Source organism: Eubacterium uniforme (genome assembly GCF_900167115.1).
Taxonomy (GTDB): domain Bacteria; phylum Bacillota; class Clostridia; order Lachnospirales; family Lachnospiraceae; genus Eubacterium_S; species Eubacterium_S uniforme.
This window is the reverse complement of sequence record NZ_FUXZ01000002.1, coordinates 115,344-173,014: the sequence shown is the minus strand read 5'-3', so window position 1 is coordinate 173,014 and position 57,671 is coordinate 115,344. Positions and strand designations below refer to the sequence as shown.

Annotated in this window: 47 protein-coding genes, 2 tRNA genes and 1 other RNA gene (2 of these 50 cut by a window edge); 3 read left to right on the top strand and 47 right to left on the bottom strand. The window is 31.0% G+C overall.

Annotated elements, in window-relative coordinates; all coding sequences use genetic code 11:
- The 5 genes from B5D16_RS00695 to B5D16_RS00675 form a co-directional block, all read right to left on the bottom strand.
- A protein-coding gene (locus tag B5D16_RS00695) for a leucine-rich repeat domain-containing protein (RefSeq protein WP_078765028.1) crosses the window boundary here: on the bottom strand, positions 1 to 1,929 show its 5' portion. The gene continues 1,047 nt to the left of window position 1, outside the view; only the first 1,929 of its 2,976 coding nucleotides appear in the window; the start codon lies at positions 1,927 to 1,929; its stop codon lies off the left edge, out of view.
- A 115-nt stretch (positions 1,930 to 2,044) separates the two neighbouring features.
- A complete protein-coding gene (gene recG / locus B5D16_RS00690; RefSeq protein ID WP_078765027.1) occupies positions 2,045 to 4,114 on the bottom strand; it encodes an ATP-dependent DNA helicase RecG in 2,070 nt (689 codons plus the stop codon).
- 78 nt (positions 4,115 to 4,192) lie between these two features.
- Complete coding sequence (gene groL, locus B5D16_RS00685; RefSeq protein WP_078765026.1) at positions 4,193 to 5,812, bottom strand: chaperonin GroEL; 1,620 nt, start codon at positions 5,810 to 5,812, stop codon at positions 4,193 to 4,195.
- A gap of 11 nt (positions 5,813 to 5,823) precedes the next feature.
- Entirely contained in the window at positions 5,824 to 6,111 is a 288-nt protein-coding gene (locus tag B5D16_RS00680; protein ID WP_078765025.1) for a co-chaperone GroES, read from the bottom strand.
- Between the two features lie 124 nt (positions 6,112 to 6,235).
- Positions 6,236 to 7,156, bottom strand: a complete 921-nt coding sequence (locus B5D16_RS00675) for a DNA-3-methyladenine glycosylase family protein (protein WP_078765024.1) — start codon at positions 7,154 to 7,156, stop codon at positions 6,236 to 6,238.
- Positions 7,157 to 7,328: 172 nt separating this feature from the next.
- Between B5D16_RS00675 and B5D16_RS00670 the strand changes: the two genes are divergently transcribed.
- Positions 7,329 to 8,150, top strand: a complete 822-nt coding sequence (locus tag B5D16_RS00670; protein WP_078765023.1) for a YtxH domain-containing protein — start codon at positions 7,329 to 7,331, stop codon at positions 8,148 to 8,150.
- A gap of 116 nt (positions 8,151 to 8,266) precedes the next feature.
- Here the strand turns inward: B5D16_RS00670 and B5D16_RS00665 are convergent, their stop codons facing one another.
- The 25 genes from B5D16_RS00665 to B5D16_RS00545 form a co-directional block, all read right to left on the bottom strand.
- Complete coding sequence (locus B5D16_RS00665) at positions 8,267 to 10,390, bottom strand: glycoside hydrolase family 9 protein (RefSeq protein WP_207651106.1); 2,124 nt, start codon at positions 10,388 to 10,390, stop codon at positions 8,267 to 8,269.
- A gap of 216 nt (positions 10,391 to 10,606) precedes the next feature.
- Complete coding sequence (locus B5D16_RS00660; RefSeq protein ID WP_078765021.1) at positions 10,607 to 11,347, bottom strand: DUF6062 family protein; 741 nt, start codon at positions 11,345 to 11,347, stop codon at positions 10,607 to 10,609.
- A 23-nt stretch (positions 11,348 to 11,370) separates the two neighbouring features.
- Complete coding sequence (locus B5D16_RS00655; protein ID WP_078765020.1) at positions 11,371 to 13,059, bottom strand: glutamine--tRNA ligase/YqeY domain fusion protein; 1,689 nt, start codon at positions 13,057 to 13,059, stop codon at positions 11,371 to 11,373.
- Positions 13,060 to 13,196: 137 nt separating this feature from the next.
- Entirely contained in the window at positions 13,197 to 13,817 is a 621-nt protein-coding gene (locus B5D16_RS00650) for a 3D domain-containing protein (RefSeq protein WP_078765019.1), read from the bottom strand.
- Positions 13,818 to 13,969: 152 nt separating this feature from the next.
- Complete coding sequence (locus B5D16_RS00645) at positions 13,970 to 14,524, bottom strand: HD domain-containing protein (RefSeq protein ID WP_242942956.1); 555 nt, start codon at positions 14,522 to 14,524, stop codon at positions 13,970 to 13,972.
- A 49-nt stretch (positions 14,525 to 14,573) separates the two neighbouring features.
- Positions 14,574 to 15,314, bottom strand: coding sequence for a 23S rRNA (guanosine(2251)-2'-O)-methyltransferase RlmB (gene rlmB / locus B5D16_RS00640; protein ID WP_078765018.1), 741 nt, complete (start codon positions 15,312 to 15,314; stop codon positions 14,574 to 14,576).
- Positions 15,311 to 15,757 carry a Mini-ribonuclease 3 gene (locus B5D16_RS00635; protein ID WP_242942955.1) on the bottom strand — a complete coding sequence of 149 codons (447 nt, stop codon included), beginning with the start codon at positions 15,755 to 15,757 and terminating at the stop codon, positions 15,311 to 15,313. The genes rlmB and B5D16_RS00635 overlap by 4 nt, the downstream gene beginning before the upstream one ends.
- A 2-nt stretch (positions 15,758 to 15,759) precedes the next feature.
- Entirely contained in the window at positions 15,760 to 17,181 is a 1,422-nt protein-coding gene (gene cysS, locus B5D16_RS00630; RefSeq protein ID WP_078765017.1) for a cysteine--tRNA ligase, read from the bottom strand.
- A gap of 99 nt (positions 17,182 to 17,280) precedes the next feature.
- Positions 17,281 to 17,859, bottom strand: a complete 579-nt coding sequence (gene ispF / locus B5D16_RS00625; RefSeq protein WP_078765016.1) for a 2-C-methyl-D-erythritol 2,4-cyclodiphosphate synthase — start codon at positions 17,857 to 17,859, stop codon at positions 17,281 to 17,283.
- Positions 17,860 to 18,052: 193 nt separating this feature from the next.
- Positions 18,053 to 19,522: a leucine-rich repeat protein gene (locus tag B5D16_RS00620; RefSeq protein ID WP_078765015.1), complete on the bottom strand. Its 1,470-nt coding sequence runs from the start codon at positions 19,520 to 19,522 to the stop codon at positions 18,053 to 18,055.
- A gap of 261 nt (positions 19,523 to 19,783) precedes the next feature.
- An RNA gene (rnpB, locus tag B5D16_RS00615) (RNase P RNA component class A) lies at positions 19,784 to 20,129 on the bottom strand.
- Between the two features lie 12 nt (positions 20,130 to 20,141).
- Complete coding sequence (locus tag B5D16_RS00610; RefSeq protein WP_078765014.1) at positions 20,142 to 21,773, bottom strand: nucleoside kinase; 1,632 nt, start codon at positions 21,771 to 21,773, stop codon at positions 20,142 to 20,144.
- The gene (locus B5D16_RS00605; RefSeq protein ID WP_078765013.1) at positions 21,751 to 22,617 is read right to left on the bottom strand and encodes a class I SAM-dependent methyltransferase; all 867 of its coding nucleotides are present in this window, start codon (positions 22,615 to 22,617) and stop codon (positions 21,751 to 21,753) included. The genes B5D16_RS00610 and B5D16_RS00605 overlap by 23 nt, the downstream gene beginning before the upstream one ends.
- 71 nt (positions 22,618 to 22,688) lie before the next feature.
- Positions 22,689 to 24,443 (bottom strand): DNA primase, encoded by a 1,755-nt coding sequence (gene dnaG / locus B5D16_RS00600; RefSeq protein ID WP_078765012.1) that lies wholly within the window; start codon positions 24,441 to 24,443, stop codon positions 22,689 to 22,691.
- Positions 24,444 to 24,452: 9 nt separating this feature from the next.
- Positions 24,453 to 25,460: a deoxyguanosinetriphosphate triphosphohydrolase gene (locus tag B5D16_RS00595; protein ID WP_078765185.1), complete on the bottom strand. Its 1,008-nt coding sequence runs from the start codon at positions 25,458 to 25,460 to the stop codon at positions 24,453 to 24,455.
- Positions 25,461 to 25,589: 129 nt separating this feature from the next.
- Positions 25,590 to 25,673: transfer RNA gene (locus tag B5D16_RS00590), tRNA-Leu, on the bottom strand.
- 147 nt (positions 25,674 to 25,820) lie between these two features.
- A tRNA-Leu gene (locus B5D16_RS00585) sits at positions 25,821 to 25,904 on the bottom strand.
- Positions 25,905 to 26,084: 180 nt separating this feature from the next.
- Positions 26,085 to 26,441 carry a 50S ribosomal protein L20 gene (gene rplT, locus B5D16_RS00580; protein WP_078765011.1) on the bottom strand — a complete coding sequence of 119 codons (357 nt, stop codon included), beginning with the start codon at positions 26,439 to 26,441 and terminating at the stop codon, positions 26,085 to 26,087.
- A 24-nt stretch (positions 26,442 to 26,465) separates the two neighbouring features.
- Positions 26,466 to 26,663 (bottom strand): 50S ribosomal protein L35, encoded by a 198-nt coding sequence (gene rpmI, locus B5D16_RS00575; protein ID WP_078765010.1) that lies wholly within the window; start codon positions 26,661 to 26,663, stop codon positions 26,466 to 26,468.
- A gap of 33 nt (positions 26,664 to 26,696) precedes the next feature.
- Positions 26,697 to 27,191, bottom strand: coding sequence for a translation initiation factor IF-3 (gene infC / locus B5D16_RS00570; RefSeq protein ID WP_078765009.1), 495 nt, complete (start codon positions 27,189 to 27,191; stop codon positions 26,697 to 26,699).
- 274 nt (positions 27,192 to 27,465) lie between these two features.
- Positions 27,466 to 28,122: a phosphatase PAP2 family protein gene (locus B5D16_RS00565; protein WP_078765008.1), complete on the bottom strand. Its 657-nt coding sequence runs from the start codon at positions 28,120 to 28,122 to the stop codon at positions 27,466 to 27,468.
- Positions 28,123 to 28,156: 34 nt separating this feature from the next.
- Complete coding sequence (locus B5D16_RS00560) at positions 28,157 to 29,092, bottom strand: diacylglycerol/lipid kinase family protein (protein WP_078765007.1); 936 nt, start codon at positions 29,090 to 29,092, stop codon at positions 28,157 to 28,159.
- A 38-nt stretch (positions 29,093 to 29,130) separates the two neighbouring features.
- Positions 29,131 to 30,153, bottom strand: a complete 1,023-nt coding sequence (locus tag B5D16_RS00555) for a glycosyltransferase family 2 protein (protein WP_078765006.1) — start codon at positions 30,151 to 30,153, stop codon at positions 29,131 to 29,133.
- Between the two features lie 69 nt (positions 30,154 to 30,222).
- The gene (locus B5D16_RS00550) at positions 30,223 to 31,377 is read right to left on the bottom strand and encodes a type II CAAX endopeptidase family protein (protein ID WP_078765005.1); all 1,155 of its coding nucleotides are present in this window, start codon (positions 31,375 to 31,377) and stop codon (positions 30,223 to 30,225) included.
- A gap of 27 nt (positions 31,378 to 31,404) precedes the next feature.
- Positions 31,405 to 32,334 carry a Rossmann-fold NAD(P)-binding domain-containing protein gene (locus tag B5D16_RS00545; RefSeq protein WP_078765004.1) on the bottom strand — a complete coding sequence of 310 codons (930 nt, stop codon included), beginning with the start codon at positions 32,332 to 32,334 and terminating at the stop codon, positions 31,405 to 31,407.
- A 240-nt stretch (positions 32,335 to 32,574) separates the two neighbouring features.
- Here B5D16_RS00545 and B5D16_RS00540 point away from each other — a divergent pair, with 240 nt between their 5' ends.
- Complete coding sequence (locus B5D16_RS00540) at positions 32,575 to 33,054, top strand: hypothetical protein (protein ID WP_078765003.1); 480 nt, start codon at positions 32,575 to 32,577, stop codon at positions 33,052 to 33,054.
- Between the two features lie 90 nt (positions 33,055 to 33,144).
- Here the strand turns inward: B5D16_RS00540 and argS are convergent, their stop codons facing one another.
- The 13 genes from argS to B5D16_RS00475 all read right to left on the bottom strand — a co-directional run bounded on the left by argS (position 33,145) and on the right by B5D16_RS00475 (position 48,392).
- Positions 33,145 to 34,929: an arginine--tRNA ligase gene (gene argS, locus B5D16_RS00535; RefSeq protein WP_078765002.1), complete on the bottom strand. Its 1,785-nt coding sequence runs from the start codon at positions 34,927 to 34,929 to the stop codon at positions 33,145 to 33,147.
- A 61-nt stretch (positions 34,930 to 34,990) separates the two neighbouring features.
- Positions 34,991 to 36,214 carry a UTP--glucose-1-phosphate uridylyltransferase gene (locus B5D16_RS00530; protein WP_078765001.1) on the bottom strand — a complete coding sequence of 408 codons (1,224 nt, stop codon included), beginning with the start codon at positions 36,212 to 36,214 and terminating at the stop codon, positions 34,991 to 34,993.
- 81 nt (positions 36,215 to 36,295) lie between these two features.
- A complete protein-coding gene (locus tag B5D16_RS00525; RefSeq protein ID WP_078765000.1) occupies positions 36,296 to 37,321 on the bottom strand; it encodes a hypothetical protein in 1,026 nt (341 codons plus the stop codon).
- 138 nt (positions 37,322 to 37,459) lie between these two features.
- Positions 37,460 to 40,657, bottom strand: a complete 3,198-nt coding sequence (gene carB, locus B5D16_RS00520) for a carbamoyl-phosphate synthase large subunit (RefSeq protein ID WP_078764999.1) — start codon at positions 40,655 to 40,657, stop codon at positions 37,460 to 37,462.
- The gene (locus B5D16_RS00515; protein ID WP_078764998.1) at positions 40,650 to 41,732 is read right to left on the bottom strand and encodes a carbamoyl phosphate synthase small subunit; all 1,083 of its coding nucleotides are present in this window, start codon (positions 41,730 to 41,732) and stop codon (positions 40,650 to 40,652) included. The genes carB and B5D16_RS00515 overlap by 8 nt, the downstream gene beginning before the upstream one ends.
- A gap of 113 nt (positions 41,733 to 41,845) precedes the next feature.
- Positions 41,846 to 42,349 carry a dihydrofolate reductase gene (locus B5D16_RS00510; RefSeq protein WP_078764997.1) on the bottom strand — a complete coding sequence of 168 codons (504 nt, stop codon included), beginning with the start codon at positions 42,347 to 42,349 and terminating at the stop codon, positions 41,846 to 41,848.
- Positions 42,350 to 42,404: 55 nt separating this feature from the next.
- Complete coding sequence (thyA, locus tag B5D16_RS00505; RefSeq protein WP_078764996.1) at positions 42,405 to 43,253, bottom strand: thymidylate synthase; 849 nt, start codon at positions 43,251 to 43,253, stop codon at positions 42,405 to 42,407.
- Between the two features lie 100 nt (positions 43,254 to 43,353).
- Positions 43,354 to 43,800, bottom strand: a complete 447-nt coding sequence (locus B5D16_RS00500; protein ID WP_143405005.1) for a hypothetical protein — start codon at positions 43,798 to 43,800, stop codon at positions 43,354 to 43,356.
- Positions 43,781 to 44,971: an RHS repeat-associated core domain-containing protein gene (locus B5D16_RS00495; protein ID WP_278286348.1), complete on the bottom strand. Its 1,191-nt coding sequence runs from the start codon at positions 44,969 to 44,971 to the stop codon at positions 43,781 to 43,783. Before B5D16_RS00495 ends, B5D16_RS00500 begins: the two co-directional genes overlap by 20 nt.
- Positions 44,972 to 45,141: 170 nt before the next feature.
- Positions 45,142 to 45,600, bottom strand: coding sequence for an Imm63 family immunity protein (locus tag B5D16_RS00490; protein WP_143405004.1), 459 nt, complete (start codon positions 45,598 to 45,600; stop codon positions 45,142 to 45,144).
- A 19-nt stretch (positions 45,601 to 45,619) separates the two neighbouring features.
- Entirely contained in the window at positions 45,620 to 47,620 is a 2,001-nt protein-coding gene (locus B5D16_RS00485) for a glycohydrolase toxin TNT-related protein (protein WP_078764992.1), read from the bottom strand.
- Between the two features lie 47 nt (positions 47,621 to 47,667).
- Positions 47,668 to 48,141, bottom strand: a complete 474-nt coding sequence (locus B5D16_RS00480) for a hypothetical protein (RefSeq protein ID WP_078764991.1) — start codon at positions 48,139 to 48,141, stop codon at positions 47,668 to 47,670.
- An 11-nt stretch (positions 48,142 to 48,152) separates the two neighbouring features.
- Positions 48,153 to 48,392, bottom strand: coding sequence for a hypothetical protein (locus B5D16_RS00475; RefSeq protein WP_078764990.1), 240 nt, complete (start codon positions 48,390 to 48,392; stop codon positions 48,153 to 48,155).
- Between the two features lie 393 nt (positions 48,393 to 48,785).
- Between B5D16_RS00475 and B5D16_RS00470 the strand changes: the two genes are divergently transcribed.
- Positions 48,786 to 49,964, top strand: coding sequence for an IS110 family RNA-guided transposase (locus B5D16_RS00470; protein ID WP_078764989.1), 1,179 nt, complete (start codon positions 48,786 to 48,788; stop codon positions 49,962 to 49,964).
- A 75-nt stretch (positions 49,965 to 50,039) separates the two neighbouring features.
- Here the strand turns inward: B5D16_RS00470 and B5D16_RS00465 are convergent, their stop codons facing one another.
- The 4 genes from B5D16_RS00465 to B5D16_RS00450 all read right to left on the bottom strand — a co-directional run.
- The gene (locus B5D16_RS00465) at positions 50,040 to 50,507 is read right to left on the bottom strand and encodes a hypothetical protein (RefSeq protein WP_078764988.1); all 468 of its coding nucleotides are present in this window, start codon (positions 50,505 to 50,507) and stop codon (positions 50,040 to 50,042) included.
- 1 nt (position 50,508) lies between these two features.
- The gene (locus tag B5D16_RS00460) at positions 50,509 to 50,844 is read right to left on the bottom strand and encodes a hypothetical protein (RefSeq protein WP_143405003.1); all 336 of its coding nucleotides are present in this window, start codon (positions 50,842 to 50,844) and stop codon (positions 50,509 to 50,511) included.
- A 219-nt stretch (positions 50,845 to 51,063) separates the two neighbouring features.
- Positions 51,064 to 51,438 carry a hypothetical protein gene (locus B5D16_RS00455; RefSeq protein ID WP_078764986.1) on the bottom strand — a complete coding sequence of 125 codons (375 nt, stop codon included), beginning with the start codon at positions 51,436 to 51,438 and terminating at the stop codon, positions 51,064 to 51,066.
- Positions 51,435 to 57,671: the 3' portion of a PKD domain-containing protein gene (locus tag B5D16_RS00450; RefSeq protein WP_078764985.1), read on the bottom strand. 4,005 nt of this gene lie beyond the right edge of the window; 6,237 of the gene's 10,242 nt are visible here — the last part of the coding sequence; the start codon falls outside the window, past its right edge; the stop codon is at positions 51,435 to 51,437. Before B5D16_RS00450 ends, B5D16_RS00455 begins: the two co-directional genes overlap by 4 nt.

Sequence of the window (57,671 nt, the reverse complement as noted above, 5' to 3'; positions counted from 1 at the left end):
AAGTGTATTATCATATTCTGGTAAATCAGGATAATTTGGATCTTTAGGTCCAATAATAACTGCACCATCATCTGTAGATGGATAATTATCTAAATCATGTGAATATCCATCATTTTTACCGATATTCTTATCAACATCCTTATTACCTTTAGCTTCACCAGTATTAACAGCAGTAGATACTGAAGCCTCTCTTTCGTTATTACCTACGTTACCGCCAACACCTTCGTTACCATCAACTTTACCTGAATTTACAACATTTGTAACTTTTCCTTTATTATCACCTACGTTGCCACCTACATTATCATGTCCGGTAACATCACCAGTATTTAAAAGTGTATCAGCAACACCTGTTTTATCATTCTGACCAATATTACCACCAACATTATCATTGCCAGTAACCTTGCCATTATTATTACCTAAGTTCTTAGCTTCACCTTCATTTAAACCAATATTACCGCCAACATTGTCTTTGCCAACAACATCACCTTCATTTGACAAGCCATCACATTTACCATTTTTTCTGTTGTAACCTACATTTCCACCTACAACATCAGCACCAGTAATGTTGCCTGAATTATCAGCATTTGTTAATGTACCTGAATTTACACCAGTGATACCACCTACATATGATTTAGCATCTACACTTCCTGTATTAACAACATCTTTAACCTCAACTTCCCTAGAGATTTCACCAATAATTCCACCAGCAACTTGTTCTGTAGCTTTGATTTTTCCTGAATTTTTACTATCAAGAATTTTAGAATCACCAAATAATTCACCTGCAATACCACCAACACAGATATTTCCATTTACATTTCCAGTATTTGCACAACCTTTAATAGTTACATCTGTGCCAAATCCAACTATTCCACCCGTAAAAGCAGAATTTGGTTTTAAAGCATCAACAGCTCCGTTATTTAAACAATTAATAATGTCAACCTTACTAGCGGCTCCGACAATACCTCCTACTTTCATACCAGCAAATCCTTCACCACTACCTGACATTTCTCCATGTTTATACTCAGTAACGAAGATTTTTTTTGCATTAGATAGTTTATTCTGAAGAATTGCACTACCGTCAATCTTTGAATATTTATCAACTGTACAATTTTCAATCTTTCCTCGTTTTCCTTCATCTCTAATACTTAACGCTCCTATAATTCCGCCTGTCTGAGTTGAAGCTGAAACCTTTGTATTTTCAACTTTAATGTTTTTCAATTCAATTGTTTTTGAAGTATCATTACCTGTATAATATGCACCACATAAAGCACCTGATGTACCAATGCCTTCAAGAGCAGAATCCTTTATAGTAATATTACTTGCTTTGAAATTACCAACAACACTACCAGCTAAAGATGCAGCATTCCAATCAGTCTGAACCTGGTCATGAATATTAGTATCAGATGAATTTGATGTTCTTGTCTTTAAATCAAGATTTGCAAATGTAATATTAGAAGCTTCTAAACTTGCGTATACATCACCAAATAACCCAACACCTGTTGACTGGTCCGTACCAGATAATGAATAGTAATATATATCCCTTTCAAATTTTTCTTGATTTTTATTAGATAATTTTGATATAGTGTGTCCATTTCCATTAACTACAACTTTCATATCCATAGTCTTAATTTCACTATATTGTGTTTTGGCATTTTTATGTCCAACTTTTATACCAATCCAATCTAAGTCATTACCTACAATGTCATTTTTAATGTCAATTGTGAATGTACAATTTTTAAGATTACTCGCATTCTTTGTAACAAAACTATCTAGTTCCTTTTGCACATTCTTAAGGTCTGCGTAACTTTTTACTTCAACCTTACCATTAATTTCAGCAGCATTTACATCTATTGGATTATAATTATAGCTTGTAAATACCATAGCTGCACTAAGAATCATACTCAGTGGCTTTTTTAAACTTTTCCTCATACTTTACCTCCATTAAATTAATTATATCCCTGTCACGCTTAATCGTTTAAGTTGAATATAACAATTTTTTTGATTTTTTGCAATACAGCACGATAAACCTGACACAAAATATTTATTATAAACAAATTGTTTCAATACAGGTTTTGATTTGTTTTTCAACCTTCTGCATAAATGCCTGTTTTTCAAATTCATTTTCAAATAATCGACCATTATTCACTTTTGAAATGTTTTTCATATATTCTTCGCTTAATTCTACAGCCATCAACAAAATATCAGAATTTTCAATTATATCCCCTAATTTAAAATACATTTCGCCACTTTGTCTTGTACCAAACATATCTCCCTGACCTCTAAGTTTAAGATCTTTATTTGCAATTACAAATCCATCATTAGACCCGTTTAATATATCTAGTCTTTCTTTCGCAGTTTTGCTATCCGATGTATTCATAAAAATGCAATACGACTGATACTTTCCTCTTCCAACTCTTCCTCTTAACTGATGAAGTGATGCAAGACCAAATCTTTCAGCATTCTCAATCATCATAACAGAAGCATTTGGTACATTCACACCTACTTCAACAACCGTTGTAGAAACTAAAATATTTATTTCACCCTCAACAAATGCTTTCATGATTTCATCTTTTTGTTTTGGTTTCATCTTTCCATGAAGAATGTCAATGTTAACACTTGGCGGATAAATCTCTTTTAGTTTTTTAGCGTAATCCTTAACGTTTTCAAGTTCTAATCCTTCAGATTCTTCAACCATAGGACAGATAATGTACGCCTGTCGTCCTTCTTTTATCTGATTATTTATAAATTTATAAGCATTAGGTCTGTAACTAGTATCAACAACACAATTCTTAATTGGAATTCTATTACTAGGCATTTCATCAATGTTCGAAACACTTAGCTCTCCATAAAGAATAATAGCAAGTGTTCTCGGAATTGGTGTTGCACTCATAACTAAAACATGAGGTTTACCACCTTTATTACCAAGCGCCTCTCTTTGCTTAACACCAAATCTATGTTGTTCATCTGTAATAACCAAAGCAAGATTCTTATATTCTACCTTTTCCTGGAACAAAGCATGCGTCCCAATAAGAATATCTATTTCACCATTCTTTAATCTTTCATATATTTTTTTCTTTTGTGCTTGTGTTATAGAACCTGTTAATAGTTCAAGTTTAATATCAAGCCCTATTTTATTAATAAGTTCTGAAAATCCTTCATAATGCTGTGTTGCTAAAACTTCAGTTGGAGCCATTAAAGCACCTTGATAACCTTTCATAACAACAGACATTAATGCAAGTTCTGCTATAACAGTTTTACCGCAACCGACATCTCCCTGAACAAGCCTATTCATAACTTTTCCAGATGATAAATCTCGTTTAATATCTTCCCATGCTTTTAACTGAGCATTTGTTAAAGTAAATTCTAGATTAGAAATCACATTATCAACTTCTTTAAATTCGTCAATAACCATATCTGAATCTATGTCTTCATTTAATGATTTAAGCCTTCTTGTAGCCATAATAAAGATAAAGAATTCATCAAATATAAGTCTTTTATATCCTTTAGACAAATCATCATCATTTGCTGGAAAATGAATTAACTTAAGCGCAGTATTTAAATCTACCAAATCATATTTATTTCTAATAGATTCTGGCATATATTCCAAATCAAGTTTTTCCACAGCAAATGCTTCCTCAACAGCCTTTCTAACTGTTTTTAAATCAAGTCCCTTTGTAAGTGCATATACAGGCTGTTTAACATTTATTAATTTTTTGTATTCATATATTTCAAATATTGCAGGATGCTCAATCTTTTTAAGTGCACCATCGTTGGATACTTTTCCTTTAAAAACATATGTCTCACCAGGTTTTAATGTACTTCTTAAAAATGCACAATTAAACCAAACTAGTTTTATAGGATTATCCATCTCATCAACTGCAACAGTTGAAACTATAACTAAACTTCTTATTTTCTTTATATCTAATACTTTTTTTATCTTTAATATAACACTGGCATTCTCTCCAACATTAATATCCTTAACTCTTTTTGGAGCCTTAAATTCCTCATATGCTCTTGGATAATAAGTTAATAAATCTTTAGTATCATATATTCCTAATTTATTAAATAACGCTCCCTTTTTAGGGCCGATTCCTTTAATATCTAAAATATCCATAATATTCCTCCAACAATAAAGGATATTATAACATACTAATAGAATGATGTAAAAAAAGAAGGCTTTCGCCTTCTTTTTTTACATCATACCAGGCATGCCACCTGCTGGCATTGCTGGAGCATCTTCTTTAATATCTGCAACAACAGATTCTGTTGTAAGTAATGTACTTGCAACTGATGTTGCATTCTGAAGAGCAGATCTTGTAACCTTAACTGGATCAAGGATACCAGCCTCTACCATATTAACGAATTTATCATGTAAAGCATCATAACCGATACCAACTTCTGATTCTTTTACTTTATTAACAATAACTGATCCTTCTAAACCAGCATTCTCTGCGATTGTATAAAGTGGAGCTTCAAGTGCTTTAAGTAAAATCTTTGCACCTGTCTTTTCATCGCCTTCAAGTTCATCAACAAGTTTAGCAACTTCCTTAGTTGCATGAATATAAGCTGAACCACCACCTGCGATAATACCTTCTTCTACAGCAGCTCTTGTAGCATTTAAAGCATCTTCCATACGAAGCTTGTTTTCCTTCATTTCTGTTTCTGTAGCAGCACCAACTCTGATTACTGCAACACCGCCTGCAAGTTTAGCAAGTCTTTCCTGAAGTTTTTCTTTATCAAATTCTGATGTTGTTTCTTCAAGCTGCATCTTAATCTGACTTGTTCTAGCTTCAATATCTGACTTATCACCTTCACCATCAACGATGATTGTGTTCTCTTTCATAACCTTAACTGATTTAGCTCTACCAAGGTCATCAATTGTTGTTTCAGCAAGATTTAAACCAACCTCTTCTGAAATAACCTTACCACCTGTAAGAATAGCAATATCCTTAAGCATTTCTTTTCTTCTATCACCATAACCTGGAGCCTTAACAGCTACAACTGAGAATGTACCACGAAGTTTATTAACAATAAGTGTTGTTAATGCCTCACCTTCAACATCTTCAGCGATAATTAATAATTTCTGACCAGCCTGAACGATTTGCTCAAGAATTGGAAGAATCTCCTGAATATTTGAAATCTTCTTATCTGTAATTAAGATATATGGATTATCAAGTTCTGCAACCATCTTATCCATGTCTGTTGCCATATATGCTGAAATATAACCTCTGTCAAACTGCATACCTTCAACTAAATCAAGTTCAGTCTGCATTGTCTTAGATTCTTCAATTGTAATAACACCGTCATTGCTAACTTTTTCCATAGCATCTGCAACCATGTTACCAACTTCTTCATCACCAGCTGAAATAGCAGCAACCTTAGCGATCTGCTCTTTACCATTAATTGCTGAGCTCATGTTTGTAATGGCTTCTACGGCCTTTTCTGAAGCTTTCTTCATACCTTTTCTTAAGATAATTGGATTAGCGCCAGCTGCAAGGTTCTTCATACCTTCATTAATAATAGCCTGTGCAAGAACTGTTGCTGTTGTAGTACCATCACCTGCAACATCATTTGTCTTAGTTGCAACTTCCTTAACTAATTTAGCACCCATGTCAGCAAATCTATCTTCAAGTTCAATATCTTTTGCAATAGTAACACCATCATTTGTAATAAGTGGCGCACCATATGATTTATCTAAAACTACGTTTCTTCCTTTAGGTCCAAGTGTAACTTTTACTGTATCAGCAAGTGCATTAACGCCTTCTTCTAATGCTGCTCTTGCGTCCTCTCCATATAAAATTTCTTTAGCCATTTCTATCCTCCTTAACCTTCAACAACAGCAAGTATGTCTGAAATTCTAACTACAATGTATTCATCATCTTCAAGTTTAACTTCATTACCTGCATATTTTGAATAAATAACAATGTCTCCAACATTTACATTCATTTCTATAGTTTTTCCATCAACTGTTGTTCCAGGACCAACTGCAACAACTTCTGCCTGATCTGGCTTTTCTTTTGATTGGCCTGGAAGTACAATTCCTGACTTTGTAACTTCCTCAGCTTCAACCTTCTTTAAAACAACTCTGTCTCCTAATGGTCTAAGTTTCATATCGAATTCCTCCTTATATACATTTGTTAGCACTCTCTACTTCTGAGTGCTAGTCTCATCATTTGATATAATAGCACAATATATTTTACTTTGCAATAACATTCTAAAAATATTTATAATTATGCTATTTTCCTAGTCCTTTATCCCTTCCATAAAAGAATAAATACTGCTGGGCATATCCACCTAATTCACCATATAATTTTTCGGCATACTCTTGTATTTCTTCCTTACTTACTTCATTCTTAAAGTAAATATCTTCCATTATCCTTTTAATCCAAACATCAATTGGAAATGCATTCCTATATGATAAAGAGAACAAATTTACACAATTAGCAACCTTATCACCAACACCTTTTATTTCCTTAAGCTTTTCTCTTGCTTCATTGACATTTAACTGACCAAATATATCTCTCTTAATAATATTATCAATTTCTGCTCTTTCTTTATTTACAATATTTAATTCATCAACATATGAATTTAGTTTAACTGAAGCATCATAAAGATAAGGTGCCCTAAAACCTGTTTTTAACTCTTTATAATCATTAATCTCAATTTTAGAAAGAGTTTTTATATCAGGAAATGAATAAAAATCAGAACCATTTGCTGAGCCAAGATAAGCACCATATTTCTTTGAAATATCTGCAACTATTTTCTTAATATGTGGAATCTGTTTATTTTGCGAAATAATGAATGACATTAACGTCTCACTAAATTCCTGATTTAAAATTCGAACTTCACCTTTTTCATGTATTGCTGCTTTTAGTTTATTATCCCTTTTTAGCAATTCTTTCTTTATTTTTGCATAATCTCTATTTAAATCAAGATAATTAACTAACTGACTTACATCTCCTGGCCTAAAAGTTTGAACAATTAACTTATCTTCTTTCTGCTTTCCAACATATAAATTATCATACGCAACAAATGCATACTCATCTTCATCGATTTTTTCAAAATGAAAACACTGACCGCATTCAAGAGTTTGCCCTAAATCAAAGTCAGATAGATTTTCAAATGTTATATATTCATTATTAATTATTATATTCATAATTAGCCTTTCCTATCTATATTTATTCAAATACTATTATTCTAACATATATTTAATGTTTAAATAAAAAAACTTCATAAAACTTTAAGTAAAGTCTTTTATTTTTATCTGTTTCGTTATAAAATATTTAATATAATATCCACTAATGTTGTGGGGAACGGAGAGAACGAATATGGCAAAAAAACTAAAAAAACTAATTATTGGAGCAACACTAGTTTCGGCTGCAGCTGCAGCTACTTATTCTGTTTTAAAGAAAAAAGAGAAGGATGATTTAAAACAATACGTAGACGATTTTGATGACGACGATGATCTTTTCGAGGGTGAAAAAACTAAGAGAAAGTATTTTAATCTTGATAATATTGATAAAGAAAAAATCAAATCAGTTGCCAATGATGCAAAAGATAAAGCTACTAAGGCTGCTAGCGTTGCAAAAGAAAAAGCAACTAAATTTGTTGAAGATGGAAAACTTGATGAAGTAAAAGAGAATGTTAAAGAATTTGCTTCACAGGCTTCATCAAAAGCTAAAGATTTATTTGAAAAAGCTTCTGAAAAAATGAAAGATAAATCAAATGCTGACTCAGAAGAAAATCAAGTATATGATCCTGAGGATATAGACTTAGCTGAGTTTGATATTATCGATTCAGAAGTTACTGATGTTAAGGATAATGTAACTGAAACAGTTTCAGATGTTATTGATGATTTAAATGATAATATATCTGAAGCTTCTACTACTGTTTCTGAAGAAGTTAATACAGTTACTTCAGATATTAATGATGTTACTTCTGAAATTAAAGAAGACGTTACTGAAACATTTAACGACACAACTGAAAGCGTTAATGAATCCTTCAATGAAGTATCTGATAATATTAATACTGCTTCAGATACTTTTAAAGAAAGTAATGCAAACTTCAGTGAAACAGTAACAGATAATTCCGTTAAAGAATCTGATGATGAATTCTTTTCCGATGAATTAGATGATCCACTTAACAATTAATATTATATATAAATTAAATAATTCTAACATGCCATCATTTTAACTGGTGGCATGTTTTTTATTGAAAAATAAAAGGTGTAGAATAATCTACACCTTTTATCTCTATAGAAAACTAATTATTTAATTTTTATTTTTCTAACAATCTTTTTACCATAGATATCTTTAATAATAATCTTATTAAACTTACGTTTCTTTAAGAATTTTTTATATTTCTTAAGTTTAAATGAAATCTTTTTAGCATTCTTCTTAAACTTAATCTTTTTCTTATTTATAGTAATAGACTTAATAGCATACTTAGATTTAATCTTGATTTTCTTAGATAATTTATATTTCTTTTTATTCTTAAGATTAATCTTGATTTTACCTTTTTTAAGTATTCTTTTTTTATCTTTAACAACAGTCTTTGATTCATTATCAGTATTACCATTATTATTCGTATTACTATTTGTATTATTATTTGTATTATTATTTGTATTATTATTTGTATTGTTACCTGCTGTATTATTATTGTTAGAAGTTGTTTCAGTCTGTTCAGTTACAGGCTTTGTTTCAGTCTGTTTTTCAGTTGGTGTCTCTGAAGACTGTTCTTCACTTGGTGTCTCTGAAGACTGTTCTTCACTTGGTATTTCTGAAGACTGTTCTTCACTTGGTATTTCTGAAGACTGTTCTTCACTTGGTATTTCTGAAGACTGTTCTTCACTTGGTGTTTCTGAAGACTGTTCTTCACTTGAAGTTTCCTGTAATTGCTGAAATCTACCATATTCCGATTCTGATTTATATGTTGTAACAACACTACTTCTAAATTCATTAGATAATGTAGTATCATCAACTGTTGTTTGATTAACATCATTTCTATTAATCATTTCAGCCACAGCACCTGAAAGTGCTAATACATATCCTGCATTATAATCTAATGCTACTTCACTATACTGATATTTGCTGGCATCATTAATAAAATTTCCATCTTGGTCTGGTCCTCCAACAAGACCTCCAACTAAAACATGTGCTTGTTTTGTTGTACCATTTGCTGAAACATCATTATATCCACTAGCAGCTCTATGATGAGGATATAATGTATACTTTGTATGACCGCATACATAACTTCTGTTATCATTTCCAAGTATAATATCTAACTGGCCTAATGCCCAATTTATATTATTATTGTTTTTTGTCATCAATGCCATCGCATCCATATTACAGTTATATCTAGTACTACCCCAATTTAATAAACTATAATATCCATTTACAACTTTAGATCCATTTTTCATATTATTAAAACAATTATCCAAAGGATCACCATTTGGATTTGAATATAAACCAGCCTTGTTTCCATATTTTAATGCAATTCCACTCACATCATCCCATGATAACCATGACCATTCATTACATTCTCCGCTATATTTTCTAAATTCATCAGCGTAGACACTCTTTCCTGTTGCTTTATAAAGCATTACAGCAGCCATGCAATAATCATCAGCATATCTACCTGATGAATAAAATGCTTCACCATTCTCTATAGGACCATCTGTTGCAACTTTTTTAGTATTATTTTTTGCGTAATCAAAAAGTTTTTCAGCATAGAATAAAGCCTTATCATCATTACGATTAATAGAATAAATTGCTAATGATGCAGCAGTTTCTGAAACAATATCTGTAGCTGGATTCGTCGAGGAAGTAAAATAAATTTGATCCACTCTATTTCCCTGTTTTGAATCTTGTTCTTCAGGCTTTCCCCAGTATGAGTGATCTTTCTGTCCCTTACCTACTTGATAACAAAAAGCTTCAACATTACCATCACTACCAAGAACTGTACATCTTTCAAAATAATCTACGAATCTACTCATAATCATATTATAATGTTTTGTTAATCCATATTTTTCATATGCATTACCAAATTCAAGATATGAAAGTCCAAGTATTGTTGCTGAATAAGCTTGAGGTAAACCAAATTTAACATGGTCACCAGCATCATGATATCCACCACTTAAGTCTATGGTCTTTCCATTGTATTTTACATAGATTTCACCTGTATGACAATTATCTCTCCATACAAAAGCACTCTTATCTTTTACATCATTGCCACACATATTAGCATCGAAGAAATATAAAGATTCCTGTAATGCTTTTACATAATTATTATTAGGTGTATCACCTTTTACTTCTTTTCTATTACGATTTGTAGATATCAAAGAAGCGATGAGTGCAACCGATATTCCAGTTGCTAAAATTTTCTTTTTCATTTCTTTTTTCATTATTTTTACTCCGTCTAAAATATTTTTGTTTTATATAAAACAGTCCAAGATAAAATGTATCATTTTCATTAAAATAAATCAAATATATAAATGTTAATAATTTTTGAATAAACCGTTAACAAATTTTAGTTTCCATTTTTTATTAAAAATCAAAAGAACACCAAAGATTTACCTTGATGTTCTTTTTATAAGCATTAAAAATTATCAATTATTATTTTTTTCTGGTGATTCGGAATCAGGTGGTATTATACCAACTGTTTTATTATTCGCCCTAAAAACTGAATCTCTGGCATTCTTCCATGGTTCATCTTTATACTTATAATCAAACTTTTTAACAAACCAATCTAAGTCTTCATATAATCTTTCCATATTTTTAATGTAAAGTTCATTAGTCTCATCAATAAAAGAATCTAAATCACTGCCATGAAGATTCTTCGAAGCATATTCTAATAAATTAACATAGTGTTCATTACACATTCCCTTGCTATTTTTAAAATCTTCTCTAAACTCAGGATCTTTCTTCCAAAGATGAACAATAGTTTTTAAATATCTTTCAAATGTAAACTCAATTTTATCGCATACAAAACAGCTACTATTTAATTTATGAATATAATTAGTAAGTTCTGATATATCTTTCTTTTTAAATAATCCACTCTTACCACCTGTAGCTGTTAGTTTCTTAATATCAGCATTAGTTTTAGCGAAATGAGTTCTTAATATAAGTCCCATACCAAGTCTGTTATTAGCATCCATTAACTTCTGCGTATGCTCTTTACAAAAACCTTTTTCATCGGTAACTGCTCTTATATCATCTTCCATGTAACTTGGTCCCATGGTAAATTCTATAGCATTTTTCTCAATATCATTATACATTTGACAAATAGGGCATTCGCAGTCGATTTTATATGCATCTTTTACCGGTATGGTATATAAAACTTCTCCCATAATATAATCTCTATTCTTTCTTTTTATTTTGGTAATTTAAAAGAACTCTTAAGTGATACAATTCTATTTAATACAATATCACCTTCTTTAGAATCCTTAGAATCAAAACAGAAAAATCCATTTCTTACTAACTGGAACTTTTCATCTTTTGATAATTCAGCAAATTTTTCTTCTAGTTTACAATTCTTAATTTCTACTACAGAATTTGGATTTAAGTTAAGATTTCCTTCCTCATCAAACATACCCTTTTCTGTATCAATTAATTCTTCAAAAAGTCTAACAGTAGCATCTACTGCACTATCAGCATGTACCCAGTGAATTGTTCCTTTGACTTTTCTTCCTGTAAAACCTGAACCACTCTTTGTTTCAGGGTCATATGTACAATGAACAACAGTAACATTACCATTCTCATCTGTCTCATATGAAACACACTTTACAAAGTAAGCGTTCATAAGTCTAACTTCATTACCAGGATATAATCTCTTGTATTTTGAAGGTGGTTCAATCATAAAGTCATCTCTTTCAATATAGAGTTCTTTACCAAATTTTAATTCTCTCTTACCAAGTTCTTCATTCTCAAGGTTATTATCAGCTTCGAGAATTTCAACTTTACCATCTTCATAGTTATCTATTACAAGTTTAATAGGATCAAGAATACCCATATATCTTGGTCTGCTAAGTTTCAAATCATCTCTAATACAGAACTCAAGCATTGCGATGTCTGAAACACTATTACTCTTAGATACACCACAAAGTTCAATAAACTTTTGAATAGATTCAGGAGTGTAACCTCTTCTTCTAAGGCCACTAAGAGAAACAAGTCTTGGATCATCCCAACCATAAGCAATTCCATCTTCAACTAACTTCTTAATATATCTTTTTCCTGTTACTACATTTTCAAGATATAACTTAGCAAATTCAATCTGTCTTGGTGGCTTTTCAAAACCAACTTCATTTACGACCCAATCATACAAAGGTCTGTGATCTTCAAATTCAAGTGTACAAATTGAATGTGTAACACCTTCAAATGCATCTTCAAGTGGATGAGCAAAATCATACATTGGATAGATGCACCATTTATCGCCTGTTCTATGATGGGTCATATGAGCAACTCTATAAATAATAGGATCTCTCATATTAATGTTACTTGATGACATATCAATTTTAGCTCTTAATACTTTTTCGCCATCAGCATACTTACCGTTTTTCATATCTTCAAAAAGCTGTAAGTTTTCTTCAACACTTCTATCTCTATAAGGACTATTCTTACCTGGTTCAGTAAGTGTTCCTCTATACTCTCTAATTTCATCAGCTGTCAAATCGCATACATAAGCCTTACCTTTTTTAATTAATGTAACAGCTGCTTCATACATTTTATCAAAATAATCAGATGCATAACGGATGTCGCCTTCCCATTTAACACCTAACCACTTTATGTCTTCAATAATTGAATCAACAAATTCAATCTTCTCCTTAGTAGGATTTGTATCATCAAATCTCATATTAAATTGTCCACCATATTGTTTAGCAAGACCATAATTTAATAAAACAGCCTTTGCATGACCAATATGCAAATAACCATTAGGTTCTGGTGGAAATCTTGTAATAACTGAATCATATTTACCTTCAGCTAAATCCTTATCTATTTCCATTTCAATAAAATTTCTGGATTCTTTTTTTTCTTTTTCATTAACATCAATTACTTCTGACATAACTACTACCTCACTAGAATATTTCATCGTTAAATTATACCTTAAAAATGCTTTATTTTCAACTAAAAATCCCGTGACAAAAATCACGGGATTTAAATACTTATAAATTTTTAAATGCATGAGCAATTTATAATTTCTTATTTAGCGTAATATACATCAACATTCTTAACGCCCCACTGAATTGCTTCATCATATGTACTCATATAAATATCAATTCTGTTATTTTTAATTGCTCCGCCTGTATCTTCAACTACATATGTTTTTCCATTGATAACAACTTCAGTACCATAAGGAAGAACTGATGGATCAGCAGCTATTGTACGATTAGCTGTTGTTGTTGTACCTGATGCTGTTCTACCATGAATACAATAAGCTGTAATCTTGAAATTACCAATAAGCTTTTTTTGCTTTTTCTTTTTAGACTTTTTCTTTGACTTCTTTTTAGCCTTAAATTTATCAGTCTTATTATCTTTTTTCAATTCTGATTTCTTATTATTACTTTCCTTAATGCCTTCAGCAAATGCATTTGTAAGGATTTTACTTGAATAAGAAATACTATTCATATCCCCAGGCTTTCTACTTGTTAAAATTGGAAGATTTAATTCTTTAACTTCAACTTCATTTTCACCTGTAACTAATTTTTCTTCTTTAACGATTTTATTAGTCTTAAGAGATTCTGTGTCTGCTTTTGCAAATATTGAGGCTGGGATTAAAGCAACCACTGCTATACCTACCGCAAAATTTTTTAAAGTTTTCATAAAATTACACTCCTAACACAATGACTTTCATAATCACTGCATTATATTTATAACATAATTGTTACATTAAGTCAATAAAATGTTACAAAAATGTTACAATAATATTAGAATTGTTAAATTTCCATAATAATCTTAAGATATCAAATCATTATTTATTCAAAAATTTTACTGCATAATTTTTCTGCTTCTTTGTACAATTTTTCATATTTTTCATCAGTTTTAAACTCTTTAACGGAATCAAGAATACCATTATAATACCATTCTTCTTCCTCTTTTGTAGCTTTAAATCTACTCCAGACATCATCACCTAGTATATCCATATCATATAAAATGGATCTGGCATTTGCTATAAGATCAGCAAGTGCTAATAGTTTTTCTTCCAATGTTGCTGTTTTAAGAAAATCGACTGTATGTTGTTTTCTTTCATGCCATGTTTTTGATTTATCTTCAGTATGACTTGCAACAAGTGTTCTTACTTCACTTCCAAAATTTTTCTCAATATCTTCAATTGTAACTTGAGTATCCTCAACAGTGTCATGTAATATACCAGCAATTCTTAAATTAATACTAGCATTATTAAGCGCAAGTATCTCCATAACTTCCATTGGATGTGAAATATAATCAACATCACTTGCTTTTCTCTTCTGACCAGCATGAGCTTTGGTCGCATAAACAATCGCCTTATGAATCAATAAACTCTGTTCCAATTTAAAGCACCTCCCCCACAACATACTTCTAAAAATACATTATAATTATTTATATTCTCCTTTGTCTTACTATCTCATAAGCAAGAATACCACATGCTACAGATGCATTAAGAGAATCAATATCACCCTTCATAGGAATCGATGCTATCATATCGCATTTTTCCTTAACAAGACGACTAACGCCTTCACCTTCATTACCAATAACAAGTCCAATAGGTCCTTTAAGATTTAGATCATACATATCGCTTCCACCCATATCTGCACATGCAAACCATAAACCTTCCTTCTTTAAATCCTCTATTGTATTCGAAATATTAGTAACCTTTGCAACCGGTGTATAATTTATGGCACCTGCAGACGTTCTTGCAACAACTGCAGTAAGTCCGCAAGCTCTTCTTTTAGGAATAATAATTCCATGACTACCAGCCTGATTAGCAGTTCTAATAATAGCTCCAAGATTGTGTGGATCCATAATACCATCAAGAATTATAACAAATGGATCCTCACCTTTTTCTTTTGCATTTGCTAATATATCTTCAACACTAGCGTAATTATACGCTGCAACATAAGCTATAACTCCCTGATGTTTACCGGTCTTTGACATATTATCAAGGCGTTCCTTAGAAACAAACTCAACAATAGTGTCGCCTTTTTTAGCTTCTCTGACAATACTTCTTACAGCACCGTCCATACATCCATCTAAGACAAATACCTTATCTACGTCCCTTCCAGAACGCAAACTCTCAATAACAGCGTTTCTGCCCTCTACTGTATATTCTTCATATCTCATCTATTTTCACCATTCACCTTAGAAAATCCTATTTTTAATAATTCAAAAATTCTTTCCGAATTATGCGTCAAATATAAATAACCAATTAATGTTTCAAAACCAGTTGCATGCTTATATTCATTATAACTAGCATTTTTAGCCTTTGAATTAGATTTAGCATTTCTTCCACGCTTAAAAACTCTAATTTCTTCCTCATTTAACTCATCCATCAACACATTTACAAGTTCACATTGAAACTTTGCACAAGCTAAATCAGATGTCATCTTATTAAGCTTATTAACCGCTGTGTTTCCATCAGTAACAACCTTTGTACGTAGAATTAATTCATAAACATTATCCCCAACAAATGCTAATGTCAACGGTGAATACGTATCAATCGCAACATCTTCTATAGATAAACCGGTTTTTAAAACTTCAAAAATATCTAAATTCATATTATCCATAATTAATTACTGCGTTTCCACTTAACGCCTTCCCTTGTATCTTCTAGAATTATTCCTTTACTTAATAATTCATCTCTAATCTGATCAGCTAAAGCAAAATCACGGTCTTTTCTAGCCTGTGTTCTCTTTTCAATCATTTTTTCAATTTCTTCATCAAGCATTTCTTTCTTAACTTCAACAGTAATTCCAAGAACATTTGCTATTGTATTAATTTTATCTTTAAATCCATTAATGAATTCCTTACTACTTGTTTCGTTAACAGAAACATTAGCTAATTTTACAAGTTCAAATAATGATGAAATAGCATCTGCTGTATTGCAATCATCATCCATTGCATTTTCAAATTTTGTAATAAAATCATCTGCAGATTCAAGAATGCTCTTCTCATCATCAGTAATATTTTCAGTTGTAGAATTATCATAAAGATAATTTAAATTATCAACTGCAGTTCTAATTCTTGTAAGACTAGTCTTAGCTGATTCCATGAGTTCATCGCTAAAGTTGATAGGTGTTCTATAATGTGCTGATAACATAAAGAATCTTAATACTTCAAGTTCATAATGCTTTCCTATATCTCTAACTGTAAAGAAGTTACCTAAAGACTTGGACATCTTTTCATTATTAATCTTAAGGAAACCATTATGCATCCAGTATTTTGAAAATTCCACACCGTTTGAAGCTTCACTTTGAGCAATTTCATTTTCATGATGTGGGAAAATCAAATCCTCACCACCTGCATGAATATCAATACTTGCGCCTAAATATTTCTTAGCCATAACAGAACACTCTGTATGCCATCCAGGTCTACCTTCTGACCATGGTGATTTCCAGAAAGGTTCACCCTCTTTTTTTGGTTTCCAAAGAACAAAATCAAGTGGATCTCTCTTACTTTCTTCACCTGAAACTTTTAATGCATGAGCTTCATCTCTATGTCCACCTTCTAAATCATCAATATTCTTCTTAGATAATTTTCCATAATCTTTAAAACTTCTAGTACTATAATAAACTGTACCATCAGCTTCATAAGCATATCCTTTTTCAATCAAGTCAGAAATAAGATCAATCATACCATCAATTTCTTCTGTAGCTTTTGGATGAACTGATGCTTCTCTAACATTAAGAGATGCCATATCTTTTTTACATTCTTCAATAAATTTTTCAGATACTTCTTTTGAATCTATGCCCATCTCAATAGATTTTTTAATAATTTTATCATCAACATCAGTAAAGTTAGAAACAAACTTTACTTCATAACCTTTATATTCAAGATATCTTCTAAATGTATCAAAAACTATCATTGGTCTTGCATTACCAATATGAATTAAATCATATACAGTAGGACCACATACATACATTTTAACTTTTCCTTCTTCAATTGGAACAAATTCTTCTTTTTTTCTTGTAAGAGTATTATAGATTTTCATATTTATATCCTTTCAGTATCACTTAGTAGCATTTTAATACTAACCACGTGAAATATTATTCAGTTTATTATTTTATCACTTATTATTATAACTTATATATTATTTATTCATACTGCAGCCACTACAACCGCTACAGTTTCTGAAAGTATTATTATTTATATTTTCATCAGTCGATGCAATAATATAATTATCTGAAATATAATCATCTACTTTTTCAAGCAAACATATAGACTGAGAAGATATACCTTCAAGATTTCCAGTAAACCCAAGACCTTCTTCTGTTGTAGCTTTAACATTTACTTTAGAAACATCAATCGATAAAGCATCAGCAATATTCTTTCTCATAGTATCTATATAAGGTCTCATTTTGGGTTTCTGAGCAATAATTGTAGCATCAATATTACCAACTATATATCCTTCATCATCTAACAATTTTGCAACATGTTTTAATAATTCTATACTATCTGCACCTTTATATTTTTCATCAGTATCAGGAAAATGTTTCCCGATATCTCCAAGTGTAGCAGCTCCAAGTAAACTATCCATTATGGCATGAGTTAAAACATCTGCATCTGAATGCCCTAATAAACCATGTGTATGTTCAATTTCAACACCACCTAAAATTAGTTTACGTCCCGTAACAAGTTTATGGACATCATATCCCATTCCTATTCTCATATTAAACCTCGTAACTTAATAATTTTTCATAAACTATAATTATGTAATTATAACATATAACATTTTATAAATCTAGTTTATACATATAATAACATGATAGGTTCTCTTTATATTCACAGCAAATAAATTCACTTAATTCTATACAACACAAAAAAGGAATCGACATTTCTGCCGATTCCTTGAAATCTTTTAATTAATCATCAATCTCAATTTTTTCTGACTCATCAATATATGTACCATATTTACCATTAAGATCGATAGCCTGAATAGTACATTCATAAAGCTGATTATTAAGTTTGTTCTTTTTAAGAACATTAACACCACTTGTTCTTCTTAATTCATCTTTAATAAATGCAACTTTCTGCATAAGAGCATCTTTCTTTTCCATAAACTCTTCTCTCATACGAGCATTAAGTTCTTCCTGAGCGTTCTGTCTTTCTTCCTTAACACGCATCTGCTCCTGTCTCTTCTGTTCCATTCTTCTATCATTAATTTCATCTCTCTTCTGATTAGCCAAATTATTATTTGAACCAAGTGCAGATGAATATGATGAAACAGAAGCTTTGTAAGCGGCAGCTGATTCAGTTCTGAATGGTGTAGATGAAGATCTAACAGCAGCTGAACCACTTGACATAGATGTTGCAGCACTTGAATGTGATGAGAATGTAAGCTGATCTGCTGGTACAGGTACAACTACAACTGTACTTTCAAAAGCTCCTCTTGTTTCACATACATCAGAAACCTTAACTTCCTTAAGACCCTGACAACTACCAAATGCATAACTTTCAATTTTCTTTACTGTACCAGGAATATTAATTTCTGTTAAAGCTTTACAACGATAGAATGCAAATCTTGCAATCTTTTCAAGTTTACCCGGAAGATAAACTTCAGTTAAAGCTTCACAACCTGAAAATGCGTATCCTGGAATTTCAGTAACTGCGTCTGGAATTGTAACTCCTTTAATCTTACGACAATTATAGAATGCATAATCATCGATTTTAGTAACTGTTGCTGGTACAAGTACCATATCAGTCATATCTCTTTCACAGAAAAGAAGTCTAGTTCCAAGTCTATCTAATAATAAACCATCTCTGAGTTTAAATTTCTTATTATCTGAGGAAACATTAATCTTTGTAACACAGTTAAATGAACTCATACCGATATCTTCAAGATTTGGACCAACTTCAAATTTTAGTGAACTAGAAATATTAAAGTTTCTAGCACCAAGTTTCTTTAAGTTTGTAAGTGCAATTGTTCCACCTAATTCAAAGTTTTCAATAGCACCATATCCAATCTCTTCAAGTGAATCTGGTAATTCAATCTTTCTAAGTGCTCTACAATTAGCAAATGCTTCATCTTCAATCACTTTTTCATTTCCGCCAAAAACAACAACGGTAAGGTTTTGGCATCCATAAAAAGCTCTTTTACCGATTTTCTCTAAAGATTTAGGTAATCTTACTTCTTTTAAATTTACTCTCTCCTTGTACTCATTAGGCGCTATCTCTGTTGTTCCTTCGGCTATAACAACAACCTCAGGGTCATTATTCATTTCAACAACAGCCTGATGAGTGTCATTGTCTGCAGATGCTGAGAGAGAAATATCACTTGTCTCACCAAGATGCATTCCTTCTGACTGCTGTAAGTAGTTCTCATTTTCCATCATAACAGGCACCTCCTTTTTCCATTAGTACACCCACTATCTTCTATAATAAAATTATAACACTAAATACAATTTTTGTAAAATTTTATGCTTTTTTCACTATTTTTTGTTAAAATACTACATTTTATTGTTTGATTCAATATATTATTGACCATATTTTTGTGCAATTTTACCAATTTGATTTTAATTGTTCTTTCATAAATCTGCCAAAAAAATGAAATTTCTGTCAAAATATAACAAATTTATTCAATTTTATATAATTATATAATGAGTGGAGCGATAAGCCGGGTTATGTCTAGAATGATCATCTATCTAGCTTTATTGTTACCAATAAAGTCAAGCGACCTACCCGAAAGATATAGGCGGGCAACCAACTTTCTATTCAGTCTTGCTTCAGATGGGGTTTACACTGACCCTTGATGTTACCACCAAAGCGGTAGTCTCTTACACTGCCATTTCACCCTTACCTTTAAAAGGCGGTTTAATTTCTGTTGCACTTTCCTTAGAGTCACCTCCACCGGACGTTATCCGGCATCCTGCCCTGCGAAGCCCGGACTTTCCTCGTGCACGTCCTTTCGGCAATAGTACACGCGATCATTTGCTCCACTCAAGTTTAAACATATTAACAATTAAATACGCTACCACCGATAAATTCTCTAATAATTGAATTATGTGGTACTAGTTCACTATTTATTCCCAAGAAATAATCCAAGAATTTTAAAAGTTTTTTAGCCTCAGTGTATTCTGGGCAATTTGGATCAACACTATATAACAATGGTTCAACATATTGTTTTAATACTCCAAGTTCATATATAAGTGATGAATTAAAAACTTCATTCGCTTCTTCCTGATATGGGAATATATGCTTATCTTCACCTCTTCTAACAGATGCCCATCTCTTAATGGTTTCTGTAGCATTAATTCCTCTTGTTCTAGCATCTCTAACCATACGTCTTAGCATTCTTGCTTCTGTAGTTGGTATTCTTGTATGCTCATCAAGATTTAATACTGTAAGAGCTGATAAATATATTTTAAACTTCTTTTCTCTTGGTATGGCATATGTTAACAAATCATTCAAACAATGAATACCTTCTAAAACAAGAACATCACCTTCATCAAGTTGCAAGTAATTACCTTTGTATTCTCTTTCACCAGAAATAAAGTTATACTCTGGAAGTTCAACCTTCTTTCCATCAAGAAGATTCGCTAAGTCTTCATTAAGCTGTTTAACATCTATTGCCAAAAGACTTTCATAATCTTTTTCACCGTTTTCATCAAGAGGTGTCTTATCTCTATTTACGAAATAATTATCAACTGGAATTGGATGTGGTCTCATTCCTATAGCCATAAGTTGAACACTTAGTCTATGTGAGAATGTAGTTTTACCAGATGATGATGGACCAGCTATCATTACAAACTTACAATTTTTTTCATGAATTTCATTTGCAAGTTCAGCTATCTTCTTTTCAAATACAGCTTCCTGAACTAATATCATATCCGCAATTTGTTTTTTAGTAATACATTCATTTAAATCTGCAACACCTTTAATTCCAAACATTTCACCCCATGAAGCAGTTCCCTTAAGAGTTGCTGCAACTTTATCCTGTGGCTCAAATTCTGGAACAACAGTTGGATTTTCTTTAACTGGCATTTGAAGAACAAACCCTTCATCATACAAAAATAAATCAAAATACTTAAGGTAACTTGTATTCATTACCATATATCCATAATAATAATCTTCAAAACCATTTATATCATAAAGATTAACTTGTGAAGAACGTCTATATCTAAATAACTTTTCCTTCTCAAGCATGCCATGTTTTCTAAACTGACTCATGGCATATCCAATTTTAACAGTTTTCTTTGTTATATCGATTTTAGCATCTACAAGTTCCTTCATTCTATCAGAAACTCTTTTTAAAAGATTCTCACTTAATTCTTCAGAACCTTTGTAAGTACAATAATATCCTTTACTTACAGAATATTGTACTCTGATTTCTTCAACATTCTTATTACCTAATACATCATGAAATGATTTAAGTAAAAGTAATGTCATGCTTCTTCTATATGCATCATTACCATATGTGGTTTCTGTAGTTAAGAATTCAATCTCTGCATCCTGCTTAACATAGTTATTTAACTCCATGAGTTTTCCATCAACCTTTGCAAGCACAATGTCATATTCAAAATCCTTCTGTGCATCCTTAGCTAAATCAGCTAATTTAACCTTATTAGTTTTTACTTCCTCGCTCATAACTAACCCCCATAATATCCATAGTTTTTTCTAATAAGTTAACATACTTTTCAATCTCTATCATACGATTCTTTGTACTATCAACCTTGTTTTCTGCTTCTTTTTCTTTTAAGCATTCTAAAATAAAACTATAATTTCTATGTTCTTTAGTAACATATTCAACAAATACTTTGTTCTTATTTTCAACTAAATATTCACCAAAGCATTCCTTAATTTCTTCTACTAATTTTTCTTCTTCATGATCATTTTCATCTTCATTAATAGTCTCAATATCCTCTTTAGAATTATCTATCTCTATATCATTCTTATTATCTATTTCATCATCAGACAATTCTTCATCCAACAATTTCTCATCTGACTTAGTATCATTTTGATAATATCTAGCATCTATAATTAAATAATACTTTCCTTCATCAAAAATCATATCTTCTTTTTCAATAGTAAATCCATTTTCTTTCAAAAATTTTCTTACTACTTTTTCATCGCCTTGAGGAGATAATACTAACTGTTTAAAACTCTTTGCAAGTTCAATATCTCTAGATAAAATCTTTTCAATTAGCAATCCACCCATGCCTGATATAACAACTGTTTCAGCTTCCCCAGCATCATAATCAGATAGTCCATCACAAAGTCTTGTATATATTCTATCTGAAAGTCTATACTTTTGAATATTATCAAAGCATACACTCAAAGGACCTCTGTTAATATCCATGGCTATAACATAATCACATATATTATTTAAGCACAAATAAATCGGAACATAACCATGATCTGTTCCCACGTCAACACACGTCTTAAACGCAACCATATTGGCAACGCTTTTTAATCTATTTGATATATTCATAATTGATTCCTATCTTTTCCTATAAATTTTATTTCACTTAAAAATATAATGTCAAACACATTCTCATAAAATTATAATTTGATATTTATGTTCTTAATCTCTTCTTCTAAATTCATCAACATCTGATATTCATTTAAATCAGTTGTTGTACTCTGTTTATTTCTAATACTATTAAGTTTAATATTAATAACAATTTCATTAAGAGCTTTTTCTCTTTCCTTGTCATTAAGTTCACTGTTTAATTCACTATTAAAAATTCTTGCAACTTTTTTATGCATCTGCTCATCTTCATACGAATTAATAATCAATACAGGATTAACCTTACCTTCAGCAAATTGTTTAAAAACTTTATCAGCAACATCCTTATAAAATTCATCTGTAAAATCAGTAGAATTTACATACTTTATAATCTTATCATAAATAGCTGGTTCTTCAATTAACCATGTAAGCAAAAGTCTTTGAGAAGTTAATATTGCATCATCTTCTTCATCAACCATTTTATTTCTATTATCAATTTCTTTATCATACGAAGTTGCCTTCTTAGGTTTATAAAGCATCTTAGTAACAAGATCTGATAACTGCTTTCTATCAATAGAAAACTCTCTACTTACTGCCTCAATATAATTATTTCTTTCAAGTTCCTCACCGAAATTTGAAAGTTCATTTGCTATTTCTTTATAAAAATCAGTCTTACCATCAGGAGTATTTATGTCATAGTTTTTCTCGAGCTGCTTAATCTTAAAAATAAAATAATTCTCAGCTTCATCAATTCTTTTTTGAAATTCTTCTTTACCAAGATTTTTAATAAACTCATCTGGATCTTTATATGGTTTCATATTAAGAACTTTAACAGATAATCCAGCATTTAAGAATATTGGAATAGCACGAAGTGCAGCTTTTGTACCAGCTTCATCACTATCAAAAGTAAGTATGACTTTCTTAGCATATCTCTTAACAAGATTAGCATGTCCAATTGTAAGCGATGTACCAAGTGCAGCAACAGCCATATTAAAACCAGCCTGATGAAGTGATATAACATCCATATATCCTTCGCAAATAAGCATATAATCACTTCTAGATGTTCTTGCAAGATTTAAACCATACATATTATTACTTTTGTTAAAAACTTTCGTTTCATTAGAATTAACATACTTAGGCTTAGCATCTCCAAGCACTCTACCACCAAATGCAATCACTTTATTATTCACATCAAAAATTGGAAACATTACTCTATTCCAGAATTTATCATAAACGCCTTTTTCATCAAAAACAAAAAGTCCAGTTTCCTTAAGAATATCATCTGAATATCCCTTACTCTTAACATACTGATACAAAGAACTTTTCTTTCCAGTGTATCCTAAACCAAACTTCTTTATTGTATCATCAGATAACTCTCTACCCTTAAAATAATCAAGTCCGGATTTATCATTTCCATTTACCAAAATATGATAATAATATCTAGCTGATAAAACATTAACCTCAAGGATTTTATTTCTAATATCAGCATTTCTTTTACTTTCCTCAGAAACCTCTCCTTCTGGTAATTGCATTCCAGCCTTTTCAGCAAGAAACTTTAACGCCTCAGCAAATGAATAGTTCTCATATTTCATTACAAAGGTTATTACACTTCCACCTTCACCACATCCAAAACAGTAAAACATCTGTTTAGCTGGCGAAACGCAGAAAGAAGGCGATTTTTCATTATGAAATGGACATAATCCAAAATAATTAGCGCCTGATTTTTTGAGCTTAACATATGATGATACAACGTCAACTATATCATTTTTTTCAATTACCTCATTTATCACATCATCGCCGTAAAACATAAATAACCTCTACATTTCCCAAGATTTTGGAACAAATATATTCTGAAATGTCTTAACAGAATACTGATCCGACATACCAGCTATGTAATCACATACAACCCTTCTAATATCTTCTCCCTTTTCTCTATTAAGATATAAATATTCTTCTGGAAGTTCATCAACATTATTCAAATAATACTCATATAACTTCTCAATCATTGCATTAGCTTTTACTTCTTCGCCTTTAGCAACTTTATTAGTATAAACTCTATCAAACATAAACACTCTAAGTTTATACATTGCATCGTTGTATTCATCAGACATATAAACCTTATCCTTACCAATGCTGTTATTTACAACATCATGAATAAGTGCATCAAGTCTTGTTTTAGTCGTATCACCAAGAATATCGCGATAATAAACAGGAATATCATCTTCCTTCATAATCCCAGCTCTAATTGCATCATCAATATCATGATTAATATATGCAATCTTATCTGAATATCTAACCACCTGGCCTTCTAGTGTTTTTGGATTACCAGAAGTTTTATGATTTAATATTCCATCTCTTACTTCTTTTGACAAGTTAAGGCCCTTGCCTTCGTTCTCTAGAACTTCAACAACTCTAATACTTTGTTCGTTATGTTTAAAACCCAAATCACAAATCCCATCAAGAGCTCTTTCTCCACAATGACCAAATGGTGTATGTCCAAGATCATGACCAAGTGCAATAGCCTCAGTTAAATCTTCATTAAGCCTTAACGCTCTAGAGATTGATCTTGCTATCTGAGAAACCTCTAAAGTATGAGTAAGTCGTGTTCTATAATGATCACCTCTAGGCGCAAGAAAAACCTGTGTTTTATGCTTTAGTCTTCTAAACGACTTAGAATGAATAATTCTATCCCTGTCTCTTTGATAAATCGTTCTAAGATCACAAGGTTCTTCAGGTACATCCCTGCCTTCACTATTTTTACTTTTAGATGCATACTGACTTAGGAAACTCTCTTCCCAGTCCTCCCATTGTTCTCTAATACTAATACCCATTCTCACTCCTGAATTAAAACTATAACTGCCATAACGGCACACTTAATAATACATTCTCAATATTAGTATTTTAACAAATAATGCAAAAAAATAAAAGTGACATAACCCACTTTTATAAAATTATGCAGTCGATGGGACTTGAACCCACACCCACATGCATGGACATGAACCTGAATCATGCGCGTATACCAATTCCGCCACGACTGCAAACCTAAAACCAAACTAAATACGATTATCAAAACTACTATGTCTATATTGGTGATTGTATCACGATTGTAAAATACTAAAAAACATCTAGTTCTTTACTCGTCGTAAAAATAAAATTAAGACACAACTCTTGTTGTGTCTTAAGTATGCGGGAGAAGGGACTTGAACCCTCACTCGGAACTCCGAACTAGATCCTTAGTCTAGCCTGTCTGCCAATTCCAGCACTCCCGCAAAACCGTCATTCAATTACCTGACGCGATGACTATAATACCATTTATGTCGGATAATGTCAACGGTTTTTATAATTTTTTTTGATTTTTTTCAAATCCAAGATGTAGATTCACTTCCAGTGAATCTTTTACTCCGCTCAAAGCCGCGGATGGCTCTTCTGATTTTTCAAATCAGAAGTAGTTATGCAAGTTTTCCCTTTGCAACTTCTACGAGTTTTGTAAATCCTTCAGCATCATTTACAGCCATCTCAGCTAACATCTTTCTGTTAACTTCAACCTGTGCAAGCTTTAAACCATACATAAACTTGCTGTATGAAAGACCATTAAGTCTTGCTGCAGCATTAATTCTAGCAATCCATAACTGTCTGAACTGACGTTTTTTCTGCTTTCTACCAGCATATGAGCTTGTAAGAGCTCTCATAACAGACTGTTTTGCTACTCTATACTGATTAGATCTAGCTCCTCTATAACCCTTAGCGAGTTTTAATACTCTATTATGTCTTTTTCTAGCGTTCATACCGCCTTTGATTCTTGCCATTTTCCTTGTCCTCCTACTTTAAACCTATAGATAAGGTAAAATCTTCTTCATATTCTTTACATTAGTAGCATCTGTCATTGCTGCTTTTCTAAGATTTCTCTTTCTCTTAGTTGTTTTCTTAGTTAAGATATGTGACTTATAAGCTTTCATTCTTTTAAGCTTTCCTGTTCCTGTTTTTTTGAAACGTTTAGCAGCTGCTCTGCTTGTTTTCATCTTTGGCATTGTTTCATCCTCCTTAATATATGATTAACTAAGTTATTTTTTCTCAGTTAAAAACATAGTCATATTTCTTCCTTCTAGTTTAGGTGCCTTATCGATAACTGCAATATCAGAAAGTAACTGTGCGAAATCATCTAAAACATGTTTAGAACTCTGAATATGAGCCATCTCTCTACCTCTAAATCTAAGAGTAACCTTAACTCTGTCGCCCTTAGTAATAAACTTTCTAGCGCTATTAGCCTTAGTCTTTAAATCATTCTCTTCAATATTTGGAGAAAGTCTAACCTCTTTGATTTCAATTACTTTTTGCTTTTTCTTAGCTTCCTTTTCTTTTCTAGCCATCTCATATTTGTATTTACCATAATCAATAATTTTACAAACTGGTGGCTTAGCGTTAGGTGAAATTTTTACAAGATCAAGTTCTGCTTCTCTTGCAAGTTTCTGAGCTTCCTTAGCCGAAACTATACCAATCATCTCTCCATCTTCACCGATGAGTCTTACTTCTTTGTCCCTGATCTGCTCATTAATCATTAAATCGCTAATTGTTTTATACCTCCATAATCATCATTATCAACACCCTATTATAAGTGTATACCTTATAAAAAAAGTGAGTAAACAAAGTTCACTCACTAAAATATCATAATAAAATAAGCCTAAGCTTTTATTAAAAATATTAACCAACGTTCAGCTCTTCTGACGTGGTGAGAATAAATCTACTTTGTTTTAACCTTAAATATAATAACATTACTTATATTATATGTCAACCATTATTTATAAAAAATACCATATTTTAAGCATTTGGCTTTTATTCTGCTTTTTTCTTAGCAAATACACTCTTTATCTTTCCGAAAATATCATTATAAATAATCTGATACAACACTATAGCTAATGCGGTTCCTGCAATAACATCTAATATAGAATGCTGTTTCAAAAATACTGTTGATGAACATATAAGCAACATAACAGATAAACTTATCATTGTAACCCAATGTCCCTTTGGAATATGTTTACTCTTCATAAGCGACAAATGTATTGCTATTGAATTAAACACATGAATACTCGGAAAAACGTTAGTATTTGAATCTGAGTTATAAATAAAACCAAGCATCTTAACCCATAAATTTTCACCAAAATCAAGATTAACTCTCAAATCCTGACCATTTGGATAAATAGTACATATAAACAAGCAAATACTCATTCCCAAATATAAATATAAACAGAATTTATAAAACTCTTTTTTATCTTTCAAAAATAAGAATAACCATGCAGCTGGTATATATAAAAACCATATTAAATACGGAATAATAAATACATCTACAAACGGAATATAATCATCCACAAAGCAATGCATAATATGACAAGATGGCATACTTCTTTTTTCAAGCCAAGTAAACCATATCATATAAACAACAAAATAACTTATTGTCCAACAATGCCCATATTTCTTTATCAGTTCTTTCATATTACTCTCCATCAAAGTCTCGCTCATAAAGTTTTTATACTATCATTTTTATTCTTTTTGGCAAAATTGAAATCTTAATGTAATTCTGTCTATCATATGTTTCACCATCCGTATGAACAGATAATCTTCTCTTTGAATTGATCAAGACCGATTTACATCTATAAACATTAACGCCTCCATGCCCTATGTGCTTTCCTTTTAGAGCTAACGGCAAAAGCAATAATGCTTTAAATCTCGAAATATTATTAACCACACACAAATCTAAATAACCATCGTCACAAAGAGCATTTGGAGCAAATAAAAATCCTCCACCTTCATATGGTAAATTATGTGCCGAACAAAAAATAAAGTCCTTTACAAATACATCAGTACCATCATCAAGTTCAATCGTAACATCACCATACTTGCTATTCATCATTTGTGTAATACCAAGATATGCATACGATAACTTGCCTAAATTTAATTTATTCAAAAAACTTTTCGTATTAGATGAATTATTGATCTCACAAATTCTGGCATCATATCCAACACCACTACTAACTAAAAAACGATAGGTTTCATAATCCAAACCATCATCATTTCCAAATTGAGTTAGACCAATATTTACCTTAATAATTTTTTCCATCTTAATAATTCTATTAAGTGTCTTTTTTATTCTTTTAGAAATCTTAAGTCCTCTAGCAAAATCATTTCCTGTCCCCATAGGAATCACAGCTAATGTTATATTATCATAGTTAACAAGACCATTTATAACCTCATTAAGAGTACCATCTCCTCCTATTACCACCACAACTTTTTCAAGCGGATTTTGAGTTAACATCATAGCTATTTCTGTAGCATCACCTGGACCTGAAGTTTCATGAAATTCATACTCATCAATTTTTTCTTCTACAATAGGTTTAATAATGCTTAATACGCTTCTACCACTTCTAGATTTTGCATTTGGATTTACAATAAAATGATACTGCATCTCCACCCCTATAATACATATATTTTAATTTAATAAAATTAATTAAACTTAAAGATTTTTTGCATAACTTTATATCCTTTAACAGAAAGACTTCTGCCAGCCTTTCCAGGAAGATTCATTCCAATACCAAGGAATGAATGTCTTAATTTCTTATATAACTTAATATCCTTTTCTTTTAAATGATTCCAAAGTTCTTCTTTCTTTTTTAAGTTTTCATCTTCACCAGATAAAATACACAAAATAGAAGAAACACACATCATCATATCAAGATAGTGAGCCATATACTTTGAACATCTAACAGGAGTATCCATTGGTCTGTTCAAATATGAATCAATCATGATTTTAGTTACTCTAATTTGCTGATCAAGTCTTGAAATCATAACCTTTTCATTAACAGACTGATCCTCTCTACCTATATAATACTTATATAAATTAACATCTAGATAATACATGTTCTGTACATAAGGCAATGGATGAAAAACAAAAATATTATCCACATAGAAAGTATGCTTAGGTAATTCTAATTTACACTTTCTAAGCATTTCAGTTCTATAAATAACTGAATGCATCAAGATATACTGACTTTCTTTTAATTTGATTTTATCACTCCAAGAGAAAAATCTTCCATTAGGCATAGCACGCTTATAACGCATAACCTTCTTATGTTTCTCTCCAACCTTATCATATACATAATTACAAATTAGCAAATCAAGATTCTTTCCTTCTTCTTCAACACGTTTAAGGAAGGAAATAACTTCAACAAGAGCATTCTTACCTAATTTATCATCACTATCAACAACCTTGAAATACTTACCTGTAGAGTTCTTAAGACCTGTATTAACAGCGTCACCATGTCCACCATTCTCCTGATGAACAACTTTGATAATTGTTGGATATTCAGCTTCAAGTTCTTTAGCAATCTTTAACGTATCATCCTTAGAACCATCATCTACAATTATAATTTCAACATCTTCCCCACCATTAACAATACTCATAATGCTTTGTTTCATGTATTCTGCAGAATTGTAACATGGAACAGCAAAACTAATTAATTTACTCATTCTACGTTTGTCCTTTTTCAATATTTCCTATATTCTAAAAAACATCACAATAACCAATCAACCTATAAATTATTGATTAGTATTATTATCATTATTATTTGAATTACCCTGATTAGATAAATAATCATCAATCCACTGATTATTACCATAACCATTATAATTATCAACTGTCTGTCCAGGAGCATTATTTGGTTGGTTATAACCATTATTCATTTGATTGTAACCATTGTTCATTTGATTATATCCGTTATTCATCTGATTATAGCCATTATTCATCTGATTATAGCCATAAGGGTTATTCAACTCACCATACTTACCATATGGATTATTATTATCTACTCTTACATACTGCTCTACGACTCTAACTTTTATAAGAACCACAAAAAACACAATTATAAATATAAATAAATAAAACATAAATCCTGAAAGCAATTCAGGTGTAACCTTAACCTTTTCTGAACCTTTAGCTGCGCCCTCAACACCTTCTTTCGAAAGGAATGTAGCAACTAAACTTATAGAGTTACATATAACATGCATCATAATTGGTGCTATTATAGATTTATATTTATAATATAAAAATGCAAGTAAAAGTCCTAATGTTCCAGCATAAATTCCCTGAACCCAGTTCATATGAAATACACCAAATGTAATAGCTGATCCAAGTACAGCTACAACAACACCAAACATATCTTTTAATCTGTTGTATAAAACACCTCTAAAAACTAATTCTTCTAAAATTGGACCTACCAATGCTACTGCAATAACCATCACAACTTTATTACCACTATAAATTGATGCAGCAGCTGAATCATAAGACTTTGTGAATGATTCAGGAAGAACAGAAAGAGCAAATGTTGCTAATAAATTACAAACCACCATACCTAAAAAAGCATATGGAATAACTAATAAAAACTTAGCTGGTTCAACATTCTGTAATACTCTTTTATATCCTTTTTTCTTTAATTTACTACTATCAAATTTCATAAGTAAAATCATAATCGGAATTAGAATAGCATCACTTACAAGAGTAATTGTAATCGCCTGCTTCATCACCAATTCAGTATATAATTCTTTATCACTTGCTGCTTCAGGATTATTTGCGACAACATAAAAAGCAAATAAAATAACCACAATAACCTGAGCAACATAATAAATCCCCAAAGGATATATTAAACCAAATATATTAAACAGTGTAATCGGTTCTTTAGGTTTATTATTATCCATATCTTTCCGCCTCTCCAAATCTTTATATTATTCCGATAAAAGTTTAATCATAACTGCTTTTTCAGCATGTCTTCTATTCTCAGCCTGATCAATAATAGTATCCATATGTTTATCAACGATACCCTGAGAAATTTCATAACCAATATGCATTGGCATATCATGTAAAACAATTGCCTTGCTACCTTCTAACATATCTTCATTAATCTGGTATGGACTCATAAGAGCAACTGTTTCCTCTTTCTTCTTAGCAAATGCTGGATTATTAAAGAATTCCATATCAACCCATGTATCTGTATAAACAGCATCAACTGTTTTAGCTAATTCCTTAAATTCATCCGATGAAACATGAGCATCAATCTCAACATATCCCCCCTTAGCCTTGATATCTTCATAGAATTTATCATCTACACCCATATCATTAACAATCGGTGTGAGTCCATAAACTGTTCCACCAAGACGTGGTAATAATTCAATAAGAGAATTAAATACATTATTCTTAGCACCAATGTATAATAACTTAACATTATATGTACCGAACTTCTCATATAAAGTAAGAACATCAGCAAGTGCCTGGCATGGATGGAATGTATTATCACAACCATTAATAAATGGTACTGTTGAATTCTTAGCAAATAAATCTGTAGTTTCGCTCTTCTTTAAACGAGCCATAATAATATCAACGTTTCTACATAAATATTTAACTTCTGAAACAGTATCACCTAAAACAAAGTTTGAATCTTCCCACTTCTGGTTAAAGTAATGTCCACCAAGTTCAGTAATACCAGTTGTAAATGATAAGAAAGTTCTTGTAGATGTCTTTTCAAATAAAGTATATAATTTCTTACCTTCAAGTGACTTACTATATTTTTCAGGATTAGCTTTTAAATCAATTGCTAAATCCAATATTCCTTTTATTTCATCATCTGAATACTCACTAAAACTAATTAAGTTCTTCATATTATCACCTGGATATAAATATCCACTCCTTTCTTAATAATTCTTCCTTTGAACCTTTATGCATTATATATACTTTCCCAATATACATAAAGATACAAAGTAAATTTTATCATTAAACACCATATAAATCAAGTTTACTGCATAAAAACAATGATTTATCATACAGTAACCTCTACTACTTGAATAAAACAAAAAAATGTTTTATAATTACTTCGTTGTGTTTATAAGGAGGTATAAGCAATGAGTCAAGCAAAAGTAGATAAATACAAAAAAGATAAAAAAAATAGAAAGAAAAATCTAAAAAAGCAAAAAAGAAAACATTTTCTTTCAGTTTTATTAACAACAGTTGTTTCACTTGCAATCTGTTTCTATATCGGTTGGTCAGTATACCAGAAAGTTAAACCTGCAAAGGAAGAAACTACTACTTTCAAAAATAAATATACTGCTGAAGAATTACAAAGTATCATTCAGGCTCAGACCGCACAGGGTGGCGACACTACTAATGAAACAGAATCTGTAACCGATAGCAAGACAGAAAAAGCAACTGAAGACGAAACGAAGAAAAAAAAGAAAAAGAAAAAATCAAATAACGAATCTGAAGCTAGTACTGAAAGTAGCACAGAAGAGTCAAAATCAAAAAAAGAAAAAACTACTGAAAGTGTAACAGAACAGTCAGCTGAATCAAGTTCAGAAGATTCAACTCCAACTGTTATTGAATAATAAAAAAACGGAATTTCAAATTGAAATTCCGTTTTTTATGTTCTATTGTTAAAATAACATAAATACAATTAACTTTGTATCATACACTACTTACATTCTATCAGGTGCTTCAAATCCAAGTAAGAAAATTGATTTTTCCAATGTAGCCTTAACTAAGTTAATTAAAGCTATATAAGATTTCTTTCTACTCTCATCTTCTTCACTTAAAATCTTAGTTTCATGATAAAACTTATTAAAGTTATCTGATAATTCATAAATATATGCACAAATCTTATGAGGCGCTAACTCTTCATATGCATTTACAATTACTTCATTAAATTTAGCTAATGTCATTTCTAAATTCTTTTCGCACGCGGATTTAGCACTTAAAATCTCATAACCTTCAAGTCCAATATTATCAACACTTGAATTCAAACTATCAGCATACTTACTTAGTATCGATTTGATTCTAACTATTGTATAAAGAATATATGGACCAGTATTTCCTTCAAATGAAATAAATTTGTTTATATCAAATACATAGTCCTTTGATGCCTGATTTGATAAATCACCATACTTAAGTGCAGCTAAGCCAATAACTTTAGCTGTCTGTTTAGCCTCTTCACTAGATGTTTCTCTGTTTTCCATAATTTTAGCATAAACAGCTTCATTAATTTCATTAACAAGATTGTCAAGTCTCATAACTCCACCATCTCTCGTCTTAAAAGGCTTACCATCAGGACCATTCATAGTACCAAAACCTAAGAATGTAAGTTCAGTATCTTCTTTAACAATCTTTGTTTTTCTAGCACATCTAAATACTGTTTCAAAGTATAAGTCCTGTCTATTATCTACAACATAAATAATATGATCAGCATTATTATCCTTCATTCTACTAACAATAGTAGCAAGGTCCGTTGTATTATATAAAGTTGCTCCATTTGATTTTAAAATCATACATGGTGGAATCTCCTTTTTATCAGTATCTTCCTTAACCTCAACAACTAAAGCACCTTCACTAACAGTAGTATAACCACCGTCTTTTAAATATTTAACCATATCAGGAATAATTTCATGAGCATCACTTTCCTTACCCCAGAAATCAAATGATACACCTAAATTATCATAGTTTTTTTTCAAATCTGGAAGTGAAACATTTAAAATATGTTTCCATAAAGCTCTATATCCTCTTCTACCATTCTGAATTTCCAAAGTAGCTTTTCTAGCTTTTTCCTTGAAATCTTCATCCTCTTTAGATTTAGTATTAGCACATGGATAAATCTCACCAAGTTCTGAAATAGTAAATGGTGGTTCTGTTGGATATTCACCTTCGAAATTTTCATCAAAATAAGGTAACTCAGGTTTTCTTTCTTCAAGTTCAACTGTAATAAGACCCATCTGTAATCCCCAATCGCCAAGGTGAGCATCTCCTATAACGTTATTACCCATGAATCTACAAATACGCTTAATACTTTCACCAATAACTGCTGAACGTAAATGACCTACATGTAGTGGCTTTGCAACATTAGCTCCACCGAAATCAATAACAATATTCTTAGGTGAACTAACTTTATCAACACCAAGCATATCATCTTTTCCCATATCCAAAAGATATGAAGCTAAGAATTCTTCATTTACATTTAAATTAATAAATCCTGGTTTAACTACTTCAATATCCTTAAAAATCTTGCTATCTTCCATACATTTAACAACATCTTCAGCAATCATAAAAGGAGCTTTACCAGCAACCTTAGCAAGTGCCATAGCACCATTACATTGATATTCACAAAGATCAGGTCTGTTTGAAACAGAAACTCTAGCTCTACTACTATCATAACCAGCCTTCTCAAACGCCCCCGCAACTTCTTCTGTTAAAATATCCAATAACTTTTTCATACTAGAAAACTCCTCTCAAAAAAACATATTAAATTTATTAAATTCAAATCTCAATTATCTATTATAACGAAACTCCATTTTTTTTCAATAACTCTCTGGCACTTTCAACAGAATCAACACCAGTTTTATTCTTAATTGGAGCAAATTCATAATCTCTTAAAACTTCATAACCCAAACATCCATCAAGCATATGAATCATATCAAGAATTAATGTTTCAAACTTATATCCGTTTGGAGTTTCTGGACTTACTTCATTTCCATTATCATCAACATATTTAATTTTCTTTTCAACAATATGAACTGGAAGTTTATCATTAATGATTGCCTTCAAATCAGAAACCTTTAAAAGATAATTTAAAATAACACCATAATTATAAGCATAATTTCCATCCTTATCTTTCTCTTCCATCATTTCCTTTGTAAGTTCATAATATTCAACAATTGAAGGTCTACCATCTTCATTACAAAGTACACCAACTTTTTCATCTGGACTAGCCTTAGCAACAACCTTAGCTCCACATGGTTTACCTGAAAGATATGTAGCACCAATAAACTTAGGATCACATATTCTCTGACAAACATTATCTACAGCAAATACATTAAGCCATTCAATGCCTTCATCATCAACAATATGCATAACATTTCCATCTTCCATTGACTTAAACCAGCCACCATTACCATTAGGTGATGTAGCTACTCTCCCCTTAGTTTCAAGTAAAATCTTACCATCATAATCTGTAGCAGGAGCCATAGACTGTTTAAAGAAATGAATAAAGTTTTTATCATATCCAAAATAATTCTTTTCAGCGAAAAATCCAGTAGTATCTTCATGATTCTTTTCACTTGTCATAACAAATAAATGTATATAATTACCGGCTTCTTTTACAACATCAAGAAGATTTCTGATAATCATTTCAAAAATATAAACATCTTTTGTTATACCGATATTATACATTCCCTTTGGTTTATCAGAACCAAGTCTTGTTCCCATACCACCAGCAAGTAAAACAGCGGCCGCCTTACCCTGTCTGATAATTTCAAGACCAGCCTCTTTATATTTATCGCTATTTGCTTCAATATCTGTAAGTCTGGCCACATCAAGAATCGGTGTAATAACACCCTTCTTAGCCTGCTTATTTTCATCCTTTAATAAGTCAAGTAATGAAAAATCAATTTCAGATATTTGTTGTAATAATTCATTTTTTTCATTATCACTTAATTCATCAACGAATTTAAGTAATTGTTCCTGATTGTTTTTCTCTAAAATTTCTTTGATCTTTTCCATATTTTTTTCCTTTCACTTAAAAATAGGCAGATAAATTAACCTGCCTATTTTTATTATATACTTAATTGAGTTTAAATACAATTACTGATTAAAATTGTTCTGATCATTATTATTCTGATTATCACTTCCAGTATAATCATTTGAATTATTATACTGTGGTCCATTATAATCATTTGGATTATTATACTGTGGTCCATTATAATCATTTGGATTATTGTACTGTGGTCCACCAAAATTATTATAATTCTGATTCATATCATTAACGCCCTGACCATACCCCTGTGGCATATATGCCTGTGGCTGTGCATAAGCCATTCTAAATGAAATATCCTTATAGTCTTTAATTACCAAATACATAAGTACTAAGCATGCTGTAGAAGCTAAAGAACTTATAAGAGATAACGGATTAATGATTGCAGACACACAAGATAATCCAGTAAATAAAGCAACAACTATCAAACAAAAGCTTACATAACCAGACGAATATGTATCAATCTGTGAGCCTCCTAAAGAATTAAGATAAATTCCTTTTAATAATCTAGTCATCTTTCCATAATAAATAATCATAAGTAAGAAAGTGACACCCATTATTACCATAAAAGAAATTGCTGTGATTGAAATAACAGTCTGTAAATCTTCCTTATGTTCAATGATTTCTTCAATCTTATCAATCATCTCTTCACCAGATCTTGTAGATGAAGATGTTTCAAAATAATCTTCATGTTCCTCTAGCCATTCAAAAATATCTTCCTTATGATCAATAATCTCATCTGATATAGAACCACTAGCTGCAGCAACGATACCCATAATCGCAATAAAAAGAATCGTAACAATAATTAAAAATACGAATTTAATATTATAAACTACTTTTATCATTTTTATCGATGATGAGTCAAGTTCGTTACCTGATTTAGCTTTTGAATATACTAAAAACAAACCTACACAAGCTATAATTGTGAAAACATTAACTACTATTCCACCGAATCCACCTGTGCTTTGTAACGAAGCAATCAATGATACCGCTGTACTAATAGCAGCTGCTATACAAAGACCTAACATTTTTCCACTTGATGCTAAATCTTTAAGTTCCATTTGCATTCTGTTCATTTTCCTATCTCCTATCCATTATTTTCTAATAAACACATAAATATAATAACTTTTTTTATTAAAACTTTCAAGTAAAAATAAAAAATACCTCAAAAAATTTAACATTTTTCAAGGTATTTAAAAAACTATTTTTAATTGTTAAATTGTTGCAATATCAATAACTTCTAAATGATTCTTTGCATCACTTTCTAAGCTTCTTAAAAGCGCATTAACTGTATCAAGACTAGTAAAGCAGTTAACACCTGTTTCGATTGAAGTACGTCTAATTAAGAAACCATCTCTATTCTTATCTCTACCCTGTGTAGGAGTATCTACAACAACATCAATCTTATGTTCAAGCAAGAGGTCGATAACTGTAGGTGATTCCTGATTAAGTTTATTAACCTTAATAGCATTTACTCCTCTTTCTCTTAATACCTTAGCAGTACTTCTTGTTGCGTATACTTCATAACCAAGATTTTCAAATCTCTTACCAATAAGAATTGCTTCACCCTTATCAGCATCATTAACAGTAATGATAACTTTCTTATGCTTAGGAAGAACTACACCACTTCCAAGGAAAGCTTTATATAATGCTTCGTCAAATGACTTAGCAATACCTAAACATTCACCTGTTGATTTCATTTCTGGTCCAAGTGAAATGTCTGCACCTCTAATCTTTTCAAATGAAAATACAGGCATCTTAATAGCTATATAGTCTGCCTTCTTCTGAAGACCTGGTTCATACCCTAAGTCTCTTAACTTCTTACCAATAATCATCTTAGTAGCAAGTTTTACAATTGGAATACCTGTAACCTTGCTAATATATGGTACTGTTCTTGAAGATCTTGGATTAACCTCAATTACATATACATCATGACCAACAACGATGAACTGAATGTTAATCATACCTTTAACATGAAGTGCCTTTGCAAGTCTCTTTGTATATTCTTCTATTCTTAAAATTGTATCATCTGATAATGACTGTGCTGGATATACTGAAATACTATCACCTGAATGAACACCAGCTCTTTCAATATGTTCCATGATACCTGGAATAAGAATATCATCTCCGTCGCAAATAGCATCAACTTCGATTTCCTTACCCATTAAATACTTATCTACTAAAATTGGATGATCCTGAGCTATTCTATTAATAACTTCCATGAATTCATCAACTTCTTCATCGCAAGTAGCAATCTGCATACCCTGACCACCAAGTACATATGATGGACGAACTAATACTGGGTAACCTAATTTATTAGCAACTTCCTTAGCTTCAGCGGCTGTAAATACAGTTCCACCTGAAGGTCTTGGAATCTGACATTGTTCAAGAATTTCATCAAATAACTCTCTATCTTCAGCAGCATCAACATCCTCTGCCTTAGTTCCTAAAATTGGAACTCCCATCTTCATAAGAGCTTCAGTAAGTTTAATTGCTGTCTGACCACCGAACTGAACAACAGCTCCATCTGGTTTTTCAAGATTAACAATACTTTCAACATCCTCTGGTGTAAGAGGTTCAAAATAAAGTTTATCAGCAATATCAAAGTCTGTTGAAACTGTTTCAGGGTTATTATTTATAATAATTGTTTCGTAACCCTCTTCCTTAAATGCCCAAGTACAATGTACTGAACAAAAATCAAACTCAATACCCTGACCAATTCTAATCGGACCAGAACCTAATACTAAAACTTTCTTCTTAGGATTTGTTTCAATTGCTTCATTCTCACTACCAAAACATGAATAATAATATGGTGTTTCAGCTTCAAACTCAGCTGCACAAGTATCAACCATCTTATAAACAGCGACAATACCATTATCTAATCTAAGTTCTTTTACTTCATCTTCAGTCTTACCTGAAAGTTTTGCAATATAACTATCTGGGAATTCAATTCTCTTAGCTTCTTTTAAGAGTTCAACTGTTAACTCTTCTTTTTCAAGTCTGTCTTCCATTTCAACAATGATTGCAATTTTATCAATAAACCACTTATCAATCTTTGTTATGTCATGGATTTCATCATATGTAATACCTTTTCTTATAGCCTCAGCAATAAGCCATATTCTTCTATCATCAACGTTATGTAATTTCTTTAGTATTTCTTCTTTAGAAAACTCTGTATAATCATAACTTCTTAAATGCTCAACATGCTGTTCAAGTGAACGAATAGCCTTCATAAGCGCACCTTCAAAGTTATTACAAATACTCATAACTTCACCAGTAGCTTTCATCTGAGTTGTAAGTTTATGACTTGCCATAATAAACTTATCAAATGGAAGTCTTGGAATCTTTACAACGCAGTAATCAAGAGCTGGTTCAAATGAAGCATAAGTCTTACCTGTAACAGCATTCTTAATTTCATCAAGAGTATAACCAAGTGCAATTTTTGCTGCAACCTTAGCAATAGGATAACCTGTTGCCTTTGAAGCGAGTGCAGAGGAACGGCTAACTCTTGGGTTAACTTCAATAACACAATATTCAAAACTTTCTGGATGAAGCGCAAACTGAACGTTACATCCACCAGTAATTTCAAGTTCATCAATAATATTAAGTGCTGAACTTCTAAGCATTTGATACTCTTTGTCACCAATAGTCTGCGAAGGAGCAACAACGATACTATCACCTGTATGCACACCAACAGGATCAAGGTTTTCCATGTTACAAATAGTAATACAGTTACCATTTGCGTCTCTCATAACTTCGTATTCAATTTCCTTCCAACCAGCAATACATCTTTCAACTAAAACCTGGCCAACACGTGAAAGTCTAAGACCATTTGAAAGAATATCAACAAGTTCAGCCTGATTATGTGCAATACCACCACCAGAACCGCCAAGTGTGTACGCTGGTCTAAGTACTACAGGATAACCAATCTTATGAGCAAATGCAATACCATCATCAACATTCTCTACAACAAGTGATGGTGCACAAGGCTCACCAATTTTTTCCATAGTTGTCTTAAACTCAAGTCTATCTTCAGCCTTTTTAATTGTAAGTGGTTTCGCACCAATAAGCTTACAATTATGTTCTTCTAAGAAACCAGTTTCAGCAATTTCCATAGCAAGGTTAAGACCTGCCTGACCACCAAGTGTTGGTAATATGCTATCTGGTTTTTCCTTTTCTATAATTTTTTCTAAAACCTTAAGTGTTAAAGGTTCAATATATACTCTGTCAGCAATATCCTTATCAGTCATGATTGTGGCAGGATTAGAGTTTACTAAAACAACTTCAACGCCTTCTTCTTTAAGTGCGCGGCAACCCTGAGTTCCTGCGTAGTCAAATTCTGCAGCCTGGCCAATTACAATAGGACCTGAACCAATTACAAGTACTTTTTTAATATCTGCATTCTTAGGCATTTTTCTTATCCTCCATCATCTTAATAAATTCATCAAATAACACACCTGAATCTTTCGGACCAGGACATGCTTCTGGATGAAACTGAACTGTAAAAATATTCTTTCCAACATATCTAAGACCTTCATTTGTTTTATCATTTACATTAACAAATGCTGGCTCAGCTATATTTTTATCCATCTTTTCATCATCAACAACATAGCCATGATTCTGAGATGAAATATATACTCTTCCATTTCTTAAATCCTTAACAGGATGATTTGCTCCTCTATGGCCATACTTCATCTTATGAGTATCAGCGCCATTTGCTAAAGCCATAAGCTGATGACCAAGACAAATTGCAAAAATAGGAATATCTGTATTATATAACTTCTTTAATTCTTCAATAATCTCAACACATTCCTTTGGATCCCCAGGGCCATTAGAAAGCATAATTCCATCTGGATTAGTAGCGATAATATCTTCTGCCTTTGTAAGTGCAGGATAAACTGTAACATTACAACCTCTTTCATTAAGAGATCTTGCAATATTCTTCTTCGCACCAAAATCAAGAAGTGCAACCTTATATCCATCACCCTTAAGTTCATATTTTTCCTTACAAGTAACTTTTTTAACAACTCCTGTTGGCTTATATTCTTTAAGTTTAGGAAGAATCTCATCTAAATTAAAATTTTCGTTAGTTGTAATTAAACCATTCATGGTACCACACTCACGAAGTTTCTTTGTTAATGCTCTAGTATCTAAACCTTCAATACCTGGAATATCATACTTAAGTAAAAATTCTTCGATACCCATATCGCATCTAAAGTTAGATGGCATTCTAGCGAATTCTCTAGCTATAAATGCATCTGGCCATGCTCTTTCTGATTCCATATCCTCTAAGCAAATGCCGTAGTTACCAATAAGTGGATATGTCATTATAACTGCCTGACCTGCATAAGAAGGATCTGTTAAAACTTCTAAATAACCAGTCATTGAAGTATTAAAAACAATTTCACTTATAACTTCTTTTCTTGCGCCATATGCTTTACCTTCATATACGCTTCCGTCTTCAAGAATCAAAAATGCTTTTTCCATAATACATCCCGGTATATCAGTTAGATATACTCTTCCTTTCTAAATTTCTATATAAATTATCTATATGACAACATCTTAATAACACCTAAAGAAAAGTCGTAGGTTAAAAACCCCTACGACTTTGTAGTATTCTTTCTTTCATACGTTCTAAAGAAATATTCAATATCAAAATAAGTCTGTTCTTCAGACTCGCTAGTAATTTCCCATTCATCATCTTCATCTAAATTAGGGAAAAATGTATCAGCACTATAACTATGATCAATATAAGTAATATATGCCTTGTCACAATATGGAAGGAGCTGTTTGTAGATACTACCTCCACCTATAACATAAACATCATCACTATCATACTTTTTAACTTCTTCAAGTGCTTCTTCTATAGAATAAACAGTTGTTGCACCTTCTACAGTAAAATCTTTTTCAAGTGCAATAACAATATTATTACGATTCTTAAGTGGTTTACTATTAGGAAAACTAAGTAAAGTGTTCTTTCCCATAACTACTGTATGACCAGTTGTTGTTTCACGAAAGAACTTCATATCTTCAGGAATACTAATTAAAAGTTTTCCTTTATACCCTATGGCCCAGTTTTTATCAACTGCAACTATTAAGTTCATATCTTCCTCCTAAATAATAAATCATTTCCAACAAAATATGATAACAGAATTATCATTAAATTGCAATAGGAATATTTTTTATTTGCTCACCATGTTTATAATCTTCAACAATTAAATCTTTTGTTGTAAAATCATAGAAATTTTTAATTTCAGGATTAAGGCTTACTTTAGGTGCATCAAACTGCTCTCTAGTAATTAATTCTTCTACAAGTGGCACATGCTTATCATAAATGTGTGCATCTGCAATCACATGAACAAACTCTCCAGCTTCCATATTGGAAACTTGAGCAAACATCATAAGTAAAATTGCATACTGACAAACATTCCAGTTATTTGCTGCTAAAACATCCTGAGATCTCTGATTTAAAATACCATTTAAAACAAGTTTATCATGACCTGGCTTTTGAGTAACATTAAATGTCATGCTATAAGCACATGGATATAAATTCATTTCAGATAAATCCTGATGAACATAAATGTTAGTCATAATTCTTCTACTAAAAGGATTGTTCTTAAGATCATACAAAACTCTATCAACCTGATCCATCTCACCTTCCTTATATTTATGCTTAACACTCATCTGATATCCATAAGCCTTACCGATACTACCATCAGAATCAGCCCACTCATCCCAAATATGTGAATTTAAATCATTAATATTATTTGACTTTTTTTGCCAAATCCAAAGGATTTCATCCATTGCACTTTTAAGTGCAGTTCTTCTAAGTGTAAGAGCTGGAAACTCCTTGCTTAAATCATATCTATTAACAACACCAAATTTCTTAATTGTATAAGCATAAGAACCATCTTCCCATTTAGGTCTTACCTTTTCACCCTTTGTATCAGTTCCATTATCTAGTATGTCCCTACACATATCAACAAATACTCTATCTGCGTAACTCATAATATTCTCCTAACTTTATAAAAAAACTATCTTATTCATTTTATTATTTTGTAGTTGTTTTTTCAACTTAATTTAAAAGATATTCATATAATAATCAAAACTATTTATAATTATTTGTCACAAGATATTCTTTTATACTTGAATATAATAAAGGTATATCTGTAATTGCTTCTTTACATAACTTCTCATATTTTTCTTTACCTAATATTTGTTGTAAATCTAAATTAAACTGTTTTTCAAATTGATTCATATAGATATTTCTAACCATATCAAGTGTTAATATATAATTCTTATTCTTTGAATATGGAAATCTAAAAATCGTCCAAGAATTAATCGTTTGAATATTTTCAACATATTCCTTTAACTTACATATACATTCATCATAATCCTTTTCAACTCGAAAAATTAACATTGGAATATTATAATAAATATCTTCCAGGTTAAACATATTAAATCTCATCCATTCTATTTTATAATAATCGTTTAGTAATTTCCCAATTGCAGTTTCGTAAAATTTTTCTATACTATTATTTTTTAAGTCTTTCATAAACATAAAACCCTCCATCGTTGATTTCATTCATTTTTCTAAAATAATCATCTTTTAAAATTCGTGAATTACTGAATCTAGGATCATAAATATATTTTCCATCAGAATATACATCATGATATACATAATTTTCAATTCTTCCATATTCATATCCATTTATCGATCCATTTTTACCTTCTATTCGGTATATGATTCCTTTATCACCTGCTTTTTCATAAAAATCTTCAGCTATTTCTGAACAATCATATCCTGGTGTGTTTTTATAATATTCATTATTAAGCAACTCATCAAATTTATCATTTTCAATTATTTTTTCTGTTTCGTTTACTGATACAGATTCCTTTGATGCTTCTTTAGCACCATTAAATGCCTTACTTGTCTTATCATATTCATCAAAAGCTTTATCAATTTTCTTACATTCACCATATCCAGCCATTGCTGTTGTCATGAACAACGCTGTCATAAAATCAGCGCCTGAATAAATTGAATCCTCTAATCCACATAGGAAATCATCATATGTACCACCTGTTACAAATGTTTTTACTGCATGAGCACCTACACCAAGCACAGCACCTACCGCAACTGCAGCAAACGCACAAGCAATCGCCGCCGGTATACCAAATCCCATTCCAATAGCAAAAGCAGCACCTACACCTGCCTGTATTCCAGACTTAAATATCCTAGAATCTATTTTTAAAATATTCTTAATATCCGTCACTAATTCATGTGCCGCATCAACTACTGCGTCTTTTATTCCTTCTGCTGCATCTACAACTGCATCCTTTACGGCTCCTGCCGCTTTCTTTACTGTACTAACAAATGCATCAGCTGTATCACTTACCCATGATCCAACCTTTGATATAATACTTAATCCATATGGATCAACATAATTTACTGGATTATTTTCAACATAAGCATATGTTTCAAAAGATGAAGGTCTAATAACCGTAGGCTGTCCTTTATCTTTTTGCATATAACTTCTTGTTGTATAATCGTATATTCTATTAACTGCTAAATATAAATTTGATAAAGCATTATAACCATAACCTGTATATGATACTAAATCCATAACAGCAAGATTATTATTAGCTATTTCTTTAACATCACCCCATGGTGAATATGATACATTACTCGTATCTTCTTTGTCATTAACATTTACAAATTCTTCTATACTTCCAAGTGTATCTTCAATAACTGCATATGATTTATCATTTATTTTTTCAGTTACTTTTCCTGATTCATCATATACATTACTAATATATTTTTCATAATTATAATTTTGACAAACTACATTATCAACTTTGTCGTATAAGTTATAAGTAAATATTTAATGATACCACTTTAGTGACCACTATGCCGCACGTCGTATTCTTCATTATCTAAATATGGATTTTTTTCTAAAATTTTTTTTATCTCTTTAATCTTCTTATTTTTAAAATTTTCTCCAAATCTAGAATATAAGTCAATTTGATTTTCAAATAATTTTCTACGATAATCAAATCTCTTATCAAAATTTTCAGTTGCATATTTTGTAGAAATCGGAAATGAAACAACCTCTAAAACATCCCATAGAATATCTACCAAAGATTCATATTCTATTTTTTCGATGATTTTACCTTTTTCAATACTTACAATATGATATTTTTCATTTTCACTATATACATATGTTCCTTCTGGATAATTATTTCTTCCCTTAAAAAAATATACTCCATTCCATATTGCACCATCTATTTTACTATTTATCTCATCCATGATATATGTTTTTAATTCATCATCATATAAAATTTTCACATTATCCATATTTAAAATCCATTCCTTTCTATATTTCAATTAAATACCCTTCTTTAATTAATTCTAATATTGGACTAGGTAATTCATACTGGATTCCACCCCCAGATGAACTTCCCCATGCAGCTATTTCAGCCTTAATCGTGTTAGGTATTTCCTTGACAACAATATATTCTCGATATAGAGAAGGACTAGTTGTTGGCGGTAACGATAACATATCCGCTTCTACACCAACTTGCGTAACAAAATTACTCTTTTTCCCAACCTCTCCATATCTTCCAATCATTTGTCCTGGCTTTAAAATTATATTTTCTTCCGTTCCTGGAACAGCACCATTATATGGCGGATAATTTAAAGTGCCATCTTCATTATACCAACTATTATATTCCGGAAATTCTACAGGATTCTTTGTAGCATTATACCCAGCCATTGCTGTCGTCATGAATAAAGCACTCATAAAGTCAGCACCACTATAGATAGAATCTTCTAAACCACATAAGAAGTCATCATACGTACCACCTGTAGCAAATGTTTTTACAGCATGAGCACCTATACCTAAAACTGCTCCAGCTGCTACAGCACCAAGTGCACAAACAATTGCTGCTGGTAATCCAATTCCCATTGCAACTGAAAGTGCTGCACCAACACCTGTTTGAATACCAGTTTTAAATATTCTTGAATCAATATTTAGGACTTTCTTTACATCCGTCACTAATTCATGTGCCGCATCAACTACTGCATCTTTTATTCCTTCTGCCGCATCAACTACTGCATCTTTTACAGCACCTGCAGCATTCTTTACTGTACTAACAAATGCATCAGCTGTATCACTTACCCATGATCCAACCTTTGATATAATACTTAATCCATATGGATCAACATAGTTTACTGGATTATTTTCAACATAAGCATATGTTTCAAAAGATGAAGGTCTAATAACCGTAGGCTGTCCTTTATCTCTTTGCATATAGCTTCTTGTTGTAACATCATAAATTCTGTTTACTGCTAAGTATAGATTTGATAAAGCATTATAACCATAACCTGTATATGAAACTAAATCCATAACAGCAAGATTATTATTAGCTATTTCTTTAACATCACCCCATGGTGAATATGATACATTACTCGTATCTTCTTTATCATTAACATTTACAAATTCTTCTATACTTCCAAGTGTATCTTCAATAACTGCATATGATTTATCATTTATTTTTTCAGTTACTTTTCCTGATTCATCATATACATTACTGATATGCTTTTCATCTACTCCAGTCTCTTTTCTTGTTTCAAATAAAACACTTCCAAGACCGGACATACTTTCAACAGTATATTCTCTTTTAATAGTTTTATCATTAATTAAATCTATGCTTTCCTCAGAAATCAGATTCTCTAAAGCATCATATTTATAATTAATATCATACTGTTTTTCATTATTATTATTTTGATAAGCAACACTTTCAACTTTATCATATAAATTATAAGCAAATGTCTTTATTCCGTTCTTATCTTTTTCACTTATTCTATTACCGTTGTTATCATACTCATACGTTACGATATCATTTGAGCTATTTGCTGAAACAGTTTTCTTTATAAGTTCATTAGCTTCATTATATTCATAGTTAGTCTTTATATTATTTAAACTATCATTTTCTTCTACTAAATTTCCAAATCCATCGTAATCATATTTAATATTTTCATTTTTACTTACATATGTTTTTAATCTATTTGAATCATCATAAGTGTATTCTTTATCATTATCAGTTAAAATATTACCATTTGCATCTCTAGTGTATAAATGCTTACACTTATCATTTTTCCATATGCTTGTAACCTTTGAAGCACCAGTTTCTATATCTATTGGGGCTTTACCTTTTTGCATACGCGCTAAATTTGCTTCAGAATAGTTTTCTGAATTATAATAGGCTTCATTCTTCCAATATCTAGACCTCACAGTACTCCATGATGGTTCTTTACCAGCTCTTGTAAGATTATCAATCGGATTGCCAACTTTCCAACCCTTTGGTTTTGTCAAATTCAGACTTAACTTTCCATAGCTGGTCTTGACAAAGAGTATATAGCTTATGCTTGGAAACGATAATTGTTTTCTGAATACGTTAACATACTATCACATATGTATTCCTTATAGATTTTGCCCATATTATTATAATTTTGATATGGAACATGCTTTTTTATCCAATTTTTCAATGTGTTATAATTCTTTACAAAATCTTTCATATAAGCAGAATACTGTTTATCTTTATACGCATCACTAATATATATTCTACCTCGTGTTACAATTTTCTTATCTTCAATAATATTATTTCGTGTATATTCAATCACCAAACAGTGTAATACATCAACCGAATCGTTTCTAAACTTCAAAAAAGGTAAATACTCTTCTTTTGTAATATAATAGAACAGGCTGATATCTTCACTTGGATTAACTAGTGTGCCGTCAAACCAATTTATAAACACAAAGGAATTATCATAAATATAATTTATAAATTCATTCTCAGTATTCTTATCCATATAATAGTTTATCTGTTTTGACATTTAAAAACCTCCTAATAATCAAATATTATTTCACCAATATCACTATTATACGGAAGAAAATATATTGGTGCCCCATTATAATCATCTGAATTCATAATATCTTCAATTGCTTTAGATTCCCTTGATATAACCGTTCCATTTTTATTCACTTTACCAACTTGATATATTGCTACTACTTCACCATTTTTATTATACTCAACAGCATCGGCATATCTATATGCCTTAGTTCCTCCAGTTGTATCGAATTTCACCTCGTTTCTAATGAAATTTCCCTTTTCTTTTGGAGTAATTGATTCAATAACTTTCTGATGAGCAGGCCCTCCTTTTTTACCGTATGGATTAGGAACGTCACTTCCACCCTAGTATGCTAAAGAGGTAGATCAGAATCATCTATATTGATTCATCTGCTGTCCTATTGGATAATCATTCTGTAATAGATAGAGGTGTACGTCTCCACCCTTGAGGCATTCTATTTGACCTCGTTCCCGTGAGACTGTTCCCTCTCTCTTTGCAGGATGTTACGTATTAGCTGGATGTCGGCAGTCTATCTGTACTTCGTATCTCGAACTAGGTTGTAACCTCTAAGAGCAGCAGGATTCTATCTATTAATCAAATATAAAACCATTTTTTAAAGGAGACGTTCTATGTATTATATCGGCATTGATATCGGCAAAAACCACCATGAAGCATCTATAGTTGATCAATTCGGAAATCAAGTATGCAGATCACTTCGTTTTCCGAGCACTCATAAAGGAGCTGTAAAGCTTCTTGATTATATTCAAACTAACACCAAATCAAATAATCTTGTTTTCGGACTGGAAGCAACCGGTCACTATTGGTATACCATTTATTCATTTTTAAAAGAACGAAAATACACTATATATGTTATTAATCCAATACAATCAGATTGCTTTAGAAACTTTTATATCAGACAGGTCAAAAACGATTCCAAGGATTCATTTCTAATAGCCGAAGTACTTCGTTTTGGTAGATTTACAACAACAGACTTGGCTGATGAAGACATCCTTTCCTTAAGGCAGCTTTGTCGTTACAGAGAAGCTATGATGTCAGCAAGAACCGAAATAAAACTGAGAATACACACTATACTGGAACAAATCTTTCCAGAATATGAACATCTCTTTTGTGAAATATGGGGAAGTTCATCTATGGCACTTCTAAGCAAATATCTCCTGCCAGAGAATATAGCAAATGCCTCTCTTGATGAACTTCACGCCATACTTCTAAAGAATAGTCATAACAGATTTTCTCTCAATAAAGCCATTGAAATAAAAGACGCTGCCATGAATACCTTCGGAATAAAAATAGCACAGGAAGCATTTGCCTTCCAGCTAAAAATGCTATTAGAACGACTAAAACTTCTTAACGAACAGCTCAAAGAACTGGATGAAATGATCATATCCCTTTACAATCAGTTCGATTGTTACCTTCATACAATACCAAGCATCACGCCTATATCTGCCGCTTGTATACTCGCCGAGATCGGAGATATACGTAGATTTAAGAGCTCCTCTTCACTTGTTGCATATGCCGGCATCGATCCAACCGTTCGCCAATCAGGAGAATACTGTTCTACTCATAACCGAATGTCCAAACGTGGTTCTTCCCACCTTCGCCATACACTATTTCTCGCAGCAAGTTGTTGTGTTTTTCATAGCAGTCCATTCAATGAATACTATCTAAAAAAACGCAGTCAAGGTAAGCATCACCTTGTGGCTGTCGGCGCAGTATCAAGAAAACTGACAACTGTTGTATACGCAATACTTAAAAGCGGAAAGCCGTATGAGCCGGTAAAGTTTGTATAAAATGTATCAGGTTGTAATTATACTAAATCTTATATTTTCAAGTCTGCCTGTGGGGAGGCTTGTTTGTAGCGCCATTTAAAGTAATTCTATTTCAAATACCAGTTTATCAAAATCAGTATTTTTACCAGTGTCATTACAATAATACCTATAGATATTCCCTTTTTGTTCAAGAATCATTCCACTATATGCCATTTGAGAATTTCTTCTCATTATTCCCTGTTCATTCCTCTCAAATATATTGTAAACGCTTAAATATCCTTCATCAGATAAACACTCTACTTCACATTCTTTAGGACATGTGTCTTCCCATAATACAAATTCTGTTCCCAACTCTCCATTTATTGTCAGATTTCCTTTTCCAACATCTATGGCAATTCGTATTCCCTGACGGTTTTTGGAATTAGAGTTTATGAATCTAACCTTTAATCGTTGTCTATTATGAATAGGTAGTACTTCCCACAATATGATCGCACATTCATGATTTTCAAAATTTTCGTTATATAATCTTTTTGTTCCAAACCATGCTGGTAATTTTTTGTTCATCCTAATATCCCTCCGGTTTCGGACCTGTATAGTGTCTGAATTCATCGATTAAATCATGTTCCCAAGGCCAAACTTCTTGCAAATTTTCTATACTATGTGGATTTGCTATATTTCTTCCATTTTTATGATGCAGCTCCATTGGCACATTATACTTGCTATGTAATGGTGCTCGTCCTTTACGCATACGTATCAAATCCGTATCCAAATAATCATCAGCATAGTAATAAGCTTTATTTTTCCAATACCTCGCCCTTACAGTACTCCATGATGGTTCTTTACCTGTTCTTGTAAGATTATCAATCGGATCGCCAACTTTCCAACCCTTAGGTTTTGTCAAATTCGGACTTGACTTTCCATAGCTGGTCTTGACAGAGAGTCTCCCACTTATGGTTATACAAGCATCCGCTTCTTGCCTATCATAACCACTGCTTGCCGATACCCCTATCGAAACTCCCAGTACCAGAAGCAGACTGACAACCATCATCAGCAGACACTTCAATATTCTATTATTCTTGATGACAGCCACCTCCAGTCTCTATAATACTTTCAACTGCTGTTATTTTTGATACAATTTTAGAAAACCATTTTTCTTCCACTCTTTTATTATCATCTCTGCATTAAAACCAAATATACCACTCTCTGAATCATTGGCTATTTTTTCTAATACCGAAACAGCGTATTCAGTATTATAATTTAACGCAAGACAATAAGATGCCGCTTCAGTCACTATAACAACATTATCGCTTTCAAATAATTTCATAATGCATTTATAACCAAAATCAGTATCAACCTCAAACATTTTAAAAAGCTTTATTAATCTTTTTCCTTCTTTGTTATTTGTTTTATAATCGCCTGATAAGGTTGCATCATACATTAATCTTCCAGATTTTTCATATATATTTACAATCTCATCAACTGTATATTTTTTCACTCAATCACCCCAAACTTTCTTAATACATCTAATCCAAAATTATATTGTGTCTCATAGCTTTGACCAGCTAGCCAATCTCTAACTGATAATCCACCAGTAAATCGAAAACTCTTGGTATTATAATATCCTGTTATTTTCATGTGTGTCGCATGGTCAACTGCTATTATATTATTTGTATTATGAATCTGTTCAGAGCTAAACCCAGATTTTTTAATTTGTGATTGTTCTACAATATGATGCCAATCATTTCCTTCTCCTGCACTTCCTATAGACTTTTTCAAATCTTTAAACGATGCATAACCTTGATTTGGTGTCAAATCATTTATTGATTTACTTCCACCCTCACCAGCACCTGCCCCTTTCGATGCCTCTTTAGCCTCCTCAAATGCTTTATTTGCCTCATTATACTCAATCTTCTTACATTCACCATATCCAGCCATTGCTGTTGTCATGAACAACGCTGTCATAAAATCAGCGCCTGAATATATTGAATCTTCTAATCCACATAGGAAATCATCATACGTACCACCTGTTACAAATGTTTTTACTGCATGAGCACCTACACCAAGCACAGCACCCACCGCAACTGCAGCAAACGCACAAGCAATCGCCGCCGGTATACCAAATCCCATTCCAACAGCAAAAGCAGCACCTACACCTGCCTGTATTCCAGACTTAAATATCCTAGAATCTATTTTTAAAACATTCTTAATATCCGTCACTAATTCATGTGCCGCATCAACTACTGCATCTTTTATTCCTTCTGCTGCATCAACTACTGCATCTTTTACAGCACCTGCAGCATTCTTTACTGTACTAACAAATGCATCAGCTGTATCACTTACCCATGAACCAACCTTTGATAAAATGCTTAATCCATATGGATCAACATGATTTACTGGATTATTTTCAACATAAGCGTATGTTTCAAAAGATGAAGGTCTAATAACCTTAGGCTGTCCTTTATCTCTTTGCATATAGCTTCTTGTTGTAACATCATAAATTCTGTTTACTGCTGAGTATAGATTTGATAAAGCATTATAACCATAACCTGTATATGATACTAAATCCATAACCGCAAGATTATTATTTGCTATATCTTTTACATCACCCCATGGTGAATATGATACATTACTTGTATCTTCTTTATCATTAACATTTATAAATTCTTCTATACTTCCAAGTACATCTTCAATAACCGCATATGATTTATCATCTATTCTTTCAGTTACTTTTCCTGATTCATCATATACATTACTGATATGCTTTTCATCTACTCCAGTCTCTTTTCTTGTTTCAAATAAAACACTTCCAAGACCAGACATACTTTCAACAGTATATTCTCTTTTAATAGTTTTATCATTAATTAAATCTATGCTTTCTTCAGAAATTAGATTTTCTAAAGCATCATAATTATAATTAATATCATACTGTTTTTCATTATTATTGTTTTGATAAGCAACATTTTCGACTTTATCATATAAATTATAAGCAAATGTCTTTATTCCGTTCTTATCTTTTACGCTTATTCTATTACCGTTGTTATCATACTCATATGTTACGATATCATTTGAACTATTTGCTGAAACAGTTTTCTTTATAAGTTCATTAGCTTCATTATATTCATAGTTAGTCTTTATATTATTTAAACTGTCATTTTCTTCTACTAAATTTCCAAATCCATCGTAATCATATTTAATATTTTCATTTTTACTTACATATGTTTTTAATCTATTAGAATCATCATAAGTGTATTCTTTATCATTATCAGTTAAAACATTACCATTTGCATCTCTAGTGTATAAATGTTTACACTCATCATTCTTCCAAATGCTTGTAACTTTATTATTCTCATCATATGTATACTTAACATTTACGCTATCTGCAATATTTTTAGAAATAACTCTATTTAAGTTATCATAAGAATAATTAATGTTTTCAACATTATCATCAGTTTTTGATTCAATATGTTTAATGTTACCAACATTGTCATAATCATATAAAGTATAATTGCCCTCATTATTTGTTATCTTTGAAATTTTATCAAGTTTACTATACTCATAATCAATAACATCTTTTACTTCATTACTTTCTGCATCTGTTTTAACTTCATCAGTAACTTTTGTAATTCTATTCAGTAAATCTAACTCATATGATGTTTTATTAGTATCATTTTCATACGAAGTAAGAACTCCATCTTTGTTATATCCATATTTATTAGTTAATGTATTATTTCCATCAGTAATTTCTTTCTTAGTTACATTACCAATAGAATTATATGAATATGTTGTTTTCTTTCCTGTTGCATCAACAGTCTTTGATACTTTACCATCCTTATCATAACTAATACTAAATTCATTATTTAATGCATCTTTTTTAGATATAACATTATTGTTATTATCATAGTTATATTCTTCTGTTGAAGTTTTATCATTTTTTCTATCTTTTTTAGTAACCTTAATTACATTACCATTATTATCATATGATAAACTTACATAATCTCCGCCATTATCAGAATTATAACTCTTTATTAATCTATCATTTTTATCATACTTATAAACAGTCTTTACTCCATTAGCATCAACCTTTGATGATACATTATAATTCTTATCATATTCATATGTTGTTACATTTCCACATCTATCTTCTTCAAGAAGATTTCCAACCTTATCATATTTATATGTTGTTACAACATTTTCATCTAAATTTTCTTTTTTAAGTTCTTCATAAGATTTTAAAGAATTATTATTCTTCTTCAAATCATCATCTAAATCTGCTTTTCCATCCATATTCAATTTACTCTTTGAATATTCAAATGATGAAAATCCATTTAATAAATTAGAACCACTATCATCCGAAGCTTCTTCCTCATCATTTACCAAAACAGTTACACTTATCTTATGAGTTTTTTTCTTAACTTTATTTTTTGGAGCAATTAATTGAGATCTAAAATTTTTAGATTTTTTAAACTTCTTATTTAAATTATTAATATAAGCTTTATCAATTATATTTAAAGCACGACAACTAAGGTTACTCATTGCTTTAGAATAACCCTTAACATATATACCATTTGAAACAATTTCATATGATTTATTCTTTTTGTTGTTCTTTAAAATATTTTTTCTTATCTGCTTATCAATCTTGTCATCAATATATTTATTTAACTTATTACTAATCTTTTCCGAACTCTTTTTTAGTTTTTTGTTATTTGATTTTTTTATGTTTGAAATTCCAAGAATCTTAAGTAATTTTTTATCACTTAATTTACTTATTTTAACATCAACATTTACTGTCTTTAATTTATTAATTTTATAAGAATTTGAACTATTATTTTTTGTACCAGAAATAGACCTGTTTATATTTTTATTTAAACTGGTTTTTTCTTGTTCTTTTTTATTATCATCTAACGTTTTCTTACCAACGTCCTTATATGTATTTTCATTATAATTTTCAATCTGTTTTATCAAATTGCCTAATGAATCATACTCATACTTAGTAAGAACACCATTTGTATCTGAAGATAAAACAATGTTTCCATTGTTATCTCTCTCACAAGTTTTTACATTTCCATTCTTATCTACTATTTCTACAATTCTTCCATCAGAATCATATCTGTATTCAATTTTATCTCCATATGGATCTACCTCTCCAGTAACATTACCTTCACCATCATATTCAAATGAATATTCTGCACCTTCACCTGTAATTCTTTTTGAGACATTTCCATTACTATCATACTCATATTTATTTATTGTTTTATCTTCAACAAGTTCTTCAATGAGCATATCATTAGAATCATACTTATATGTATATTTTATTTTTTCAGGTGAATTCTTTTCTATTAGATTTCCATTCTTATCGTACTTATATGTTGTTGTATTACCTTCACCATCAATTGACTTTACTAAATTAGAAGCTGAATCATAATAATATTTATTAACATTCTTGTTACCATCAGTTATCTTTGTGATGTTACCTTTATAGTCTCTTTCTAAACTTGTCTTAACACCTTCTTTATCTATTATTTCTTCAATTTCACCATTAAAATTATATTTATAACATTCCTCATTACCCTTTGAATCAATCTTCTTCTTAACATTTCCATTTGCATCATAAATAAACGAGCTTGTTTCTCCATTCTCGTCAGTTATTTTTGATATTTGTGATAATTTATTTCTTTCATATGTTATTTCATCATTATTAGGATTAATCTTTTTAGTTAGATTATTATCCTTATCGTATTCATATTTAAATACTTTATTATTTCTATCTTTATATTCTGTTAAGTTAGAATTTTCATCATATGAAAATTCATCATTACTTCCATCCGGATAAATAATCTTTTTAACATTACCAATTTCATCATACTCATATGATGTTTTATCTCCGTTATAATTAGTTAATCCACTTACTCTTCCTAATGTATCATATTCATATTTCTTTAAGGAACCATCTTCTCTTTTTACAGAACTTAAGTATCCTAAAGTATCATAACTACATAATAATTTTTCACCATTAGGATTTGTTATTACACTAACTTTACCAAATGCATTGTACTCATATGATGTTTCATGTCCATTCTTATCTGTAAATTTAGTAACTAATCCAAGATTATTTCTTTCATATTTTTCTTCATTTCCATTAGCATCTGTAATTTTGATTACATTTCCTAATGCATCATAATCATACTTTTCGCTACTACCATCTGGATTTTCACTCTTTTTAAGATTACCATTAGTATCATAAAAATAATTATATTTATTATTTAATGGATCAATATATGATTTTACACTGCCATCATTATTATATGAATATACATATTCATTTCCAGCATTATCTGTATACTTTGTAACATTACCATCACTGTCATATTCATAATTTAAACTATATCCAAGTGCATCAGTAATCTTTTCTATGTTATTTGCTGAATCATATGCATATTTTGTTTCTCTGCCTTCAGCAGTTTTTACTCCATTCTTTCTATCACGTTCATCATAGAAAATACTTGTCTTGTTTCCTCTTTTATCTGTAATTCCTAATTTTACACCAGCATCAGAAAGATCATATGTTTCCTTATTTCCTGAATAATCTGTAACTGATAAGAGCTTTCCTGCTTTTGAATATTCATATTCTTCACTATTACCATCAGGATTCTTTTTTGATTCAATTAACCCCCTATCATCATATGTAAATGAAATAGTATTATTCTGTGCATCCACATATGATAATACATTTCCTTTTTTATCATATGAAAATTTACTTTGAGCTCCCATATAATCAGTCATCAAAATAAGATTACCATTTTTATCATATTCATATAAAGCTGTTTCACCTACTCCATTCGTATATGAAGTAAGATTTCCATATTTATCATAATTATAATATTCTGTTACTTTGCTTTTTCCTGTTTTACTTAAAAGTCTTCCCTTTGCATCATATTCAAATTTTTCAAATAAACCATCTGCATATTTAATCTTATTATTATGTCCATTATCATCATAATAATACTTAGTCACATTACCATCTGCATCAGTCTTTGTAAATAATAAATTATTATCATTATATGTATATGATGATTCTTTACCATTTTCTGTTTCTGAAACTGTTCTTCCATCATTATCAGTAACAATCTTTTTAATGTAACCATTTGGTCCAGTTACAGTATTTGTCATATTAGCAGAAGTATTTACATCTTCAAATTTATTTTCATAAGTAAATGTATATACTTCTTTTTCATCAACTACCTGCTTGATTACTCTTCCATAATCATCATATGTATTTTCAAAAAGCTTAATCTTATCAGGTGACTTAATTGATTTTAAAAGATTATTATCATAATAGGTATACTCTGTAACTCCACCGTCAGCATCTGTTATCTTTTTAAGATTTCCCTTATCATAAGATAATCTTACAATGTAATTATCATTGCCTGTTACATCAATAATTTTACCAGCTAAATCATAATTAAACTTAAGTTCTCCAGCAACACTTTTTACTTTTTTAAGATAACAATCATCATATGTAAATACTACTTCATTATCATTAAAATCGTTATAAGTATTTTCCTCTGATTCAGCTACTTTCAGTTCATCAATAATATTTTCATTTGATTTTTTTATACATTCAATCTGACCTTTATGATTAAACACATATGTTTTACCGAAATTACTAATTACAACATATTTATTTTCAGTTTCATATAATGTAAAATTAGAACCTTTTCTACTTATATA

Excerpts from the sequence above, each read along its gene's own strand:
- B5D16_RS00680 (WP_078765025.1), bottom strand. The coding sequence starts at position 6,111 with ATGAAACTTAGACCATTAGGAGACAGAGTTGTTTTAAAGAAGGTTGAA.
- B5D16_RS00555 (WP_078765006.1), bottom strand. The coding sequence starts at position 30,153 with ATGAGTAAATTAATTAGTTTTGCTGTTCCATGTTACAATTCTGCAGAA.
- B5D16_RS00660 (WP_078765021.1), bottom strand. The coding sequence starts at position 11,347 with ATGGGAGAAGTTTTATATACCATACCGGTAAAAGATGCATATAAAATC.
- B5D16_RS00530 (WP_078765001.1), bottom strand. The coding sequence starts at position 36,214 with ATGGAAAAGATCAAAGAAATTTTAGAGAAAAACAATCAGGAACAATTA.
- B5D16_RS00545 (WP_078765004.1), bottom strand. The coding sequence starts at position 32,334 with ATGAAGAACTTAATTAGTTTTAGTGAGTATTCAGATGATGAAATAAAA.
- B5D16_RS00480 (WP_078764991.1), bottom strand. The coding sequence starts at position 48,141 with ATGTCAAAACAGATAAACTATTATATGGATAAGAATACTGAGAATGAA.
- B5D16_RS00490 (WP_143405004.1), bottom strand. The coding sequence starts at position 45,600 with ATGGATAATGTGAAAATTTTATATGATGATGAATTAAAAACATATATC.
- infC (WP_078765009.1), bottom strand. The coding sequence starts at position 27,191 with ATGATTAATGAGCAGATCAGGGACAAAGAAGTAAGACTCATCGGTGAA.
- ispF (WP_078765016.1), bottom strand. The coding sequence starts at position 17,859 with ATGAGAATAGGAATGGGATATGATGTCCATAAACTTGTTACGGGACGT.
- B5D16_RS00610 (WP_078765014.1), bottom strand. The coding sequence starts at position 21,773 with ATGAGCGAGGAAGTAAAAACTAATAAGGTTAAATTAGCTGATTTAGCT.
- cysS (WP_078765017.1), bottom strand. The coding sequence starts at position 17,181 with ATGAAAATCTATAATACTCTTACAAGAAAAAAAGAAGAATTTGTTCCA.
- B5D16_RS00525 (WP_078765000.1), bottom strand. The coding sequence starts at position 37,321 with ATGAACAGAATGCAAATGGAACTTAAAGATTTAGCATCAAGTGGAAAA.
- B5D16_RS00665 (WP_207651106.1), bottom strand. The coding sequence starts at position 10,390 with ATGAAAAAGAAAATTTTAGCAACTGGAATATCGGTTGCACTCATCGCT.
- B5D16_RS00650 (WP_078765019.1), bottom strand. The coding sequence starts at position 13,817 with ATGAAAACTTTAAAAAATTTTGCGGTAGGTATAGCAGTGGTTGCTTTA.
- B5D16_RS00635 (WP_242942955.1), bottom strand. The coding sequence starts at position 15,757 with ATGGATAATATGAATTTAGATATTTTTGAAGTTTTAAAAACCGGTTTA.
- B5D16_RS00515 (WP_078764998.1), bottom strand. The coding sequence starts at position 41,732 with ATGGAAAAAGCATTTTTGATTCTTGAAGACGGAAGCGTATATGAAGGT.
- B5D16_RS00560 (WP_078765007.1), bottom strand. The coding sequence starts at position 29,092 with ATGCAGTATCATTTTATTGTAAATCCAAATGCAAAATCTAGAAGTGGT.
- argS (WP_078765002.1), bottom strand. The coding sequence starts at position 34,929 with ATGAAAAAGTTATTGGATATTTTAACAGAAGAAGTTGCGGGGGCGTTT.
- rplT (WP_078765011.1), bottom strand. The coding sequence starts at position 26,441 with ATGGCAAGAATCAAAGGCGGTATGAACGCTAGAAAAAGACATAATAGA.
- carB (WP_078764999.1), bottom strand. The coding sequence starts at position 40,657 with ATGCCTAAGAATGCAGATATTAAAAAAGTACTTGTAATTGGTTCAGGT.
- B5D16_RS00620 (WP_078765015.1), bottom strand. The coding sequence starts at position 19,522 with ATGATGGAAAATGAGAACTACTTACAGCAGTCAGAAGGAATGCATCTT.
- B5D16_RS00605 (WP_078765013.1), bottom strand. The coding sequence starts at position 22,617 with ATGAATATATCAAATAGATTAAAAAGCGTTGCCAATATGGTTGCGTTT.
- B5D16_RS00500 (WP_143405005.1), bottom strand. The coding sequence starts at position 43,800 with ATGAAAGACTTAAAAAATAATAGTATAGAAAAATTTTACGAAACTGCA.
- rpmI (WP_078765010.1), bottom strand. The coding sequence starts at position 26,663 with ATGCCAAAGATGAAAACAAGCAGAGCAGCTGCTAAACGTTTCAAAAAA.
- B5D16_RS00465 (WP_078764988.1), bottom strand. The coding sequence starts at position 50,507 with ATGAACAAAAAATTACCAGCATGGTTTGGAACAAAAAGATTATATAAC.
- B5D16_RS00675 (WP_078765024.1), bottom strand. The coding sequence starts at position 7,156 with ATGAATATAATAATTAATAATGAATATATAACATTTGAAAATCTATCT.
- recG (WP_078765027.1), bottom strand. The coding sequence starts at position 4,114 with ATGGATATTTTAGATATTAAAGGAATCGGCCCTAAAAAGGGAGCGTTA.
- groL (WP_078765026.1), bottom strand. The coding sequence starts at position 5,812 with ATGGCTAAAGAAATTTTATATGGAGAGGACGCAAGAGCAGCATTAGAA.
- B5D16_RS00540 (WP_078765003.1), top strand. The coding sequence starts at position 32,575 with ATGAGTCAAGCAAAAGTAGATAAATACAAAAAAGATAAAAAAAATAGA.
- B5D16_RS00655 (WP_078765020.1), bottom strand. The coding sequence starts at position 13,059 with ATGTCAGAAGTAATTGATGTTAATGAAAAAGAAAAAAAAGAATCCAGA.
- thyA (WP_078764996.1), bottom strand. The coding sequence starts at position 43,253 with ATGAGTTACGCAGATAGAGTATTTGTTGATATGTGTAGGGACATACTA.
- rlmB (WP_078765018.1), bottom strand. The coding sequence starts at position 15,314 with ATGAGATATGAAGAATATACAGTAGAGGGCAGAAACGCTGTTATTGAG.
- B5D16_RS00550 (WP_078765005.1), bottom strand. The coding sequence starts at position 31,377 with ATGGATAATAATAAACCTAAAGAACCGATTACACTGTTTAATATATTT.
- dnaG (WP_078765012.1), bottom strand. The coding sequence starts at position 24,443 with ATGTTTTACGGCGATGATGTGATAAATGAGGTAATTGAAAAAAATGAT.
- B5D16_RS00670 (WP_078765023.1), top strand. The coding sequence starts at position 7,329 with ATGGCAAAAAAACTAAAAAAACTAATTATTGGAGCAACACTAGTTTCG.
- B5D16_RS00470 (WP_078764989.1), top strand. The coding sequence starts at position 48,786 with ATGTATTATATCGGCATTGATATCGGCAAAAACCACCATGAAGCATCT.
- B5D16_RS00565 (WP_078765008.1), bottom strand. The coding sequence starts at position 28,122 with ATGAAAGAACTGATAAAGAAATATGGGCATTGTTGGACAATAAGTTAT.
- B5D16_RS00510 (WP_078764997.1), bottom strand. The coding sequence starts at position 42,349 with ATGAACTTAATAGTTGCAGTTGATAAAAACTGGGCCATAGGGTATAAA.